Raw genomic sequence first — 57,671 nt, 5'->3', positions numbered from 1 at the left:
AGCAGATTCGTAGCCGCTACGACGAACCTTCGCGTCTGTCTCTGCTGTACTTCGCACAGCAAAGCCGTGTCTACCGTGGCATTTCCGATCGTGACCTGCGCGCTTCGCGATTGGTCGGCGGCAGCCCGGTGCTGGCCCAGGCGTTCGTCAAGCAACTGAAAACCATCAAGACCAACTCCCCGGTCTCGGCAATCATTCAGGACAAGGACGGCGTCACCGTCAAAGTCGACAACGTCGGGTATCAGGCTGACTACGTGGTACTGGCCGTGCCGCTGCGCGCGCTGAACAAGATCCAGATGACCCCGGCGCTGGACGCCCAGCACCTGGGTGCGATCAAAGGCACCAACTACGGTTGGCGTGACCAGATCATGCTCAAGTTCAAGACGCCTGTGTGGGAACCCAAGGCGCGCATGTCCGGCGAAGTCTTCAGCAACACCGGGCTGGGCATGCTGTGGATCGAGCCTGCCTTGAAGGGCGGCGCCAACGTAGTGATTAACCTGTCCGGCGACAACGCGCGGGTGATGCAGGCGTTCGGCGACAAACAGATGGTCGATCAGGTGTTGATCCGTCTGCACACGTTCTATCCACAAGCGCGTGGTTCGTTCACCGGTTATGAAATCCGTCGCTACAGCACCGACCCATCGACTGGCGGTGCCTACCTGGCCTTCGGTCCAGGCCAGATCAGCAAGTTCTGGCGTCTGTGGGAACGTCCGATTCAGCGTGTAGCCTTCGCAGGCGAACACACCGACACCTTGTACCCGGGCACTCTGGAAGGCGCATTGCGCACTGGCCAGCGCGCAGCCAGTCAGGTAGAAGACCTGGCGGCGGGCAAGTCGTTTGAACCGGCTAAAGTGGGCCCGGCAGCAACTGCGGCGGCGGCCGGCGCCGTGGCGGCGAAGAAAGGCAACTTCTTCAGCAACCTGTTCGGCGGTTCGGATGACGACAAGAAGCCAGAGCCGGTCAAGGCGCCTGAACTTGTCGCTCCACCAGCACCGACCCCAGCACCGGTCGTTGCACCGGCACCGGTTGAAGCACCGAAGCCTGCAACACCCGTGAAAGCCGAACCCGCCAAAAAGGCGCCGGCCAAAGCTCCGGCGAAGAAACCGGCAGCCAAACCCGAAACCAAAAAGGCTCCGGCGAAGAAAGCAGAGACCGCGAAGAAGCCAGCGGCCAAGCCCGCTACGACTCCGGTAGCGGATGCCAAGACGCAGTAAGCGTCGGGATAAAAAAAACGCGGCAGCAATGTCGCGTTTTTTTATGCCTGTAGAAAACCAAGGCCCTGAGTCGAATAAACACCGGGGGGCAGGTGTTCTTTAGTTGGACTTCATTTTTTCTCACACATTGGTCTTTAATCTTTCCTTAACACGCCTATTTCAAGCTCTTGATCGTATTTCTCGATATTTCAAAGCGAAATTTTCGGCTTTAATTCGATAGATAACTCGATAGTCTTGGGCCAGAACTTACAGGGACTTGGCAATGCAACTACGAAACTCTATCTCTCGCTACGGCTGGGTCAGCATCTTCATGCACTGGGGTGTAGCGCTGGCAGTGTTCGGTTTGTTCGGTCYGGGTCTGTGGATGGTCGATCTCGGCTACTACGACCCTTGGCGCAAGGCAGGACCGGATCTGCACAAGAGCATCGGTCTGATCCTGCTGGGTGTCATGGTGTTGCGTGTGTTGTGGCGCTTCATCAGCCCACCGCCGCCAACGCTGACCAGCTACAGCCGCATGACGCGCCTCGGCGCCATGTTCGGGCATGCTTTTCTGTATCTCTGTCTGTTCGCTGTGATGATTGCCGGTTACCTGATTTCCACCGCAGAGGGTGTCGGGATTCCGGTGTTTGACTGGTTTGAAGTGCCTGCACTGGTTTCCGGACTACCGGACCAGGCAGATAACGCGGGTGCGATTCATCTCTACCTGGCGTGGGCGCTGGTGATTTTTTCCGGTCTCCATGCGTTGGCAGCATTGAAACACCACTTTATCGACCGTGATGTGACCCTCAAACGAATGCTGGGCCGCAAGGCCTGAAGTTCAACTTACCCCCCAAGGAATACAAGACATGTTGAAAAAGACGCTCGCCGCTTTGGCAATCGGTTCCGCCCTGCTGTCCGCTAACGTGATGGCAGCTGACTACACCGTCGACAAAGAAGGCCAGCACGCCTTCGTTGACTTCAAGATCAGTCACCTGGGTTACAGCTTCATCACCGGCACTTTCAAGGACATCGACGGCAAGTTCAGCTTCGATGCTGCCAAGCCGGAAGACAGCAAGATCGAGTTCAACGTCAACACTGCGAGCGTTTTCACCAACAATGCCGAGCGTGACAAGCACATCTCCAGCAAAGACTTCCTGAACGCCAGCAAAGCCACGTTTGTTTCCACCAGCGTAAAATCCACCGGTAAAAACGCCGCTGGCAAAGACACTGCTGACGTGGCTGGTGATCTGACAATCCTCGGTGTGACCAAGCCAATCGTGGTCAAGGCTACTTTCCTGGGTGAAGGCAAGGATCCATGGGGCGGCTACCGTGCAGGCTTTGAGGGTACTTTCAGCCTCAAGCGTTCCGATTTCGGCAAGCAAAAAGACTTGGGCCCATCGTCCGATGCGGTTGAGATGTACGTGACCTTTGAAGGTGTGAAAGCGAAGTAATGCTGAGACCGTAGGAGCCGAGCTTGCTCGCGATAGCGCAATTGGCAACACCTGCAAAACCGAGGTGAACCCATCGCGGGCAAGCCTTGCTCCTACAGGTTTACGTTAGTGCATAAAAAATGCCCCTGATCGCGAGATCAGGGGCATTTTTTTATGGCAGGAAAAACTTAGCGGTTGCGGGTCAGCAATGCTGGTTTTTCGCCACGCGGACGGCCTGGCAGTTGATCAAGTTGCTCAGGAGTCGGGAAACGATCGGTTTTCGACTCCTTGTGAATGATCTTCGGCGCTGGACCGCGCGGGTTCTGCACGGCCGGTTCCGAACGCGGCTGATCGTCACGAGCGGGACGACGGTTGCGACCTTCTTCACGACGGGCCTGACCGTCACGTGGAGCGCCGCTGCGTGGACCGCTGCGCTTGGCTGGCGGCGTGCCGGTGGTGGCGCCGTCGCTGCTGCGCGGACCGCTTTGGCGACCCTGAGGCTTGCCGCCGGTACGCGGAGCAGCTGCGCCAGCGGCCGAACCCTGTGCCGGAGCACCCGGACGGCGGCCACGACCCTGAGCCGGTTTGGCTTGAGGAACGTAATCGACGCGGTTACCAAAGTTATCGATATCGTCGTCCAGGAACTCGTCTGGGGCACGGTCAGCCGAGGCAGCGCGTGGCGCCGGACGCTGTTGTTCGCGCGCCGGGGTGCCTTCGCGTGGCTTGTGTTCACGTGCCGGGCGATCACCGCGGGCCGTGGCGGCAGGTTTTTCCTTGCCGCCCTTGTCCTTGCCCTTGTCTTTACGACCGCCACCACCGCCGGTGCCGTTCGGGCCGTCGCCGCGCGGGCCACGTGGGTTGCGCGGGTTACGCACATCCGGACGCTCACGGACTTCAGGTTTCTCGGCTTCTACAGCGCTGGAGTCGAAGCCCATCAGGTCGCCGTCGGCGATTTTCTGCTTGGTCATGCGCTCGATGCTTTTGAGCAATTTCTCTTCGTCGGGCGCGACCAGCGAAATCGCTTCGCCCGAACGACCGGCACGGCCAGTACGGCCAATGCGGTGAACGTAGTCTTCGTCGACGTTCGGCAGTTCGAAGTTGACCACGTGGGGCAACTGGTCGATGTCCAGGCCACGCGCCGCGATGTCGGTGGCTACCAGAATGCGCACTTCACCGGCCTTGAAGTCGGCCAGGGCTTTGGTGCGAGCGTTCTGGCTCTTGTTACCGTGGATCGCGACAGCGCTGAGGCCGTGTTTGTCCAGGTACTCGGCCAGGCGGTTGGCGCCGTGCTTGGTGCGGGTGAACACCAGCACCTGTTCCCAGGCGCCATTGGTGATCAGGTGGGCCAGCAACGAGCGCTTGTGGCTGGCAGCCAGGCGGAACACACGCTGTTCGATACGCTCGACCGTGGTGTTCGGCGGCGTGACTTCAATGCGTTCCGGGTTGTGCAGCAGCTTGCCGGCGAGGTCGGTGATGTCCTTGGAGAACGTCGCCGAGAACAGCAGGTTCTGCCGTTTGGCCGGCAGGCGGGCCAAAACCTTCTTCACGTCATGGACAAAGCCCATGTCGAGCATGCGGTCGGCTTCGTCCAGCACGAGGATTTCCACGTGGGACAAATCGACGCTGCCTTGGCCGGCGAGGTCGAGCAAGCGGCCAGGGCAGGCCACCAGCACGTCAACACCGCGAGACATGGCCTGAACCTGCGGGTTCATGCCGACGCCGCCGAAGATGCAGGCGCTGACGAACTTCAGGTCACGGGCATAGAGCTTGAAGCTCTCGTGTACTTGAGCCGCGAGTTCGCGAGTCGGGGTCAGGACCAGTACGCGCGGTTGGCGCGGGCCGTGACGCTGGGATTTGTCCGGGTGACCGTTGGGGAACAACCGCTCCAGAATCGGAAGGGCGAAGCCGCCGGTTTTACCAGTACCTGTCTGAGCCGCGACCATCAGGTCGCGACCTTGCAACACGGCGGGAATAGCCCGCTGTTGCACCGGAGTAGGCTCGGTATAGCCCGCTGCCTCGATGGCGCGGACTAAAGCCTCGGAGAGACCGAGGGAAGCAAAGGACATGAGTAATCCTGTTTTAGTTAGGGCTTGGCCCAATGGGAGTCTTGCCTGGCGCGAATAGCGTTTAAGAGGAACGCAATCCCGTCCGGTCCTGCTGGAACTCAAAAGCTCGTCTGGAGTGCTCGCGCGGGCCGAAAGCTGCGCTGTAGCGGGGTCGAGATGCCTTGAACAAGTCCGAGCGTCCGGGCGTGAGCCTGGCGGGAACGCCGGAGTATAACAGAGCAATCACTGCGCGCCGCTTTCCTGCTGCTCAACGGTTTTTATAGGGTTCGCGTTGGCGGTGTCGGTGTTAAGGGCGGCACCGGGTTGCGCCCCGTATCGGGCGCTCAGTTCCGCGTAGGCGGGCTCGCGCTTGAAGCGCTTGAGTTCGGCGCCGAAACGCTGCACCAGCAAATCCATGCCGGCATTGCGACGTACCGCCAGAAACTGACTCTGGTGGCTGATGACGGTCGGATTTTCGGTGATCCTGTCGCGAATGCCCAATTCATCGAGCAAATGCTGGCCGACCCGGCGATCAGTGATCAGCAGGTCGATCCTCCCCCGTACCAGCTTGCCGAAATTAGCTTCATGGGTGGGCGCCGGTTCACGGATGAACAGCGGCGAGTCGCTGAAATCCTTGCTGTAGAGGTAGCCCGGTGAGGTGCCGATGGTCAGGCCTTTCAGATCGCTCAAGGTGCGAAACGGGTGGGGCCGCTCATTGGCGTAGAACATCACGAACTCGACTTCCGAGAGCGGTTCAACGGGATAGAGCAGGGTCGCGTCACGTTCGGCACTGTGGAAAATGTCCAGCGCGCCATCGGCCTGACCGGTTTCAAGCATCGACAGGCAGCGTTTCCACGGCAGGAACTGCCAGTCAACTTCGATCCCCAGGCGTTTGAAGACGATGGCTGTGGTTTCGTAATCCAGCCCCAGGAATTTGCCATTTTCCTCATAGACATAAGGCGCCCACGGTTCGGTGACAATGCGCAGCTTCTCGCCTTGGGCGGCAAAGCTCAGGCAAGTAAAAAGCAGAACTGTCAGAAATCGCGAAATCAGGGGCATGGCGTGAGATTACGACGAGAAACCATAAAGAGCCAGAAACTGGATCCGAAAGCTCTGGCACAAAGTAAATCCCATAAAAAAGGCCCTGGATTTCTCCAGAGCCTTTTCATGATGTTGCACTGTTTCAGCGCGGCAACTTCAGGTTGTTCCACACCGCCAGACTCGCTTCAGCCTGGTTCAGTGTGTAGAAGTGCAGGCCGGGTGCGCCACCTTGCAGCAGGCGTTCGCACATCTCGGTGATGACTTGTTCACCAAAGCCTTGAATGCTTTGGGTGTCGTCGCCGTAGGCTTCCAGCTGTTTGCGGATCCAGCGCGGGATTTCCGCACCGCAGGCGTCAGAGAAGCGCGCCAGTTTGCTGTAGTTGGTGATCGGCATGATCCCCGGCACGATCGGGATGTTCACGCCCATCGCCCGTACACGCTCGACAAAATAGAAGTAGCTGTCGGCGTTGAAGAAGTACTGGGTGATCGCACTGTCGGCACCGGCGTTAGCCTTGCGCACGAAGTTTGCGATGTCGTCTTCGAAATTGCGCGCTTGCGGGTGCATTTCCGGGTAGGCGGCGACTTCGATGTGGAAATAATCGCCGGTTTCTTCACGAATGAACTCGACCAGGTCATTGGCGTGGCGCATTTCACCGCTGGCCATGCCCATGCCCGAAGGCAGGTCACCGCGCAGGGCAACGATACGCTTGATGCCGGCGGCCTTGTATTGGGCCAGCAGGCCGCGCAAGTCGTCCTTGCTGTCGCCTACGCAAGACAGATGCGGTGCGGCAGGAACTTTGACTTCGCTTTCGAGCTGCAACACGGTGTTGAGGGTGCGATCACGAGTCGAACCGCCAGCGCCATAGGTGCAGGAGAAGAAATCGGGGTTGTAGGTGGCCAGCTGACGAGCAGTGGCGATCAGCTTTTCATGCCCAGCATCGGTCTTCGTAGGGAAGAACTCGAAGCTGTAGCGACGATCTTGGGACATGGAGGAAACCTCCAGCTACAAACCGCAAACCACAAGCTGCAAGAGAAGCGGAGGTGCGCTCGTCTCTTGTGCCTGGAACTTGCTGCCTGACACTGTTTTGGCAAATTGGGGCAAAGCGGCGGGCTTCGCGCGGCAAGCTCGGCTTTTGGCCTTTGCTTGCCGCTTGAAGCTCACAACTTGCAGTTGCTCTTAGTAGCGGTAAGCGTGCGGCTTGAACGGACCTTCGACGGTCACGCCGATGTAGTCGGCCTGGGTCTTGGTCAGTTGAGTCACAACACCGCCGAAACCGCGGACCATTTCCAGGGCCACTTCTTCGTCGAGCTTCTTCGGCAGCACTTCAACAGTCAGGCGCTCGGCTTTCTGGGCTGGCGACAGGTCGGCGTATTTCTGGCCGAACAGGAAGATCTGAGCCAGAACCTGGTTGGCGAACGAACCGTCCATGATGCGGCTTGGGTGACCGGTAGCGTTACCCAGGTTAACCAGACGGCCTTCGGCCAGCAGGATCAGGTAGTCATCGTTCTGGGCGTCGAACGCGCCCGGGCCGGTGCGGTGGATTTTGTGAACCTGTGGCTTCACTTCTTCCCACGCCCAGTTCTTGCGCATGAAAGCGGTGTCGATTTCGTTGTCGAAGTGACCGATGTTGCAGACTACGGCGCGCTTCTTCAGGGCTTTGAGCATGTTCGAGTCGCAAACATTGACGTTGCCGGTGGTGGTCACGATCAGGTCGATCTTGCCCAGCAGCGCTTTGTCGATGCTCGCTTCGGTACCGTTGTTGATACCGTCGATGAACGGCGAAACCAGTTCGAAACCGTCCATGCAAGCTTGCATGGCGCAGATCGGGTCGACCTCGGACACTTTAACGATCATGCCTTCCTGACGCAGGGACTGAGCAGAGCCCTTGCCCACGTCACCGTAACCGATGACCAGCGCTTGCTTGCCGGACAACAGGTGGTCGGTACCGCGCTTGATCGCGTCGTTCAGGCTGTGACGGCAGCCGTACTTGTTGTCGTTCTTGCTCTTGGTCACCGAGTCGTTGACGTTGATGGCCGGGATTTTCAGCTCGCCCTTGGCCAGCATGTCCAGCAGGCGGTGAACGCCGGTGGTGGTTTCTTCGGTCACGCCGTGGACGCGGTCGAGGATCGCCGGGTATTTCTTGTGCAGCAGCTCGGTCAGGTCGCCGCCGTCGTCGAGGATCATGTTGGCATCCCAAGGCGTGCCATCTTTGAGGATGGTTTGCTCCAGGCACCACTCGTACTCTTCTTCAGTCTCGCCTTTCCAGGCGAAAACCGCGATGCCCGCAGCAGCGATAGCGGCAGCGGCCTGGTCTTGAGTCGAGAAAATGTTGCAGGACGACCAACGTACTTCGGCACCCAGGGCAACCAGGGTTTCGATCAGCACGGCAGTCTGAATGGTCATGTGGATGCAGCCGAGGATTTTTGCGCCTTTGAGCGGCTGCTCACCAGCGTATTTACGGCGCAGACCCATCAGGGCAGGCATTTCGGATTCGGCGATGATGGTTTCGCGACGGCCCCAGGCAGCCAGGGACATGTCGGCAACTTTGTAATCGTTGAAATCTGCAGGCGTGTTGACAGCGCTCATGAAGAGCCTCCATTCGTAATGTATGCGAATGGGCGCCGTTGTGCGTTTAGTGTCTGACCGATAACGGTCAAGCAACGCCCCATCCGAGCCTGACAGGTCGAGCCTGCTGCAGCGCCCCTCGGACAGGTGGCGGGAAAACGGTATCAATGAATCGTTACCGTTTTGAAACGGTGGCGATTATAGCCGTGTGAGCGATACTTCCAAAGCGTTTCTGTTGGTCAATGTCTGAACGGTAATCGAGACCATAGTCTATGCGTAATAGAGCTCTAGGTCGGGCTCTGCCATGATGCCTCCCATCATTTGGCAAGACGCTCAGGAGTGAATATGAATTTCCACACCCGCAAATGGGTAAAACCTGAAGACCTCAACCCCAACGGCACGCTGTTCGGCGGTAGCCTGTTGCGCTGGATCGACGAAGAAGCGGCGATCTATGCCATCGTTCAACTGGGCAACCAGCGCGTTGTCACCAAGTACATTTCCGAAATCAACTTCGTCAGCGCCTCGCGCCAGGGCGACATCATCGAATTGGGCATCACCGCCACCGAGTTCGGTCGCACCTCGATCACCCTGACTTGTGAAGTGCGCAACAAGATCACCCGAAAAAGCATCCTCACCGTGGAAAAGATGGTGTTCGTCAACTTGGGCGAAGACGGCTTGCCGGCGCCGCATGGCCGCACCGAGATCAAATACGTCAAAGACCAGTTTCAGGATGACGTCGAGTAGGAGCCGAGCTCGCTCGCGATGACGTCTTTCGCATCACCGCCGCCACCGGGCTGAACCCATCGCGGGCAAGCCGTGCTCCTACAGGCGTGGTTTCGTTTTTCCGAACACTGAACAGCTCCGAACCACGCGTGTCGTACCTTCATGACACGCCACTGGTTCAGGAATGCTATGGATACCCCAAAAGACGGCAAGACCCCGAACCTTTCGGCTGAAGAAGAGCACGAAGTCGAAAAGAACCAGCCACCTCGTGCGGCGGTACTGCATGAAATCATCCGTACCCAAGGCGACCAGGAACTGGAGCGCAGCATTGCTGCGCTGTGGTGGTCGGCGCTGGCAGCGGGGTTGACCATGGGCCTGTCGTTGATGGGCATGGGTTTGCTCAACTCGCGCCTGCCGGACGGAGAAGGTTTCAAGGTGATTGCGAGCTTCGGCTATTGCGCCGGCTTTCTTGCCGTGATTCTCGCCCGTCAGCAACTGTTCACCGAAAACACCCTGACCGCCGTGCTACCGGTGATGACCAAACCGACACTGGTTAACGTCGGCCGACTGCTGCGGCTGTGGACGGTGGTGCTGGTGGGTAATCTGTGCGGCACGTTGTTGGTGGCGTATGTGATGCTGCATTTGCCGATTTTCGACAGTAAAACCGACCTGGCCTTCCTTGAAATCGGGCGCAAGGTCATGGAAAACCACACCGGCCAAATGTTCGCCAAGGGCATTGTCTCCGGCTGGATGATCGCCACTATGGTCTGGATGATTCCGTCCATGGAAAGCGCGAAGCTGTGGATCATCATCCTCATCACCTATTTCATGGCGCTGGGAGACTTCACCCACATCGTCGTCGGGTCGGCCGAGGTGTCTTACCTGGTGTTTGCCGGCGAGTTGCCGTGGAAGGATTTCTGGCTGGTGTTCGCCGGGCCGACGCTGGCGGGAAATATCATCGGCGGCAGCTTTATCTTTGCCCTGATCAGCCATGCGCAGATCCGTAGCGAGAGCGGGCCACCGAAGAAGGATGCGGATCAGGCGCCGGATTCACGCAAACGCGAAGAGGAGTAAAGACAGGTGCATCGCGTCAACTTCATCGCGAGCAGGCTCACTCCTACAGGGAAGGGCGCGGTCCATGTAGGAGTGAGCCTGCTCGCGATAGCAATGTCATGGGCGATGCAGCTATTCAGCCTAAGACATTGACCGCAGCCGCACTACGACGCTGCAGGTAAATAAAGAACAACGCTGTCAGCACCGTCAAACCGCTGACCAGCGCGCCGGTCCATGGCAAGTCCGCCAGATCGGCGCCACTGGCGACCACCAGTCCGCCAATCCACGCGCCGGTCGCATTGCCGAGGTTGAATGCGCTTTGGTTCAGCGTCGAGCCGAGGTTGGGCGCTTCGTGCGCCTGATCGATAATCAGCAGTTGCAGGATCGGGCACAGGGCGAAAGCAAAAATCCCCCACAACACCAGCGTGATCGCCGCCGGGATGACCGAGTGACTGGTCTGCGTGAACGCCGCCAGCACCACCAGCACAGCCAGTGCCATGCCCACCAGCGAGGGCAGTAAACGGCTGTCCGCCAATCGACCGCCAAGCATGCTGCCCGCCGTCAAACCTACGCCGAACAGCAGCAACATGATGGTCACGCCATGCGGGCTGACGCCGGTGATGTCTTGCAGGATCGGCGCGATGTAGGTGAACACGCTGAACAGGCTGGCCGACGCCAGCACGCTCATGCCCAGCGCCAACAACACATTGATCTTGCCCAGCACCTTGAACTCGCTGGCGAGATTGGCCTTGTCCATGGCGATGTGTTTCGGCAACCAGAGCCATTGCGCGATGGCGGCAATCACACCAATCACCGAGACCGCCCAGAAAGTCGAGCGCCAACCGGCGTATTGCCCAAGCGCGGTGCCCAATGGCACGCCCAGTACGTTGGCCAGCGTCAGGCCGGTGAACATCATCGCAATGGCCTGTGCCCGCTTGTTTGGTGCGACCAGGCCGGCCGCGACCACCGAACCGATGCCGAAGAACGCACCGTGGCATAGGGCCGTGACCACGCGAGCCGCCATCAACGTGGCGTAGTCCGGCGCGAGCGCGCACAAGACGTTGCCCAGAATGAACATCAGCGTCATCCCCAACAATGTCGCCTTGCGCGGCATGTTGGCGGTGCCGACCGCCAGGATCGGCGCGCCGAACACGACGCCCAGGGCGTAGCCGGTGATCAGCAGGCCCGCGTGCGGGATGCTGACGGCGAGGTCGCGAGCGACATCGGGCAACAGGCCCATGATGACGAATTCAGTGGTGCCGATGCCGAACGCGGCAACAGCGAGGGCAAGCAAGGCGAGTGGCATGCGCAAGGTCTCTGTCGGTAGTCTTGACGCTGTGATCAGGCATACGCAGCCCGACGACCGATCTCGGAGAGAGCGGGCATGGACAGTCATTATTGGAATTAGTCTGTGTGCAACTGAGTGCGGCGTGGTCGCTTGCAGTATAAACAGCAGCTGATATATGACGTATCAATTATCTGGGCGCTTCCCGCAGGGAACAAAAACAAATAAAGGAGTGTGCCGTGCTTGCGACGGCTCTGGTGTTGGTGGCGGCGCTGTTGCACGCGGCGTGGAATACCCTGATCAAATTCAGTGCGGAGCGCTTGTTGGTAGTGGCCTGCATGGACAGCGTGGCACTGTTGTTTGTCGCGGTGATGGTGCCGTTCTTGAACGTGCCGCCCATCGACATCTGGCCGTGGATTCTGGCGTCGGCGGCGTTCGAGTTGCTTTACCGTTACCTGCTGATCCAGGCATATCGGGTCGGTGACCTTGGCCTGGTGTACCCGCTGATGCGTGGCTTGTCGCCGCTGGTGGTGCTGACCTTAACGCTGATCTTTGCCGGGGAAGTGCTGACGAACCAGCAGATCTTTGGAATTCTGCTGATCCCGTTCGGTATGGCGTGCCTGCTGTGGCAGGGTGGTGGCGGCGCGCGATTGCCGTGGTCGATGCTACCCGTGGTGGCACTGATCGGCTTGTGCATCGGTTGCTATACCTACATCGACGGCCAGGCGTTGCGGCGCTGGTCTCATCCTCTGGATTATCTGGTCTGGGTCACGTTGCTCAGTGCCTGGCCATTCCCCTTGCTGGCGTTGGTGCGCAAGCGCCCGGCATTCAAGTTGTTCTGGCGTGAACAATGGCGACTGGGGTTGGCGGTCGGGTTCTGTGTGTTGTTCAGCTACGCTCTGGTGCTGTGGGCTATGCAGCTGGGTTCGATTGCCGAAGCGGCGGCGTTGCGTGAGATCAGCGTAATTCTGGTGGTGCTGTTTGGCATGCGTTACCTGAAAGAACCTTTTGGTCGACCGCGACTCCTTGCCTGTGGGCTGGTGATGATTGGCATATTGGTGATGAAGTTTTAATCGAAACCCGAATGTCTAAAACTGAAAAAGGATTGCTCTATGACGGTTGCACTGTGGTGCATTTTGATCGCGATTTTCCTGCCGTATATCTGCACGGGTGTCGCCAAGATCAGTGGCGGGTACAGGCTGAAAGATAACCATGACCCCCGGGATTTTCTTGATTCGCTGGAGGGGTTGGGCAGACGTGCGCATGCCGCGCAACTGAACAGTTTTGAAGTGACCCCGGCATTTGCGGCTGCGGTGATCGTGGCTCACCTAGCGGGCAATGCCGAGCTGGTGACGATCAACGTGCTGTCGGTGTTGTTCATCACTAGCCGGTTGCTGTACATCATTTGCTATTTGGCCGACTGGGCGACTTTGCGGTCGTTGGTGTGGTTTGTCGGGATGGGGTTGATTGTCAGTTTCTTTGTGGTGTCGGTCTGACAGCAACCTCGGCGATTGCGCTGGCCCCTTCGCGGGCAAGCCCGCTCCCACAGGATCTGTGGTGAAACACAAAATTTGTATTCACTGAAGATCAACTGTGGGAGCGAGCCTGCTCGCGAAAGCAATCTAACTGTCGCGGCAGAATTCAAGGTTTAGCGTCGGTCGCATCGGCCACCTGAGGCACTTGTGGCAACGGCGCACCTTTAGGCCACAACATCCAGATCTGCCCCTGCTGTTTCATGTCGCCGGCCAATTGTCCGGCCGTTTCACCTGTGCCCCAGAACAGGTCCGCACGAACCTCGCCGGCAATTGCGCCGCCGGTATCCTGAGCCGCCACCGGGCGAACCAGCGCAGTGCCGTCCGGTTTCGTGGTGGATAGCCACAACAGGCTGCCCAGCGGAATCACTTTACGGTCCACCGCCGCGCTATACCCCGCCGTCAACGGCACATTCAATGAACCGCGAGGCCCTTCGTTGCTGTCCGGGTTACGAGTGAAAAACACATAGCTGGGGTTGCTGGCGAGCAGTTCGGGAATACGAGTCGGGTTGGCTTTGGCCCAGGTGCTGATCGCGCCCATGGTCACGTCTTCTTTCTTCAGTTCACCTTGCTCCACCAGCCAGCGCCCGATGGGCCGATACGGATGGCCGTTCTGGTCGGCGTAAGCGATGCGCAGCTGGCGCCCGTCATCGAGCTGAATACGCCCCGATCCCTGGATTTGCAGGAATTGCAGGTTCATCGGATCGGTCAGCCAGGCAACGACGGGTGCCTTGGCCCCTTTGGTCCCAATCGTTGCCGCATCGTCGTAAGGCTTGAGCACTCGTCCTTCAAGTCGACCGCGCAGGCGTTTGCCTTTGAGCTCCGGGTAGATGCTGTCCAGCGAGACAATGATCATGTCGTCGGGCACGCCGTACACCGGGATGTTTGCGCTGGTGGTCTGGGTCAGGCTGCCCGGGTAGACCGGTTCGTAGTAGCCCGTGATCAAACCATTGGGGTTGTCATTGGCGGCGCGCAGGCCATAGACATCCAGATTCTGTTTCAGGAAGCCGCGGATGTCGGCGGCGGTTTGCGGCACATTGGTGGACGCCGCGCAGGTTGAACCCCAGACCGGGTCGGCCTTGAGTCGGTTGCACGCGCTACGCCACGAGCCGAACCCGGCGATCAGGTCGCTGTCGGACACTGCTGGCAATGCTTCCCAGGTAGCACCGGAATAGGTAGCCAGTGCGTGGGTTTTCGGCTTGTTGTTATCGCCGCCGGTGCAGCCGGCGAGCACGGCCACCATTGGGAGAGCCCACGCGAGGGGGCGACGCCATGCCTTGAAACGGCTGTTCATGGAGTAATTCCTTTGCCGGTTGCCTGAGTGCTCCATGCGCTCAAACAACCCATATTGATAATAGGGCTATTGGTCTTTTCCGATGACGCGAGGATACTGGCCGCCGTTTCCCGTGACCTGTAGCCACCATGACTCTTAAAAGACTTTCTGTTGTATTGCTGGCCTGTCTGACGTTGTCCGCCTGCGGCGGCGTCGACCCGAATTCTCCGCTGGGTCAACGCAAGGCGATCTTCAAGCAAATGCTCAAGACCGGCGAGGACCTGGGCGGTATGTTGCGTGGGCGCATTCCATTTGATGGCCAAAAATTCGCCGACGGCGCCGTGAAGCTCGATGCGCTGTCCCGCGAGCCGTGGAAGCATTTTCCACAGGTGCGCGAAGAAGATCACACCAGCGCCAAGGACAATGTCTGGCAGCAGCAGGCACGTTTTCAGGAAATGTCCCGCGACCTTGAAGCCGCCACCGGTGAGTTGGTGATTGCCAGCCAGGTCCAGCCCTACAAGGCCAGCAACCTGGGGCCGGCGGTGCAGAAAGTCGAGGATGCCTGTAGTGCCTGTCATAAACAGTTTCGGGATCATTGATTCTCGCTTGTTGATCGTTCCCACGCGGTGCGTGGGAACGATCAGTCCTGAACTGATCCTTACTTGTCCAGCTCATCGAGGGCGTCCTGCAATTCCTTGCGGGCCTCGGCGAGTTTGTCTTTGCGTTTGTTGATTTTGTCGGGGTCGCCGTTCTTCATGGCTTTGTCGAGATCGGCCTGACGCTTGCTGACTTCGCGCTTGGCGTCGAGGACTTTGTTTTCCCGTTCTTTCTTCAGCGAGGCGTCAGTGCAGTGTTCGGTGACCTCGCGCAAGGCAGTCTCCAGGCCGGCCTGCTGGTCGGCATTGCCGTGTGACTTGGCCAGTTCGATCTGATTGATGATGCCCTGTTTCTTGGCCGCGCAGCCGGTCAGTTCCGGTGCTTCTTCAGCAGCTATCAGTGGAGCGGCCATCACGCTGCAAAAGGTCAGCAGGACGAGCGGTGAAAGAAATTTCATAAAAGCTCCATGTGCAAAGACAAGCGGGTCGGTGTGGCGATGGGCGTTGGAGCGCATCGACACCCGGGGGTTCCCGGGCTGCCGGGCGTTACCGGTCTTTAAAAACCGTCAATGCCGGCAATACGTAATGTTTCACTCAAGGCCAGGACCTGCGGATCGCGGAAAAACGCGCTCAATTGGGTCGCACGTCCCGGGCCGATACCGGCTTCAGCCTGCCATTGTTCGGTGTTTCGATTCGCCAGTTCCTGCCATGAGTCGGCAAGCTTTGCCTGGCCGGTCGGCGGCAACCCCAAGGCTTTAAGCCAGCGAGCGAACGGGCGTTGCCGCGCACTGTTGAAACTGTCTATCAGGCGAGCGCTGCTGCGTTCGCCGAAGCCATCAATGTTAGCAAGCTCCCGGGCATCGAGGGTCAACCAATCCAGCAGGCCGTTGAGATGGCCTGTTTCGAAAAGTTTCTCCCAGGTGCCGGCGCCGACGTGGGGTAAGGCCAGGCCCCGCTTGCCACTGAGCCAGGTCAGTCGCGCGAGAAATTGACTTTCGCATCCCGGTGTCGGCTCCCAGCAACTCAAATGATGGAAGGCGGCAGCCTGCGGAACATTCAGTTGAGGGCGTTCGGTGCTGCGCAGCACAACGCTGTCGAGCCTGGGAATGGTCAGCCCGGCGAGGCTGATGGACACCTGGTCGCCGGGGAGGATGTCCAGCTCTGCCCAGCGCCGCAGGGAGCTGACGCTCACGCGTTTGATCTGCCGGTCATCCAGCGTCACCGGTTTGAGGTGCAGTACGGGGGTGATTCGTCCGGTACGACCGATCTTGAATTCGACTTTTCGCACCTCGGCCAGCGCCTGGGCAAAAGGGTATTTCCAGGCGACGGCCCAGTAGGGTGATTTAGCCTGCCAGCGTTCAGCCGAGGGGCGCTGATTTTGCCGCAAGACAACGCCATCGCTGGCAAACGGCAGGGGCGAGCGATACCAGCGATCGCGCCAGTGTTCGGCATCGGCCAAGGTCCGAACCGGCTGGCTGTAGGGTGCCATGCTCGGGAAGCCCAAATCCTCCAGCGCCGCGATACGTTCGGGCACAGTGGCCGGGCCTTGTGGCCAGTCCCAGACAAACAGCCTGATGTTGTCGGCGTGCTTCGGGTCGAGTGCCTTGCGAGCCATCAAGCCGGCCACCATGGAGCGGGCATTGAGGCTGCCGGCCTTCGCTTGTACATGGTCAGTCAGGTGCCAATAAAGTTCGCCTTGCACCTGCACGTCCAGCGGTTGTGCAAGTTGTCGGGGGATGCCGGGAACCTGTCGCGCCGAAGAAGTCCAGTCCTGCCCGTGGATGCCGTCGCCCCGGCTTATCGCCTGATACAACAGGCCATTGCGATAGGTCAGCGTCACGGCGACACCGTCGACCTTGGGTTGTATCCAGATGCCCTCGCGATCACGCAGCCAGTGTTCAACAGCTCGGCCATCGCGCAGTTTGTCCAGACCCGTGTGGGCGATGGGGTGGGCTAACTTTCCACCCGCAGTGCGCAACGGTTCGGGAGCCAGACCCACGTCAAAACACTCACGCCATGCGATCAGTTGTGCGCGGGACTGATCATAGATTTCGTCGGCAACCAGAGAGCGCCCGCCCCGGTGATAGTGGTCGTCCCACAAGTCGATCTGTTTTTGCAGGGCGGCAATTTCGTCGAACGCGCGGGCGGCAGGCCAGTCAGGGCAGTCGGCTGCGTTTGAAGGCAGGCAAATCAGCGTCAGAAAAAAAGCGGAAAACAGGCGCAGAAGCATCGTGAGCGTCCTTGCTCAAATGAAGTTCTGGAAGGCTAGGACGGATTTAAGAATCGAGGCGGCCGGGAGTTTTTCGGCGTGTGTCGACGGGCAATAAAAAGCCCCGCACGGCGAACCGTGCAGGGCTTTTGGTACCGCCGGGGAAGTCTTACAGGCCGGCTGCCTGACGCAGGTCGTCGGCGCGGTCGGTTTTTTCCCAGGTGAACGTGGTGAAGGTGTCTTCGCCCACGGTCTTGGTGGCCGGGGTGCGACCGAAGTGGCCGTACGCCGCGGTTTCCTGGTACATCGGGTGCAGCAGGTCGAGCATGGTGGTGATTGCGTATGGACGCAGGTCGAACACTTCGCGAACCAGTTTGACGATTTTGTCGTCGCTGATCTTGCCGGTGCCGAAGGTGTTCAACGAGATCGACGTAGGCTGGGCAACACCGATCGCGTAGGAAACCTGAATCTCGCAGCGCTCGGCCAGGCCGGCAGCGACGATGTTCTTGGCTACGTAACGACCTGCGTAAGCGGCCGAACGGTCAACCTTCGATGGATCTTTACCGGAGAACGCGCCGCCACCATGGCGAGCCATGCCGCCGTAGCTGTCGACGATGATCTTGCGACCGGTCAGGCCGCAGTCGCCAACCGGGCCACCGATGATGAACTGGCCAGTCGGGTTGATGTGGAACTGGGTGTCCTTGGTCAGCAGTTCGGCAGGCAGTACGTGCTTGACGATCAGCTCCATCACGCCTTCGCGCAGGTCTTTGTACGACACTTCCGGGTTGTGCTGGGTCGACAGAACAACGGCGTCGATACCAACAACCTTGCCGCCTTCGTAACGGCAAGTCACTTGCGACTTGGCGTCCGGGCGCAGCCATGGCAGCAGGCCGGATTTACGGGCTTCGGCCTGGCGCTGAACCAGTTGATGCGAGAACGTGATCGGTGCTGGCATCAGCACGTCGGTTTCGTTGCTGGCGTAGCCGAACATCAGGCCTTGGTCGCCGGCACCCTGATCTTCAGGCTTGGCACGGTCAACACCTTGGTTGATGTCTGGGGACTGCTTGCCGATGATGTTCATCACACCGCAAGTGGCGCCGTCGAAGCCGACATCGGAGCTGTTGTAGCCGATGTCCAGAATGACGTTACGCACGATTTCTTCCAGATCGACCCAAGCCGACGTGGTGACTTCGCCGGCGATGATGGCAACGCCGGTTTTTACCAGAGTCTCGCACGCCACACGGGCGAACTTGTCTTCAGCAATGATGGCGTCCAGCACCGCATCGGAAATCTGGTCGGCGATTTTGTCCGGATGTCCTTCAGACACGGACTCGGAGGTGAAGAGGGAGTATTCGCTCATCTCGATGTTTTCCTGAATTTACCGATGGTGAGTGTCGCCAGTCGGTCGCTGAAAGTGGCGAACCTGGATCTGGAAACCATTACGTAAGCCTACATAGAGGCTTTCCCCGGGAACGAGTCCCGCAGCGGTGGCCCAACGGGCCAAATCGTCCTGTTCAAACCCCAACCAGAGATCACCGCAGGCCTCCCTGGCCCAACTCTGATTGTGGCTACATAACTCTGTCACGAGCAGGCTACCGCCCGGTTGCAGCAAGTCGGCCATGTGCTTGAGCGCTTCGGCCGGCGCGGCGAAATGGTGCAATACCATGTTCAGTACAACGCAATCGGCATGAAGGCTGACACCGTTCAATGCATCGGCCAATTGCAGGCTGACGTTAGCCAGCTTTTCACGCTCGCATACCTGGCGCGTCAGTTCGAGCATCGCCGGGCTGTTGTCCAGCGCCGTGACCTGCGTGAAGCGACGTGCCAGTTCCGGCAGAAATTCGCCGTCACCCGGGCCGACTTCAATGGCCGTGGCATCTTTGCTGAAACTCAACTTGTCGAGCAATGCCACCACGCTTTCGCGGTACTGCGGCAGGCCGGCGATCAAGTCTTGCTGGGCACGGAATTTCTCCGCCACCCGTGAGAAAAAGTCCTGGCTGGCCGCCGCTCGTTGCCCATGCACCTGACCGATCCGCGACTGCACATCGGCAGGCAGGGTCAGGTTGTCTACTTCTTCCAGCAAGGCAGCGTGCAGCTTGCCGCCTAGCAGGTCGGTGTGGGGCAGGGCGCGACGGTAGAAAATCGCGTTGCCTTCACGGCGGGTCGCCACCAGGTCGGCCTGGGCCAATACCTTGAGATGGTGACTCATGCCGGACTGGCCGATGCCGAAGATCTGCGCCAGCTCCAGTACGCCGAACGAATCGTTGGCCAGTGCGCGTAATACATTCAGACGCAGAGGGTCGCCGCCAGCCTTGCAGAGGGCCGCCAGCTCGTCGCAATCGTCATGTTGAATGGAAGGCACGCGTAAATTCATAAGGCCAGCAGTCTAGTGACGGGTAGAAATCACTGCAAGAGCAATATCAAAAAGTTTTGATATTGCTCGATAGATGGCACTTCCAGGCTTGCCATTCACTCTACAAACGAATAGCAGAAAGGTTTCATCAGCCGAAACCTTGGTAATCCATTGGAAAAACGCCTCCAGATGACTATCTGTCATTGCCCCGAGGCGTCCGGGTGAGGGAAAATGCTCGCCTTTTTTCCGATTCATTTTATTCACTCTCGATTCAATATCCGCAGGAGATCAGCGATGCCAAGCCGTCGTGAGCGTGCCAACGCCATTCGTGCCCTCAGCATGGATGCCGTGCAAAAAGCCAACAGCGGCCATCCGGGTGCCCCTATGGGTATGGCGGATATCGCCGAAGTGCTGTGGCGTGACTACCTCAAGCACAACCCGAGCAATCCATCGTTCGCCGACCGTGACCGCTTCGTGCTGTCCAACGGCCATGGCTCGATGTTGATCTACTCGCTGCTGCACCTGACTGGCTACGACCTGTCGATCGACGATCTGAAACAATTCCGCCAACTGCACAGCCGCACCCCGGGTCACCCGGAACTCGGCTACACCCCAGGCGTTGAAACCACCACCGGTCCACTGGGCCAAGGCCTGGCCAACGCCATCGGTTTTGCCCTGGCTGAAAAAGTCATGGCCGCACAATTCAACCGTCCGGGCCACAACATCGTCGATCACCACACCTACGTTTTCCTGGGTGATGGCTGCATGATGGAAGGCATTTCCCACGAAGTCGCTTCCCTGGCCGGTACCTTGGGCCTGGGCAAGCTGATCGCCTTCTATGATGACAATGGCATTTCCATCGACGGCGAAGTCGAAGGCTGGTTCACCGACGACACGCCGAAGCGTTTCGAAGCCTACAACTGGCAGGTGATCCGCAACGTCGACGGTCACGACCCTGAAGAAATCAAGACCGCGATCGAGACTGCACGCAAAAGCACGCAGCCAACCCTGATCTGCTGCAAGACCACCATCGGTTTCGGTTCGCCGAACAAGCAAGGCAAGGAAGACTGCCACGGCGCCCCACTGGGTGACGCGGAAATCGCCCTGACCCGCGCGGCTCTGAAGTGGAACCACGGTCCGTTCGAAATCCCGGCCGACATCTACGCCGAGTGGGACGCCAAGGAAGCCGGTAAAGCGGTCGAAGCCGAGTGGGATCAGCGTTTCGCTGCTTACTCCGCCGCGTTCCCTACCGAAGCCAACGAACTGATCCGTCGTCTGAGCGGTGACCTGCCAGCCGACTTCAGCGAAAAAGCCGCAGCCTACATCGCCGAAGTGGCGGCCAAAGGCGAAACCATCGCCAGCCGTAAAGCCAGCCAGAACGCGCTGAATGCCTACGGCCCGATGTTGCCGGAATTCCTCGGCGGCTCGGCTGACCTGGCCGGTTCCAACCTGACCCTGTGGAAAGGTTGCAAAGGCGTCACCGCCGAAGACGCCAGCGGCAACTACATGTACTACGGCGTTCGCGAGTTCGGCATGACTGCCATCATGAACGGCGTTGCCCTGCACGGCGGCCTGGTGCCTTACGGCGCGACCTTCCTGATGTTCATGGAATACGCTCGCAACGCAGTGCGCATGTCGGCCCTGATGAAGCAGCGTGTGATCCATGTCTACACCCACGACTCCATCGGTCTGGGCGAAGACGGCCCGACTCACCAGCCAATCGAGCAACTGACCAGCCTGCGCAGCACGCCGAACCTGGACACCTGGCGTCCGGCTGACGCCGTTGAAGCGGCGGTGTGCTGGAAGTTCGCGCTGGAGCGTAAAGACGGTCCTTCGGCCTTGATCTTCTCGCGTCAGAACCTGCAGCACCAAACCCGTGACGCCGGCCAGATCGCCGACATCAGCCGTGGTGGTTATGTGCTGAAGGACTGCGCAGGCGAGCCTGAGCTGATCCTGATCGCCACCGGTTCCGAAGTGGGCCTGGCGGTTCAGGCCTTCGACAAACTGACTGAGCAAGGCCGCAAGGTGCGCGTGGTTTCCATGCCTTGCACCAGCGTGTTCGATGCCCAGGACGCCGGCTACAAGCAAGCGGTCCTGCCGTTGCAGGTCAGCGCCCGTATCGCCATCGAAGCCGCCCATGCGGACTTCTGGTTCAAGTACGTGGGCCTGGAAGGTCGCGTGATCGGCATGACCACCTACGGCGAGTCGGCGCCTGCGCCTGCCTTGTTCGAAGAGTTCGGCTTCACCCTGGAAAACATCCTGGGTCAGGCTGAAGAGTTGCTGGAAGACTGATCCAGAAAATGTGTCGTCTGGGCTGACGCCATCGCGGGCAAGCCCGGCTCCTACAGATCACGTTGACTTGTAGGAGCCGGGCTTGCCTGCGATAGCGGTCTAACGGATTCACCACGGTAATCGAGAACCCCATGCCTCAACCGCGTCCTTACAAAGTTGCACTCAACGGCTACGGCCGGATTGGTCGTTGCGTCTTGCGTGCGTTGTTTGAGCGGGGCGAGAAGGCCGGGTTTGAAATTGTCGCGATTAACGATCTGGCCGACATGGCCAGCATCGAATACCTGACGCGCTTTGACTCCACTCACGGGCGATTTCCCGGTGAAGTGCGGGTTGACGGCGACTGTCTGCATATTCAAGGCGACTGCGTGAAGGTCCTGCGCAGTGCCACCCCCGAAGGCATCGATTGGGCGTCGTTGGGCGTCGATCTGGTGCTGGAGTGCTCCGGCGCTTATCACACCCGTGAAGACGGTCAGCGTTTCCTCGACGCCGGTGCGCCACGGGTACTGTTTTCCCAGCCGATGGCCAGCGAGTCGGATGTCGACGCCACCATCGTCTACGGCGTGAACCAGGATTGCCTGACCGGCGACGAGCTGCTGGTGTCCAACGCGTCCTGCACCACCAACTGCGGCGTGCCGCTGTTGCGCCTGCTGGATCAGGCCATTGGCCTGGAATACGTGTCGATCACCACCATTCACTCGGCGATGAACGATCAGCCGGTCATTGATGCCTATCACCACGAAGACCTGCGCCGTACCCGTTCGGCGTTTCAATCGGTGATCCCGGTGTCCACCGGTCTGGCGCGCGGCATCGAACGCCTGTTGCCGGAACTTGCCGGGCGAATTCAGGCCAAAGCCGTACGGGTGCCGACGGTGAACGTGTCTTGCCTCGATATTACGATGCAGACCGTCAGCGATACCGACGCCACCGAGGTCAACCGGATACTGCGCGAAGCCGCCACCAGCGGCCCGCTCAAAGGCCTCCTGGCCTATACCGAGTTGCCTCACGCCAGTTGTGATTTTAACCATGACCCACATTCGGCGATCGTCGATGCCAGTCAGACCCGAGTTTCCGGCCCGCGGCTGGTAAACATCCTGGCCTGGTTCGACAACGAATGGGGGTTTGCAAACCGGATGCTGGACGTTGCAGAACACTATCTGCAAACAGCTATTTCCAAACCTGAATCACCACTCTCTACCTCTCAAAATCAGTAACCCAGGAATTGCGACCCATGACCGTGTTGAAGATGTCCGACCTCGATCTGCAAGGTAAGCGCGTACTGATTCGCGAAGACCTCAACGTCCCAGTCAAGGACGGTGTTGTCACCAGCGATGCGCGAATCCTGGCTTCGCTGCCGACCATCAAGCTGGCCCTGGAAAAAGGCGCGGCCGTGATGGTCTGCTCGCACCTTGGCCGTCCTACCGAAGGCGAATTTTCCGCCGAGAACAGCCTCAAGCCTGTCGCTGACTACCTGAGCAAGGCGCTGGGTCGTGAAGTGCCGCTGGTCGCTGACTATCTGGGCGGCGTCGATGTGAAGGCCGGCGAGATCGTGCTGTTCGAAAACGTGCGCTTTAACAAGGGCGAGAAAAAGAACGCTGACGAGTTGGCCCAGCAATACGCGGCCCTGTGCGACGTGTTCGTGATGGACGCCTTCGGCACCGCTCACCGTGCCGAGGGTTCGACCCACGGCGTGGCCAAGTTCGCCAAAGTCGCCGCCGCAGGCCCGTTGCTGGCTGCCGAGCTGGACGCACTGGGCAAAGCCCTCGGCGCCCCGGCCCAGCCAATGGCTGCCATCGTTGCCGGCTCCAAGGTGTCGACCAAGCTCGACGTGCTGAACAGCCTGAGCCAAATCTGCAACCAGTTGATCGTCGGCGGCGGCATTGCCAACACCTTCCTGGCCGCTGCCGGTCACCCGGTCGGCAAGTCCCTGTACGAACCTGACCTGCTGGACACCGCTCGCGAAATCGCCGCCAAAGTCAGCGTGCCGTTGCCGGTGGATGTTGTGGTTGCCAAGGAATTCGCCGAAAGCGCCACCGCGACTGTCAAACTGATCGCCGACGTGGCCGCCGACGACATGATCCTGGACATCGGTCCACAGACCGCGGCGAATTTCGCCGAGCTGCTGAAATCGTCGAAAACCATCTTGTGGAACGGCCCGGTCGGCGTGTTCGAATTCGACCAGTTCGGCAACGGCACCAAAGTCCTGGCCCAAGCCATCGCCGAAAGCACGGCGTTCTCTATCGCGGGCGGTGGCGACACCCTGGCGGCCATCGATAAATATGGCGTTGCCGAGCAGATCTCCTACATTTCTACCGGCGGTGGCGCATTCCTCGAATTCGTCGAAGGCAAAGTGCTGCCAGCCGTTGAAGTTCTGGAAAGCCGGGCCAAGGCCTGAGGCCATCCCGTTGACCAGGCAAAGGAGTGGTTACATGGTCAGGTTGTTAACGCTGTTGATCGTCGCGGGCTCATTGGCGGCTTGCGGGAGTAACCCGAAAGCCACGCCGGAGCCCGCGCCGTCCGCGCTGCAAAACGGTTGCTACCAGGCCGATTGGCAAGCGGAAACCAACCCGGTGCTCAACAAGCGTTCCGGGCCGGATGGCCTGGATAAATACGAGACACAGACCCCGGCCAAGGAACATGGTTGCCCTTGACGGGTCTGACACTTTACTCAGGGCTGGCGGCGTGCGCCGTCAGTCGAGGAACATGGATGAAAGGTTTTATCGCCGTTACGGCGCTGGCGTTGCTGGCCGGTTGCGCACAGTTGAACCTGTTCCAGTCGTCCGCCCCTGTGGATAACTGGACCACCTGGACGTGCGACAGCCAGGCCAAAGTGCTGTGGCGCTACACCGACGACAGCCGCAAGGAAGTCGACGTGCGCCTGGGCGGGGCCGATCAGGTCTACCGCCTGAAGCTTGAGCCAGGCGCCGAAGGTTCGCTGTACAGCAACGACATGCTGGCGTTTCACGTAAAAGGTGAGGAAGGCCTGGTGTACTGGGTCGCCACCAATGATTTGATCGGCCGTGGCTGCAAGTTGTAGCAGCTGCCGAAGGCTGCGTTCGGCCGCGAAGCGGTCGTCTGATGTGAATTGAATGGCAGCCCGGGCCTAACCCCCGATCTGCAATAACTTGAATAGCCGCCGCCGCTACGGCAGGCTGGCACGATTAACGACCCTCAACCGGGAGAGACACACACAATGGCACTTATCAGCATGCGCCAGATGCTGGACCACGCAGCCGAGTTCGGCTACGGCGTTCCAGCCTTCAACGTCAACAACCTTGAGCAGATGCGCGCCATCATGGAAGCCGCTGACAAGACTGACTCTCCGGTGATCGTCCAGGCTTCGGCCGGTGCTCGCAAATACGCTGGCGCCCCGTTCCTGCGCCACCTGATCCTGGCGGCGATCGAAGAATTCCCGCACATCCCGGTGTGCATGCACCAGGACCACGGCACCAGCCCTGACGTCTGCCAGCGCTCCATCCAACTGGGCTTCAGCTCGGTGATGATGGACGGTTCCCTGGGCGAAGACGGCAAGACCCCGACCGACTACGACTACAACGTCCGTGTTACCCAACAAACCGTGGCCATGGCTCACGCCTGCGGCGTTTCGGTAGAAGGCGAGCTGGGCTGCCTGGGTTCGCTGGAAACCGGCATGGCCGGTGAAGAAGACGGCATCGGCGCCGAAGGCGTTCTGGATCACAGCCAAATGCTGACCGACCCGGAAGAAGCCGCTGACTTCGTCAAACGCACTCAAGTTGATGCCCTGGCCATCGCCATCGGCACCAGCCACGGCGCGTACAAGTTCACCAAGCCGCCTACCGGCGACGTACTGGCCATCGACCGCATCAAAGAAATCCACAAACGCATCCCGAACACCCACCTGGTGATGCACGGTTCGTCTTCGGTTCCGCAAGAGTGGCTGGCGATCATCAACCAGTACGGCGGCGACATCAAAGAAACCTACGGCGTACCGGTTGAAGAAATCGTCGAAGGCATCAAGCACGGCGTGCGCAAGGTCAACATCGACACCGACCTGCGTTTGGCGTCCACCGGCGCAATGCGTCGCCTGATGGCCACCAACCCGAGCGAATTCGACCCGCGTAAGTTCTTCGGCGCGACCGTGACTGCGATGCGTGATGTGTGTATCGACCGTTATAACCAGTTTGGTACTGCTGGTAATGCTTCGAAGATCAAGCCGATCTCGCTGGAAGGCATGTATCAGCGTTACTTGAAGGGTGAGTTGAACGCCAAGGTTAACTAAGGCCTTCAGCGTTTGAGTTGTATAAAAAACCCGCTGCGAGGCGGGTTTTTTGTTTTCTGAGCGTTGGGTTACGGAGCTTTAGGCTTTTCAAAACCACGCTGTTCAATCACCCCAAACACATCAGCAATGTCTTGGACCATGATCCGGGCGATGTTGGTGACGGTGTTGATGTCGTTCTCGGCGTAATCGGTGAGGCAGGTGCAGGCCATCAGGTTCAAGTATTTGAGGGCGGCGTTGAGGCGTTCGCGTAGCGCGGTAGGGTGTGTCTGAGGAAATAGGGGATGGGGTTTGGGGCTGCTTCGCAGCCCAGTGGGAGCAAGCTCCCTCGCCACAGTCGGAGGCGTCCTGTGAGTTTTTCAGACCCTGTAGCAGCTGCCGAGCCCGCGAGGCTGCGTTCGACTGCGCAGCAGTCGTAAAACCTGCGAATGCGTTTCTTCAGATGCACCGCGTCAGGCATCTCACGACTGCTACGCAGCCGAACGCAGCCTCGCGGGCTCGGCAGCGGCTACAGGGATAGGCGGGTGGTCATTTATCGTGATCAATATCCAGCTTGCTGAACGTCACTTTGCCGCCCTCGCTGGTGTACCCGGTGTTGTCCTGCACATACACCCCGGCCTTGAAATACAGCGGCTTCACCCGCCACGTCGCGCTGATGTTGGTGTCCCATTGATACCCCGCCGCGCTGATACCCAATGCGCCGCCAGGGCTCAGGTGGATGAGGTAGGAAAACTCCTGATCCAGCTTCACGCCGGTCGCAATGGTAATCACCCGACCTACGTCATCATCCGGGTGCATGCGCACTTTGGCGACGATGTTGCCGGTCGCGGTTTTGGTTTTGTATTGATACTCGACCTTCACCAAGGGCTTCTGGCTTTCATAGGCGTGGATCTGGCCGATGACGAGTTTCCCTGAGCTGGGGACCTGATTCACCGCCAGGGTCGCGCGCAACATATTGTCGGCATCCGGGTAATACCAATTGCGCAGGGTGCCGTTGCTGTAGGTTTCGCGAAGTTCGGTTCGTGGATAGATGGCGTTTTCAGTCTTTGAGCCGGTCACCGGGGACCAGAAGAACAACGTGCCGGTGTCGGAGTGGAAGTATTGATCCTTGAAGCCGTCCACCAGTTTTGAAGTTTCAACGGTGTAGGGCGGGCTGCCGACGGGAACGCTGAGGTTCCAGGTTGCGAGATCGATCATAGACAAAGCTTCCACAAATTTTTGCTGCACGCACGTGCCAGAAGCTCTAGCACGCGCATCGGGGGGCGGTCTTTATAAGCGTACGAGGCCACTTTGTTAATGCCTGCCCGGCAGAGATTTGGCGTCAACGTCCTGTCGAAAGGCCATCTATCCCGGTTTTCGGGGCTCTCAGGACCGACCGTTAGTCGGCAAATTAACGTGATGGTTAAATGATGGCGCTCTGATGGCTTCTGCTTTTGCGGTTCCCGGTCTAGAGTGCAGGCTAAGTATTTGTCCGGTTTTCACGAGAAACCGGTCTGACGTCCCGACAAGAGAAGCAGCATGGAATGCGCGCAACCCACGCCAACCGACGGCAGCTCAATCCTTTTAATCGTCGATGATTACCCTGAAAACCTGATCAGCATGCGCGCGTTGCTCCAGCGCCAGGACTGGCAGGTCATGACCGCCGCCTCCGGCTTCGAAGCGCTCAGCCTGTTGCTCGAACACGAAGTCGACCTGGTGCTGCTCGATGTGCAGATGCCGGGTATGGACGGTTTTGAAGTGGCGCGCCTGATGCGTGGCAGTCAACGAACCCGCCTCACGCCGATTATCTTCCTGACGGCCAATGAACAATCCCAGGACGCGGTGATCAAGGGCTACGCCAGCGGCGCGGTGGATTATCTGTTCAAACCGTTCGACCCGCAGATTCTCAAACCCAAAGTGCAGGCCTTGCTGGAACACCAGCGCAATCGCCGTGCGTTGCAGCGCTTGAGCCACGACCTGGAAGTCGCTCGCGCCTTTAATGCCTCGGTGCTGGAGAACGCGGCCGAAGGCATTCTGGTGGTGAGTGAGGACGGGGTAATCCGTTTCGCCAACCCGGCCATGTCGCGGCTGCTGAATGCCACGGTGCAGGATCTGCAAGGCAAAGAGTTTCTGGATTTCCTGCAAAAACCGCACATCCCAGTCTGGCTGGATTCCGAGATTTACAGCGGTTACAAGCGTGGCGAAACCTTGCGCCTGCATGACGCGATGCTGCGTACCACGCCCGGTCAACAGGTGCCGGTGGCGCTGTCATGCGCGCCGTTGCCCGCGGAACAACACGCGATGGTGGTGACGGTGCTGGACATGTCGGTAGTGCGTCATCTGCATCAGCAACTGGAGTTCCAGGCCGTTACCGACCCGTTGACCGGCCTGCTCAATCGCCGGGGGTTCTACCAGACCGTGGAAAACCTGTTGCTGCGCGGTGAGCGCGCCGACAGCGCTTGGGTGTTGCTGTACCTGGACCTTGACGGGTTCAAGCGGGTCAATGATTCCCTCGGCCATGATGCCGGCGACCGTGTGCTGCGCTGGGTGTCCGAGCAGTTGAAGGCGTGCTTGCGCCCCTTCGACATTCTGGCACGCATGGGCGGCGATGAATTTACCGCGCTGCTGGACCTGGAGTTTCCCGAACAGGCGGCGAAGATTGCCGAGAAGCTCATCGAGCGGGTATCGATCTGTCAGCAGATTGATGGGCTGGACATCGCGTTGGGCGCCAGCATCGGGATTGCGACGTACCCGGATTGCGGGGCCAACCTCGACGGCTTGTTGCGGGCCTCGGACATTGCCATGTACGAAGCCAAGCGAGCGGGCCGTCAGCAGTACCGCTTTTACGATCACGAAATGAACGGCCGCGCGCGTTCGCGGCTGATGCTCGAAGAAAGTGTGCGCACGGCCATCGAAAACCGTGATTTCAATTTGGTCTATCAACCTCAGGTATCCATCGCCAGCGGGCAACTGCGCGGGTTCGAGGCCTTACTGCGCTGGCACCACCCGAGTGTGGGCGATGTCCCGCCGGGGCTGTTTCTGCCGTTGCTGGAAGAGGCGCGGCTGATCAGTCGGTTGGGCAGCTGGATTTATCATCGCGGGGCCGGGCAGCGAAAGGCCTGGGAAACCCTGTTTGCCGACGACCTGGTGCTCGGGGTCAGTTTGAGCAGCACCCAGTTCGGCATGCCCAACCTGGTCACCGAGTTACGCCAGGTGCTGGAACGCCATGGCCTGCAACCGCGTCATCTGGAAGTCGAGGTGACGGAAGAAGCGCTGATGCAAAACCCTGAAGAAGCCCGCAAGACCCTTCGTTTGCTGCGCAACCTTGGGGTGCGGGTGGCACTGGATGACTTTGGTTCGGGGGCTTGCTCCTTGACCCATCTGCGCGACCTGGAGCTGGACACACTCAAGTTCGACCGGCACTTGATTGCCCGGTTACCCGAGTCCTCGCGGGATGCAGCGCTGGTGCGCAATGTGATCGACCTGTGCAAGCAATATGGAATGCTCGTGATCGCCGAAGGCGTGGAAACGCTTGCTCAATATCAATGGCTGCAAGCGAATGGCTGTGAGTACGTGCAAGGTTTTCTGGTGGCGCGGCCGATGATGTCCGAAGATGTCGGCGACTTTGTGCAGCCGTTCGACTGGAGCGCACTGAACAGTTGAATTCGCTACACTGGCGACCTTTTCGTGATTCGTGTTGCCGCCCCAATGACCGCGTTGAAATACCTCCAGGCCTATCCTGCTGCATTGCAGGATCAAGTGCGCCAGCTGATCGCCGAAGATCGGCTGGGCGACTACCTGAGCAAGCGCTACCCGGAAAAGCACGGTGTGCAGAGTGACAAGGCGCTGTACACCTACGCGCTGGACCTCAAGCAGGAATACCTGCGCAATGCTCCGTCCATCGACAAAGTGCTGTTCGACAACCGTCTGGACCTCACGCATCGTGCCCTGGGCTTGCACACCACCATCTCGCGGGTGCAGGGCGGCAAGCTCAAGGCCAAGAAAGAAATTCGCGTGGCCTCGCTGTTCAAGGACGCGCCTTCAGAGTTTCTGAAAATGATCGTGGTGCATGAACTGGCGCACTTTAAAGAGTCAGATCACAACAAGGCGTTCTACAAGCTGTGTGAACACATGTTGCCGGGGTATCACCAGGTGGAGTTCGACCTGCGTGTGTACCTGACCTGGCGGGACATGCAGTAACCGATCAACTGCCGGGAGTGTTTGAATGGAAGTCAGCAAGACCAAGAGCAGCTTCTACCGCCGGTTATACGTGGCGTACCTGATCGACAGCGGGCTGGCCAGCAGCGTCCCGGCCCTGACCGACGTGACCGGCATGCCCCGGCGCACGGCGCAGGACACGATTGCGGCATTGGCGGATCTGGACATCATTTGCGAGTTCGAGCAGGAAGAGGGCGCGCGCAATCATGCGGGGCGCTATCGGATTCGTGAGTGGGGGGCRATTGATCGGGGATGGATCGAGCGGAATTTGCGGCAGATAAAAGTGGTGCTTGAGTACCCCTGATTTCTGCGGTGCCGCGGGTGACGCCATCGCGGGCAAGCCCGGCTCCCACAGGGATCTACTGAGTGGCATAGAAAGTAGTCACACTTCAGACCCCACAAGGTTCAATTGTGTGGCATAGACAGTGGGCACACTACTGATCCCTGTGGGAGCCGGGCTTGCCCGCGATGAGGCCTTTAAGGTCGACGCATCCCGATGTGTGGAATGTCATCCTCCAGATATTCCTCGCCCGCCACGACAAACCCGTACTTCCCGTAATAGCCCTGCAAATGTGCCTGAGCCGACAGATAAACCGGCGTGCCCGGCCAGTGCTTTTCAGCCTGCTTTAACGCCTGTGCCATCAGTTCGTGCCCGAGCCCGGCGCCACGTGCCGCCGGGGCAACAATCACCCGGCCGATTACCACATCGCCACCCTGCGTCTGTGGGTCAAGCAATCGCAGGTAACCCACCAGCCGATTCTCGTCCCACGCCATTAAATGGCAGGTGTCACCTTCCAGATCCTGGCCATCGATGTCCTGATAAACGCATTTCTGCTCGACGACAAACACCTCCGTACGCAGTTGCAGAATGGCGTACAACTGCTCTTTGCCCAGATCACTGTGGTGTTTGCAGATCCAATCAATAGTCATCTTCACTTTCCTTGAACATCGTCACGCCGATACTAAGCGTCCTGAAGATGGATGTCTTTATGGTCGGTAAATCTGTGACAAAGGCCAAAATGCCATCATTCATTTCGCTCGGCGTGGTCTTCTTTGTGTAATCTGCGATGACGCGCTGTGCAGTGGCTTCAATGAGCTAATGTTGAGTACCGGGTGCCGGTATAGGGATCTTGGAGTCTGGGCTGAAAAACACGTCGGGCAACCCGCCCGCTAAGGATTTTCTAGCATGCCGCGATTGCATCGAGCTTGTGCTTTGATTGTATTGCTGTTGCTGACACAGGGCGCGGCAGCGGAAAAGCTGCGACTGGTCGCCGATGCCTGGCCACCCTTTACCGATGCCACGCTGGTCAACGGCGGGTTGGCGACGGACATTGTCAGCACCGCGCTGGCCCGGGCCGGCTATGCCAGTGATTTCGAACAGGTGCCTTGGGCGCGAGCCCTGATGGGCGTGGGCGAGGGGCGGTATGACGTCTTGGTTAATGCCTGGTACACCAATGAACGCACCAAGCTTGGCCAGTTCTCCGGCGAGTATCTGCTTAATCGCGTGCGCTTTCTGAAGCGCAAAGACGCCCCCATCGAATACAACAACTTGCAGCAACTGCACACTTATCCGATTGCAATCGTGCGCGGGTATGCCTATTCCCCTGAGTTCGATGACGACGCATCGTTGCAGAAAGTCCCGGTGCATAACTTTTCCATGGCGGTGCGCATGGTTGCAGCGGACCGGGTCAAGTTGACGCTTGAAGATGAATTCGTCGCCCGTTATTACCTGGCGCGCGAAACCTCCAAAGTGCGCAATGCCGTGGAGTTTTTGCCCAAACCGTTGAGCGAGAACAGCCTGCACATATTGGTCAGTCTGAAAAACCCGCAACACGAACAGATTGTCGCCAGTTTCGACCGCGAGATTGCCGAGATGAAGGCGGATGGCAGTTATGAGCGTCTGATGAAGCAACATGGGATGTAAGGCTGATCCAGGGTGTCTGGTGTGGCCGATGCCTTCATCGCGGGCAAGTCGCACCGCCGCTCCCACACTGATCCAGGGTGTTGCAAAGATCTCCCGTGGGTGCCGGGCTTGCCCGCGATGAGGCCGGCCCAGACAACACACAACTTAGTCTTCGCTGGTGTCTTTAATCAAATGCGCCGCCAACGTCCGCAACGGTCCCAGCTGCCGACAAATCAACGCCAATTGCGTCTGCACCAGCCGCTGCCCTTCATCGATTTCATCCGGCATCTGCTCAAGGGTGTTGGCCAGCGCCTCTTCCTCATCACTCTGAATGGCAATCGGCTGTTTGCTTGCCAGGCCTTGGGCGATTTCGTCGATGCTCGCGGCCAGGCTCACACCGGCGCCGTCGATCAACTGTTCACGCACCTCCGCTGGCAGTGGGGTTTCGCGATGCGCCCCCAGCCCGGACAAATAGCTGAGCAACGTGTGTGACAGCACCAGAAAACGAAAGCCGACATCCGCTTCCTTACGGAAATGCCCGGGCTCCATGAGCATGTTGGCCAGCGTCGTCGACAACGCCGCGTCAGCGTTGTGCGCATTGCGTCGCGCCAGGCGATACGCCAGGTCGTCACTTTTGCCAGACGCGTATTGCTGCATGATCTGGCGCAGGTAAATGCTGTTGCAGGTGAGGGTGTTGGCCAGCACCTTGTTCAGGCGCCGACCCTGCCAGTCCGGCAGGAACAGGAACACCGCCAGCCCGGCGATCAGGCTGCCGAGCAAGGTATCGAGCAGCCGCGGCAGGAACAGCCCGTAACCGTCGCCGACCTGGTTGAAGCAGAACAGCACCATCAAGGTGATCGCCGCCGTGGCCAAGGTGTAGCGAGTCGTACGGTTGATAAAGAACACCACTCCGGCGGCGATCGCAAAGCACGACTGGATCAACGGATTGGGAAACAGATCGAACAGCGCCCAGGCCAGGGTCAGGCCGATCGCGGTGCCGATGATCCGTTGGCCGAGTTTGCGGCGGGTGGCGCCGTAGTTCGGCTGACACACGAACAGCGTGGTGAGGATGATCCAGTAGCCCTGGGACGGGTGAATCAAGTGCACCATGCCGTAGCCGATGCTCAACGCGAGGGGCAAACGCAGTGCATGGCGGAACAGCAACGACGTTGGCGTCAGTTGTGTGCGCAAGCGCATCCACACATCTTTGAGGTTGCGCGGCGAACGGTCGAGCAGGCTGCTGTCGGTGGCATCGGCCAGCGCATCGGGGTTGCTCGCGTCGCTGAGCAAACGGTCGAGTGTCGCCAGGTTGGCCGCCAGTGCCCGCAGCGAGCGCAACAGGCCTCGCCAGGCCGGGTTGCTCTGGATGCGCAGGTGTTCGATGGAGGCGTTCAGATCGCCCAGGGCTTCGGCGAAACTCGCGTCATAGATGAACGGCTGGCGCATCTGGATCGATTCGGCGAGGGCGCGGCACGCCTTGCCTTGCTGACGTAGCAGGCGCTGGCAGCGGAACAGCACGTCGCTGTGGAAAAAGGCCTCGGCGAGTGCGTTGTAGGGGTAGTGCGAAGAACTGGCGCGCTCGTGGATGTCCTGGGCGAGGAAATACAATTTCAGGTAGCGACTGACTTTCGAGCCCGGCCGCCCATTGCCGACCCGGTGCAGAATGATTTCCTTGGCCGCGTTCAATGCCGCCACCACACGCCCATTCTGCTGGGCCAGTTCCAGGCGCCGCGCTTCCACGTCCATCTGCCGGATCGGCTCGAACAGCGACGACTTGAGCTTCAGGTAAAAACCCAGTTCGCGGAACAACCGCGCCAGGCTCTGCTGCACAGGCTGGTTGGAAAACATCGCCTGCCACAGCACCGACAGCAAACCGTACCAGGCCGCACCGGCTACCAGTAGCACCGGTTCATGCCAGAAATCGGTGACCGCACCACCGCGCTGGTCCACGCCGATCATCGTGTAGACCGAGAGAATCAGCGTCGCCGAGGCAATGGCGCCATAACGTTCGCCGAGGGCGCCGAGCATCGTCAGGCCGAAGCTGGCCAGGGCCAGGGCGATGATGAATATGTAGGGGTAGGGAAACAGCAGTTCGACGGAGAAGGCCGCGACGCTGAAACACACCAGCGTCACGGCCAGCGCGTTGAGGCGGCCCTGCCAACTGTCGTCGGTCTCGGCCAGGGCGCTGGCGATAATCCCCAGGAACAACGGGATTAGCAGGCCCATTTCATCCTGATACCAACAGACCGCCATGCTGCCGGTCAGGGCGATGAACACTCGCACGCTGTAGCTGAATTTATCCAGCGCCCAGAGGCGACGCAGAGACTGACGAAGAGGAGTCGATGACATGAAGTGCGAAGGCCTTCCGAGGCAATGACGCTAAATTGAGCCAGTAATGACGCCGACGCAATGGCGCCGATCACATCTGACAGCAAAATCTGTTCCTTGATACCACACATGGTCAATGTAGGAGCCGAGCTTGCTCGCGATAGCGGTCTAACGTTCAGCATCATTGTTGAACGTTAATCTGTCATCGCGAGCAAGCTCGGCTCCTACAGGTATTGCGCTGAATCAGGTGTATTGCGCGGCGGCGTAGCCGGAGGCCCACGCCCACTGGAAGTTGAAACCGCCCAGATGCCCGGTGACATCCAGCACTTCACCGATGAAGTACAACCCCGGGCTTTTCAGCGACTCCATGGTTTTGGATGACACTTCGTTCGTGTCGACGCCGCCCAGCGTCACCTCGGCCGTACGATAACCTTCGGTACCGGCCGGCACCACTTTCCAGCTCGCCAGTTTCTCGGCGATGTCGGCAATTTCCGCGTGGGTGTACTGCTTCATCGGTTTGGACACGAACCAGTTGTCCGCCAGCAGGTTGGCCATCTTCTTGGTGAAGATTTCCCCCAGCAGGGTTTTCAGTTCGCTGTTCGCGCGTTCAGCCTGCTGCTGTTGCAGCCAGGCGTGTACGTCGTGGTCCGGCATCAGGTTGATCTCAACCGTGTCGCCGGATTCCCAGAACGAAGAAATCTGCAAAATCGCCGGGCCACTGAGGCCGCGGTGAGTGAACAGGATGTTCTCGCGGAAACTTTGATCGTTGCAGCTCACCAGGCAATCCACCGATGTACCGGACAGCTCGGTGCAAAGCTCTTTGAGCTGATCGGTGATGGTGAACGGCACCAGGCCGGCGCGGGTTGGCAGCAAGTCGTGGCCAAACTGTTTGGCGACTTGATAGCCGAAACCGGTCGCGCCCAGCGTCGGGATCGACAGGCCGCCCGTGGCGATCACCAGGGATTCGCAGGTGATTTGGTCTAGCGTCGTGTCCAGCAGATAACCGCTTTCGAGTTTCTCGATGGTCTGGATCGAGGTGTCCAGGTGCAGGCTGACGCCGACCTGATCGCATTCGTTGAGCAGCATCTCCAGGATGTCGCTGGATTTGTTATCGCAGAACAGTTGGCCGAGCTTCTTCTCGTGGTACGGCACGCCGTGTTTGGCGACCATGCCGATGAAGTCCCACTGGGTGTAGCGCGCCAGTGCAGATTTGCAGAAGTGTTCGTTTTGCGAGAGGAAATTGCCTGGTTCGGTGTACATGTTGGTGAAATTGCAGCGGCCACCGCCCGACATCAGGATTTTTTTGCCGGCCTTGTTTGCATGGTCGAGCAACATCACCTTGCGCCCGCGCCCGGCGGCGGTCAGCGCACACATCAACCCTGCGGCGCCAGCGCCAATGATCACGACTTCGGTAGAGCGCAAAACGATGTCCTCTTCATGTAACACCACAAAACAAACTGTGGGAGCCAACTTTGCCCGCGATGAGGCCTGCACATTCAACATCATTGTTGACTGTTAGTCCGTCATCGCGGGCAAGCCCGGCTCCCACAGGGGTTATTCGTTGTTCTTACAAAATCCGTACGCGCAGCGAGCGGCCCTTGATCTTGCCGTCGTTCAGGCGCTGCAAGGCTTGCTTGGCGATTCCGCGTTCAACGGCCACAAAAGCCTGGAAGTCGAAAATCGCGATCTTGCCCACCTGGGCGCCCGGAATGCCGGCATCACCTGTCAGTGCGCCCAGAATGTCACCCGGACGAACCTTGTCTTTACGGCCGGCGCCGATGCACAGGGTGCTCATCTGCGGCAGCAACGGACCGCCGCCCTGGCTGGTGAGGTTGTCCACCAGGTCCCAGGTCAACGGCGTCTGCTGCAAATGTTCGATGGCTTGGGCGCGCTGCGCTTCGGGCGGTGCGACCAGGCTGATCGCGAGGCCTTTCTCACCGGCGCGACCGGTACGGCCGACGCGGTGGATGTGGATTTCCGAATCGCGGGCCAGTTCGACGTTGATCACCATGTCCAGCGAGTCGATGTCCAGGCCGCGAGCGGCGACGTCGGTGGCTACCAGTACCGAAGTACTGCGGTTGGCGAACATCGCCAGCACCTGGTCGCGGTCACGCTGTTCCAGATCGCCATGCAGGCCGACGGCGGAGATGCCTTTGGCGGTCAGGTGATCGACGGTTTCCTGAACTTGTTGCTTGGTGTAGCAGAAGGCTACGCAGGACGCCGGGCGGAAGTGGCCGAGGACCTTAGTCACGACGCTCATGCGATCTTCCGGGGAGATCTCGTAGAAACGCTGCTCGATCTGGGAGTCGTCGTGGAACGCCTCGGCCTTCACTTGCTGCGGGTTGCGCATGAACTTCGAGGCCAACTGTTTGATGCCCACCGGGTAGGTGGCGGAAAACAGCAGGGTCTGGCGACGCTCCGGAGCCTGCATGATGATCTCTTCGATGGAGTCGTAGAAACCCATGTCGAGCATGCGGTCAGCTTCGTCGAGAATCAGCGTGTTGAGGCCGTGCAGTACCAGCGAACCTTTGCGCAGGTGCTGCTGAATGCGCCCCGGCGTGCCGACGATGATGTGTGCGCCATGCTCCAGCGAAGCGATCTGCGGGCCGAGGGACACGCCGCCGCACAGGGTCAGGACCTTGATGTTGTCTTCGGCACGGGCCAGGCGACGGATTTCCTTGGCGACCTGGTCAGCCAGCTCGCGGGTCGGGCACAGGATCAGCGCCTGGCAACCGAAGTAGCGCGGATTGATCGGGTTCAGCAGGCCGATACCGAAGGCGGCGGTCTTGCCGCTGCCGGTCTTGGCCTGGGCGATCAGGTCCATCCCCTTGAGGATCACCGGCAAGCTTTGCGCCTGGATCGGCGTCATCTGGGCATAACCGAGGGAGTCGAGGTTAGCCAGCATGGCGGCGGACAGCGGCAAAGTATTAAAAGCGGTGGCGATGGTGGTCACGGGACTGGCCTGCAAAACAAAATGTCGCGCAGTGTACCAGTCCGGCTGCCTCAACCTGCAAATTCTGGACGAATAGCCTGTAGCAGCTGCCGAGGCACGAGGCTGCGTCGGGCTGCGAAGCGGCCCCCCGAGGGCGGTCCTGCGGACGCGCAACGCAGCCTCGTGCCTCGGCAGCTGCTACAAGTCAGTGCTCTATATCGTGCTCGCGGCTGACCATCCGTCGTCCGTCTGTTGGTGACAGCTGCGAGAAGATGGTGGCGGCGAGCATTGCCATGATGCCGACGGTCACAAACGTCAGTTGGAACGCGCCCAGAACCGTCTCCACGCCATCGTTGCCGATCTCTGCGGTAAAGCCGCCGAGCAACGCACCGGCGCACGCAACCCCCAGGCTCAGGGACAATTGCGCCACCACCGACAACAGGCTGTTGCCGCTGCTGGCGCTGGCGTCGTCGAGGTCGATCAGGGTCACGGTGTTCATCGCGGTAAATTGCAGCGAGTTGATCGCCCCGAGAATCGCCAGCAGACACAGCAGCAGCCAGTACGGCGTCTGTTCGCTGACCAGGCCCATGCTCGCCAACATGATCCCCAGCGCCAGGGTGTTGCCGGTGAGCACGATGCGATAGCCCAAGCGCTCGATCAGCGGTCGCGCCACCCACTTGGCGATCATCGCTGCAGCAGCCAGCGGCAGCATGCTCATCCCGGCCTGAGACGGCGAGTAACCCAGCGCCACTTGCAGCAGCAACGGCACGAGGAAGGGCAGGGCGCCGCTGCCGAGCCGGGCGAACAGATTGCCGAGAATGCCGACGGCGAAGGTCCGGGTCTTGAACAGCGACGGCGCGAACAGCGGATTGTCGATATGCCCGGCCCGCAACCAGTACGCCGCCAGGCAGGCCATGCCGCCGAACAACAGCAGCATCACCCGCAAGTGAGGCAGGTGCAGTTCGCCCAGGCCTTCCATGGCGATGGTGATCAAAATCATCGCCGCGCCAAACAGCACAAAGCCCAGACTGTCGAAACGGGTGCGCTCGGAGCCACGCAGGTCCGGGATGAATTTCCACACGGCGTAGCAACCGACCAGCCCGACCGGCAGGTTGATCAGAAAGATCCAGTGCCATGTCAGGTATTGCACCATCCAGCCGCCCATGGTCGGGCCGATCAACGGGCCGAGCAGGCCGGGAATGGTGATGAACCCCATGATCCGCACCAGTTCCGAACGCGGGTAGGCGCGCAGTACCACCAGTCGCCCGACCGGCAGCATCAGCGCCCCGCCCAGCCCTTGGATCACTCGAGCGCCGTTCAGCATGGTCAGGCTGCTCGACAGCGCGCAGAGCAATGAGCCGAGACTGAACAACAGGATCGCGCTGAAGAAGATCTTCTTGGTGCCGAAGCGGTCAGCGATCCAGCCAGAGGCGGGGATCAGCAAGGCGACGGTAAGCATGTAGGCGATGATCACGCCCTGCATGCGCAACGGGTCTTCCGCCAGGTCCCGAGCCATGGCCGGCAGGGCGGTGTTGAGGATGGTCCCGTCGAGGGACTGCATGAAAAAAGCAATGGCGACGACCCACGGGATCCAGCGGGCGGTGACAGCGTCGAGAGGTGGGCGGTTGGGCATGGGACCTCTTGCGGGTTTTAGGTGAAACAATCTGCAGAACGATGAAGTCCCGTAGCAGCTGGCGAAGCCTGCGGTCGAGGACGAAGTCCTCGCAAATCGGCCACGGTGTTCCGTCTGTATTACCGTGATTGCTGAACCGGCGAGGACTGCGTCCTCGACCGCAGGCTTCGCCAGCTGCTACAGGGTATTTACAGGGTCAGCGTGAGCTTTTTGACCAGTGCCCCCGGCAGCAACGCCGACGCCGTGGCCCGCTGGCTGTAGGTACTCGCCGACAGCAACAACTCGCGTTCCTCGGTCAATGCTTCCAGCTGCGAACCGAGCAAACTGTAGGCGCTGTCATCAAAACGCATGGTGCTTACCGGTGCCTGAATCTCGCCGTTCTCGACCCAGAACGTCGCAAACCGCGTCATCCCGGTCAGGCGCGCCGCCGGTTGATCCGAGTAGTTCAAGTACCAGAGGTTGCTGATGTACAGGCCGGTGCCCAGTTGTTTGAGGATCTCTGCCTCAGGCAGCGTACCCGCCGCCATGTTCAAGGCACTGGGTGACTCGCCACCGCTGGCGCCATTGGCGGTCAGGCCATACTCCGCCGCGCTGCGGGACCCGACCAATTGCGCACCGGCCTTGCCCTCGACAATCAGCCGCAGATCGCTGCGCGGATAGCCTTCGGCGGAAAACGCCGGGCTCAACGAGCCGCTGACCTGCTCATCCAGCGAGACCTGTGAGCTGAGCGCGTGGTCACCGCCGTAGAGCTTCTGCAACGGACTGCTTTTGCTGGCAATCGACTGCGCCGAAAATCCCCCCCAGCCGAGCATGCCCATGATTTCTTCAAGCGCCGCCGGGGCGAGGTAGGCGCGGTACTGCCCCGGTGCCAAGGTGCGCAATGGTCGACCGAGAAACGCCAGCTGCTCACGTGCCTGCTGGAAGCGCTTGGCGAACCCTTCACTGTTCCAGTCGTGCCCGGCGTAACTGGCTTTCACCGCCTGGCCATTGTCGTGGAACAGGCTGAAATCGAAGTTGAAACTGTTGGCTTGATGCCAGCCAAACGCACCCGACGAACTGGCGAAGCCACGGCTGATCGGGCCTGCCGCGTAGAAACCCACCAGGTCCAGCCCTTCGGCGGCCTCAGTGATTTCGGCAACTACCTGCTCGGTATCCGGCAGCGGATGATCCTGCACATTCTTGCTCTGCCAGCCGTTGTGGTTGAGCAGCAGGTACGGATCCTGCGGCAGCAATGGCAAGGTTTCGCGCAGCTGTTGCAGGCCTTCGGCCAAACGCTGCACGTCAACGTCCGGGTCGCCGGCCAGTGTGATTTCAAGGTCGGCGTGGCGGCCATCGTTGATCAGTTTGAAACCGAGACTCGCCTGCTGCACCTGCCCGGCCTGCCGCACCTTGGCGTGGTTGAAACGCACGAAGGCCGAGGATTCGGCGGCATAGCTGAGGGTGAACTGTTCCGGCTCGCGAATCGCCTCGCGCAGCCACTTGACCAATGCCTTGAACGACTCGGCCTGATTGTTTGACGTACTCATCAGGCGTCTCCTCCAAACACATCTACGTTGCTGAACACACAAGCCGGCGAGGCGTGGCCGACGCGGATCACCTGGTTCGGTTCACCTTTACCGCAGTTGGGTGTGCCCAGGACCTTGAAGGTGCTGGCGTCACCGACGGCGCTGAGGCTTTTCCAGAAGTGCGCGGAAATCGCCCGGTAGTTCGGGTTTTTCACCACGCCTTTGAGCTCACCGTTTTCAATCAACTGCGCCCATTCGCAACCGAACTGGAACTTGTTGCGCGCATCGTCGATGGACCACGATCGATTGGTCGACATCATGATGCCGTGTTCGATATTGCCGATCAGTTGCGCCAGCGGTTGATCGCCGGGTTCGATGTTGAGGTTGGCCATGCGGTCGATCGGCGGGCGGTTCCAGCCGCAGGCGCGGCTGTTGGCGACGCCGTCCATGCCCGCGCGGAACTGCGACAGCGCACCGCCCAATGGACGTAGCAGCAAACCTTCCTTGATCAGGAACTGCTTGCTCGCGGCGGTGCCGTCGTCGTCATGGCCGTAGCTGGCGAGCTGCTCGGGGATGTCCGGGTCGAAGGTCACGTTGAGTAGCTTTGAGCCGTATTGCAGATGGCCGAAATCCTCTGTCTTGACGAAGCTGGTGCCGGCGTAATTACGCTCGTCACCGAGGATGCGGTCCAGCTCCAGCGGGTGGCCGATGGATTCGTGGATCTGCAACATCATCTGGTCGGGCATCAGCAACAGATCACGCGGACCTTGCGGAGTGTTCGGCGCCAGCAGCAATTGCAGCGCCTGATCGGCGACGGTCGGGCCGGCGCCGATCAGGCCGCAACGGCTGATGACATCGGCGCCGCCCTGCTGGCCAAAATTCTCGCGGCCCAGGCTGCGGGTCTGGCTGTCGCTGCCGTCATAGGCGGTGACGTCCAGGCCCGGGTAGACAAAACGCTGGGCCTGACGCAGTTCGGCGCCGGCGCTGTTGAGGTAAATCTGTTCGACGTGGGTGATGCCAATGCTCACCTGCCAGTTCACCAATCGCTCGTCCTTGGGCACGGACGCGGATTCGGCACCGAGCAATTGGTAGCAGTCGCTCAGGGACGGGAAGGGCTGGTCGAGGTTGGGCGAAAAGTAGTCGGCGCGATCACTGGAGACGGGTTGGTCGCGCAGGTCGAGCAACGCGTGGGGCTTGAGCCGGCGGGCTTGTTGTTCGGCTCGGTCCAGGGCTGATTGCAGGCCTTGTTGCGACAGGTCGTTGGTGGCGGCGTAGGCTTCGACGCCGTTGACCCGCACGGTCAACATTGCCCCTTCGTCACGGCTCAGGCTTGGAGGTTCGGCGACGTTCTTGCGCACCGACAGGTATTGGCCAGACTCGCGCACATAACGCAGCGAAAAAAACTCAGCGCCCGTGCGCAAGGCAGCAAAGCGCTGCTTGAGCTGGGGGTGGAAATCGAACATTCGGGAACCTCCTTGGAATGGAGTGGCGGTGTTGCGGTGTTGCGAAGGGGGAGGTGAAACGTTTGCGTGGCGCTAGATTAGGCCTGCGCGGGGGGTAGGATCAAGCTTGGATCGGTGTAGGAAAATATTACCGGGAGAGGTGTGGTGTTTTGGCGGGCCTCATCGCGAGCAAGCTCGGCTCCTACGGGATTGGGGGGATCACAAAATGTGATTCAACCTCGAACCGTAGGAGCTGAGCTTGCTCGCGATGGGCGCACCGCGGTGTAACGGTCTTACTGAGYAGTAGCGCTCACATCACGCAAAGGCTTGCCCTTCACCGGTGCTTCACCCGCCACATAGTAGTTGGCGGTACTGCGCGGCAACGGCTTGCGACCACGAATCTTGTCGGCGATTTTCTCGGCGATCATGATCGTCGGCGCGTTCAGGTTGCCGGTGGTGATGATCGGCATGATCGAGGCATCGACCACACGCAGACCTTGCATGCCATGCACACGGCCTTCGCCATCAACCACGGCCATTTCGTCGGTGCCCATCTTGCACGAGCAGGACGGGTGGAACGCGGTTTCGGCGTGCTCGCGGATGAACGTGTCCAGTTGCTCGTCGGATTGCACGTCGATGCCCGGGCTGATTTCGCGGCCACGGAAAGCGTCGAGAGCCGGCTGTTGCATGATTTCACGGGTCAGGCGGATGCCGTCGCGGAATTCTTGCCAGTCTTGCTCGGTGGCCATGTAGTTGAACAGGATGCTCGGGTACTCGCGCGGATCCTTGGACTTGGCCTGGATGCGGCCACGACTCGGCGAACGCATGGAACCCATGTGCGCCTGGAAACCGTGCTCTTGCACACCGTTGCTGCCGTTGTAGTTAATCGCGACCGGCAGGAAGTGGTACTGGATGTTYGGCCATTCGAATTCCGGACGGGTGCGGATGAAACCACCAGCTTCGAACTGGTTGCTGGCGCCGATGCCGGTGCCGTTGAACAGCCATTCGGCACCGATGGCTGGCTGGTTGTACCAGAGCAGCGACGGGTACAGCGAAACCGGTTGGGTGCAGGCGTATTGCAGGTACAGCTCAAGGTGATCCTGCAGGTTTTCGCCGACGCCTGGCAGGTCGTGGACCACCGGGATGTCGAGCTTGTTGAGCAGTTCGGCCGGGCCGACGCCGGAGCGTTGCAGAATCTGCGGCGAAGCGATGGCGCCGGAGCACAGCAGCACTTCTTTGCGGGCACGGACTTCAACGCGCTCTTCGGCGGCACCGATCAGGTAACGCACGCCAACGGCACGCTTGCCTTCGAACAGGATCTTGTCAGTCAGAGCGTGGGTGACGATGGACAGGGTCGAACGCTTCTTGGCGACGTCCAGGTAACCGCGAGCGGTGGAGGCACGACGACCTTTCGGCGTCACCGTACGATCCATCGGGCCGAAGCCTTCTTGCTGGTAACCGTTCAAGTCTTCAGTGCGCGGGTAACCGGCTTGCACGCCCGCTTCAACCATGGCGTGGAACAGCGGGTTGTTGCCGGCTTTCGGCGTGGTCACGCTGACCGGACCTTCGCCGCCGTGGTAATCGTTCGGGCCGATGTCACGGGTTTCAGCCTTGCGGAAATACGGCAGACAGTTCAGGTAATCCCAGTCTTCCAGCCCTGGCAGTTTCGACCAACCGTCGTAGTCCATCGCGTTGCCGCGGATGTAGCACATGCCGTTGATCAGCGAGGAACCACCGAGGCCCTTGCCGCGACCGCATTCCATCCGGCGACCGTCCATGTAGGGTTCTGGATCGGTTTCGTAGGCCCAGTTGTAGCGACGACCTTGCAGCGGGAATGCCAGGGCGGCCGGCATTTGCGTGCGGAAGTCGAAACGGTAGTCCGGGCCGCCGGCTTCCAGCAGCAGGACAGTGACGCCTTCGTCTTCAGTCAGACGGGTCGCCAGGGTGTCACCGGCCGAACCGGCACCGATGATGATGTAATCGAATTCTTGGGACATTGAATGCACCCTCTTTGAAGTTGGTCAGGTCACCTGTAGCAGCTGCCGAGGYACGASGCTGCGTTGGGTTGCGCAGCGACCCCTTTGAGGGCGGTCCTGCGGACGCGCAACGCAGCGTCGTACCTCGGCAGCTGCTATAGGGTTTTCGGGTGCGCCTTAGAACACCGAGGCGTAATCGCCCAGTTCGACCTGTACCGATTTGATGCGGGTGAAGTTGTTCAGCGAGCTGATGCCGTTCTCACGGCCAACGCCCGACTGCTTGTAACCGCCGACCGGCATCTTGGCGTCGGATTCGCCCCAGGCGTTGATCCAGCAGATACCGGCTTCCAGTTGATGAATCACGCGGTGAGCGCGGTTCAGGTCCTTGGTGACAACGCCAGCGGCCAGGCCGAAGTCGGTGTCGTTGGCGCGACGGATCACTTCTTCTTCGGTTTCGTAAGTCAGGATCGCCATCACCGGGCCGAAGATTTCTTCGCGCACGATGGTCATGTCGTCGGTGCAGTCGGTGAACACGGTCGGGGCCACGAATGCGCCTTTGGCGAATTCGCCGTCGGTCATACGACCGCCGCCGCACAGAACGCGAGCGCCTTCTTCCTTACCTTTGGCGATGTAACCCAGCACGCTTTCCATGTGGGCGAAGCTGACCAGTGGGCCGAAGTTGGTGTTTTCGTCTTCCGGGTTGCCGACGCGGATGCGGGCAACGCGTTCAGCGATCTTGGCTTCGAAAGCGGCTTTCAAGTGGCTCGGTACGAACACGCGAGTGCCGTTGGTGCAGACCTGACCGGAGCTGTAGAAGTTGGCCATCATTGCAGTATCGGCGGCGCGATCGAGGTCGGCGTCGTCGAAAATGATCAGCGGGGACTTGCCGCCCAGTTCCATGGTCACGTCTTTGAGCGACGAGGCAGACGCGCTTGCCATGACCTTCTTGCCGGTGTCGGTGCCGCCGGTGAAGGAGATTTTTTCGATGCGTGGGTGCTCGGTCAGCCAGGTGCCGACTTCACGACCGCTGCCGGTCAGCACGTTGAACACGCCCGCTGGCAGGCCGGCTTCGGTGTAGATCTCGGCCAGTTTCAGGGTGGTCAGCGAGGTGACTTCGCTTGGTTTGAAGATCATCGCGTTACCGGCCGCCAGGGCCGGTGCGGATTTCCACAGGGCGATCTGGATCGGGTAGTTCCACGCGCCGATCCCGGCCACGACGCCCAGCGGCTCGCGACGGGTGTAGACGAATGAAGTGGTGCGCAGCGGGATCTGCTCGCCTTCGATGGCTGGCACCAGGCCTGCGTAGTATTCCAGCACGTCAGCGCCAGTGACGATGTCGACATAGCGGGTTTCGGAGTACGACTTGCCGGTGTCCAGGGTTTCCAGGGCGGCCAGCTCATCGTTGCGCTCGCGCAGGATGTCAACGGCACGACGCAGGATGCGCGAACGCTCCATGGCGGTCATCGCGGCCCAGATTTTCTGGCCCTTTTCGGCACTGACCACAGCGCGCTCGACGTCTGACTGGGTCGCGCGTTGTACTTTTGCGAGGACTTCACCGTTAGCCGGGTTGATGGCTTCGAAAGTGGCGTCGCTGCTGGCGTCACTGTAGCCGCCATCGATGTAGAGTTTTTGCAGTTCGAAACGGGCCATAAAGTCCTCGCAAGTGCATAAGTGGTTGGCGTTGACCACCGGGGCGTGCCGTGAAGCGTTGGCGGCGCTGGCCAGTGGCGGTTCGGGGGTTGAGCGTTTATGTGTGCTCTAACTCACCCGCTTGGCCAGTTGGGTATCCATGTATTCGTAAGCGATCTGAAGCGCCTGCCCGGTGTCGAAAGCGTCTCCCGACAACGCGCCGCGCAACCACAACCCGTCAATCAGGGCTGCGAGGCCGCGGGCTGCAGTGCGCGCATCATCGAGCGGCAATACGCGGCGGAACTCGCAGCACAGGTTGGAATACAGACGGTGATCGTTGATCCGCTGCAACCTGTGCAAAGACGGCTGGTGCATGCTGGTAGCCCAGAAGGCCAACCAGGTTTTCATTGCCGGGCCATTGACCTGGCTGGCGTCGAAGTTGCCTTCGATGATCACCTGCAGATGCGCCCGTGGGCTGTCATCTGCCAGCGCCTGACGGCGCAAGGTGACGCTCTCGCTGAGGGCGGTCATCAGATACCGCATCGTGGCGGCAATCAGGCCATTCTTGTCCTGAAAATAGTGACTGATGATGCCATTCGAGACACCGGCCAAACGGGCGATCAGCGCAATGCTGGCGTCCCCCATGCCGACTTGATCGACGGCCTGCAACGTGGCTTCGATCAATTGCTGGCGGCGGATGGGTTGCATACCGACCTTGGGCATCTTGCACATCTCCTTAGGCCTTCCGGTGGACGTCAAACGGCTACCGGATTGAGGGCCAGTCTATTTTGTTTTGATTGAACGTTCAATCAACAAAGAATAAGATCTGCGACAAATCGTCGCTGCCTGCGTTTTTTCCTACGTGTAGCTGGCGAAAAAACGACATTCGAAAATGCTCGAAACCTACGCGCTCTGGCGCTCTTGGGGTTTCGGGCTTTTTTCGGGGTGTCTTTATATCACCCACTGGTCGGCTGCCAACTAACCGATTGGTCGGGTATCGCGTTGCCTTGTGTTCTTCTCTCGCACTTGCTGGAGCATCTGTGCCATGAGTTCTGCCTCTCTTATAAAGACCCCACCCGATAAGGTGACGGTCAACGGTTGGGTGTTCTACACCTCTACCGCGTTGATCCTGTTGTTGACCGCCATTCTGATCATCGCCCCGCAAGAGGCCGGCAGATTGCTCGGTATTGCTCAGGCCTGGTTGTCCCGCAGCTTCGGCTGGTACTACATGGTGGTGATCGCCGCTTACCTCGTGTTCGTGGTGGGCCTGGCGTTTTCGTCGTACGGCAAGCTCAAACTGGGCAGCAAGGACGACACCCCGGACTTCAGCTACGGTGCCTGGGCGGGGATGCTGTTCTCGTCGGGTATCGGCATCTCGCTGTTGTACTTCGGTGCGTCCGAGCCGCTGGACCACTACTTCAACCCGCCCGAAGGCGTGGCCGCCAGCAACATGGCCGCGCGTCAGGCTGTTCAGCTGACGTTCCTGCACTGGGGCCTGCATGGCTGGGCGATCTACGCACTGGTCGGTCTGGCCGTTGCTTACTTTGCTTACCGTCACAACCAGCCGCTGGCGTTGCGTTCGGCGTTGTATCCGCTGGTGGGCGAGCGTTGGGTCAAAGGCGCGGCCGGTCATGCGGTGGACGGCTTTGGCATGTTCGTGACCCTGCTGGGGCTGGTGACGAACCTGGGGATTGGTTCGTTGCAAGTGTCGTCGGGCCTGGAAAACCTGTTCGGCATGGAGCACAGCAACACCAACCTGCTGATCGTGATCATCGTGATGAGCACTGTGGCGACCATCGCTGCCGTGTCGGGCGTGGAAAACGGCATCCGCCGTCTGTCCAACCTGAACATCGTGCTGTTCAGCGGCCTGCTGATTTTCGTGCTGCTGTTCGGCCCGACATTGCACCTGCTCAACGGTTTTGTGCAGAACGTCGGTGACTACCTGAACGGCGTAGTGCTGAAGACCTTCGACCTTTACGTGTACGAAGGCGACAGTGAGAAGTCCGACCGCTGGCTGGGTCTGTGGACCTTGTTCTACTGGGCGTGGTGGATTTCCTGGGCCCCATTCGTCGGCATGTTCATCGCACGTATTTCCCGTGGTCGCACCGTGCGCGAGCTGGTGGCCGGCGTGCTGCTGATTCCACTGGGTTTCACTCTGGCATGGCTGTCGATCTTCGGTAACTCGGCCCTGGACCTGGTGATGAACCATGGGGCGGTGGAGCTCGGGAAGACGGCGCTCGAACAGCCGTCCATGGCGATCTACCAATTGCTTGAGCATTATCCGGCGTCGAAAGTGGTGATCGGTGTGTCTATCTTTGTCGGTTTCGTGCTGTTCCTGACCCCGGCGGATTCCGGCGCGGTGATGATGGCCAACCTTTCCTGCAAGGGCGGTAATGTCGACGAAGATGCGCCGCACTGGTTGCGAATCTTCTGGTCGGCGGTGATCACGCTGGTGACCATCGGCTTGCTGTTTGCCGGTAACTTCGAAGCCATGCAAACCATGGTGGTGCTGGCCGGTCTGCCATTCTCGGTGGTGCTGGTGTTCTTCATGTTCGGCTTGCACAAGGCCATGCGCCAGGACGTGCAGATCGAACAGGAGCAAGCGGAGCTGGCTGCACGCGGTCGTCGTGGTTTCACCGAGCGTTTGACTCAGTTGGACCTGCAACCTAGCCAGTCGATCGTTCAGCGCTTCATGGACAAGCACGTCAGCCCGGCATTGGAAGATGCGACGGCGCAACTGCGTACGCAAGGTCTGCAAGTGCAAACCATGCTCGGTAAATCCAAGCGTTGCATGGGCGTTCGGGTCGAGATGGAGGAGGGCAATCCGTTTGTCTACGAAGTCAGCCTGGATGGCTATCTGGCTACGCCAACCGAGTCGGCCCAGTCCGATGAGACACGCCAGCGCTACTACCGCGCCGAGGTGTACCTGCACAACGGCAGCCAGGACTATGACTTGATGGGTTTCACTCAGGATCAGATCACCCGCGACGTGCTCGATCAGTTTGAAAGCCATCGGCAACTCCTTGGCCGGGTTTATAGCTGAGTAGCAAGATGATCGTTCCTGCTCGCTGCGCAGGAACACAAAGGGGCTCATAGAGCCCCTTTTTTGTGTCTGATCGTTCCCACGCTCTGCGTGGGAATGCCACCTGTGACGCTCCGCGTCACGCCCGTAATGGAACGCGGAGCGTTCCGGGCTTCATTCCCACGCGGAGCGTGGGAATGATCACGCCGCGATCCTCTCGCGGCGTTTATGTGTCTGCTGACTTATCCCAGGTTCTTGCCGAGCAACGCGTGATACAGCTCGCTGTCACCCAGAATCCCGACCACTTTGTTGTTGTCATGCAGCACCAGCTTGTTGCCGGTCTGGTAGCGAATCTGCAGCGCATCGCGCATGCCGATGTTCGAGTCCACCAGCGTCGGCCGACGCCCCAAGCCTTCTACCGCTTGCCCTGGAATCCAGTTTTGCAGGTCAAGGTTCGCGCCGTTCTGGCGAGCGCCCTTGATGGTGTTGCCTTCAGCCAGGTCCAGCCACGAATCGCCACCCGGATCCAGGCACACCGAACCGTTGATGCGCTTGCAGTTGTCCAGCGTGCGCATCAGGCTGCGACCGCACAACACGTTGAGCGGATTGGTGTGGGCCACGAACGTGCGCACGTAATCGTCCGCCGGGTTCAACACGATCTCTTCGGGCTTGCTGTACTGGATGATCCGGCCGTCTTTCATGATTGCAATACGGCTGCCGAGCTTGAGCGCTTCATCGAGGTCGTGACTCACGAACACGATGGTCTTGTGCAACTTGCGTTGCAGTTCCAGCAGTTCGTCTTGCAGGCCCTGGCGGATAAGCGGGTCGAGTGCCGAGAACGGTTCGTCCATCAACAGAATGTCAGCGTCCATCGCCAAGGCGCGGGCCAGGCCGACACGTTGCTGCATACCGCCGGAGAGCTCGTCGGGTTTCTTGTTGCGCCACTGGGTCAGGCCCACCAGCTCCAGCTTGTCGTCTACCAGTTTGCGGCGTTCTTTCTCCGGGCGACCCTGCATTTCCAGACCGAAACTGATGTTCTCGCGCACTGTCAGCCAAGGCATCAGGGCGAATTTCTGGAACACCATCGCAATGCGCTTGGTGCGCATCATTTTCAGTTCTGCCGGGGTGCAGGAAGCAATGTCGATCTGCTTGCCTTCGTGCTCGACGAACAACTTGCCACGGCTGACGGTGTTGAGGCCGTTGATGCAACGCAGCAGGCTGGATTTGCCGGACCCGGACAGGCCCATCAGCACGCAGATTTCGCCTTTCTCGATGTCCAGGCTGGCTTTTTCAACGCCGACGATCTGCCCGGTTTTTTTCAGGATCTGGTCGCGGGTCATGCCTTGGTCGAGAAGCTTGAGCGCCTCGCGCGGGTCTTTGGAGAAGATTACGTCGACGTCTTCAAAGCGAATAATGCTCATGCGTCACCCCCTACTTTAGCGTCGGGTTGTTTGCAGATACGGTCGAGCATGATCGCCAGCAATACGATCGCCAGGCCCGCTTCAAAGCCCAGGGCGATATCGGCAGTGTTCAGTGCGTTGACCACGGGTTTGCCCAGGCCATCGGCGCCCACCAGTGCCGCAATCACCACCATCGACAGCGACAGCATGATGCACTGGGTGATACCGGCCGCGATGCTTGGCATGGCGTGGGGCAGTTCGATCCGTGAGAGCAATTGACGGCGCGAGCAGCCGAAGGCTTTGCCGGCGTCCATCAGTTCTTGCGGGACATCGCGGATGCCCAGGTAGGTCAGGCGGATCGGCGCGGCAATCGCAAACACCACCGTGGAGATCAGGCCTGGCACCACACCCAGCCCGAAGAGGGTCAGGGTAGGAATGAGGTAAACGAAGGTCGGTACGGTCTGCATCAGATCGAGTACCGGACGCATTAAAGTGTAGAACATTGGTTTGTGCGCGGCGACGATGCCCAGCGGCACGCCGATGACCACGCAGACCAGGGTGGCAAACAACACCTGGGCGAGGGTTTCCATGGTTTCCTGCCAGTACCCCAGGTTGAGGATCAGCAGGAAGGAGGCGATGACGAAAACCGTCAGCCCCCACTTGCGTTGAATGAAGTGGGCCAGTAGCGCGATGAGGCCGATCAATGCCAGCGGGTTGAACCAGGTCAGCGCAAACGTCACGCCGTGGATCATTGTTTCCAGTGTCAGGGCGATTGCGTCGAAGGTGCTGGCGCCGTGTTGCGTCAACCATTCGACGAAGCCTGCGATGTACTGGCCTAAAGGTATTTTCTGATCAATCAGCATGGTAGTGAACGTCCGCATGCAAGGAAATAAACAGCCCGGACGGCGTACGCCGCCCGGCATAAACGGTGCTCCCTAATTCAAGGCGTCAGTTTGGCTTTCACGGCCTCCAGGCCAGGTTTACCGTCAATGGTGGTCACGCCAGCGAGCCAGGTATCGAGCACCTGTGGATTCTTTTTAAGCCAGGCCTTTGCGGCCGCGTCAGGCTTCATCTTGTCGTCCAGGATGTTGCCCATCAGTTCACTTTCCATGTCGACGGTGAACTCCAGGTTTTTCAACAGAGTCCCCACGTTGCCGCATTCCTGGGCATAGCCCTTGCGGGTGTTGGTTGCCACGGTGGCGGCACCGAAGTCGGGGCCGAAGAAGTCGTCACCACCGGTCAGGTATTGAATCTTGAAGCGCTTGTTCATAGGGTGCGGCGCCCAGCCGAGGAAGACCACGGCGGTGTCGCGTTTCTGTGCGCGGTCGACCTGGGACAGCATGCCGGCTTCGCTGGACTCGACGACTTTGAAGCCGGCGGTCTTGAGACCGAAGGCGTYCTTGTCGATCATGCTCTGGATCAGACGGTTACCGTCGTTGCCAGGCTCGATGCCGTAGATCTTGCCGTCGAGCTCTTTCTTGAATTTGGCGATGTCGGCGAAGTCATGCAGACCCTTGTCATACAGGGCTTGAGGTACGGCGAGGGTGTACTTGGCACCCTTGAGGTTGGTGCGCACAGTTTCCACGGTGCCGGCATCGCGGTAGGCCTTGATGTCGTTTTCCATGGTCGGCATCCAGTTACCGAGGAACACGTCCATGTTCTTGCCGTCGGCCAGGGACTTGTAGGTCACGGGCACGGAAATCATGGTGGTCTTGGTCTTGTAGCCGAGAGCGTTGAGCACGACGCTGGTGGTGGCGGTTGTCGCGGTAATGTCGGTCCAGCCGACATCGGAGAAGTTTACGGTGCTGCACTGAGCGGGTTCAGCAGCTTGAGCCAGTAACGGCAGACTCAGCATGGCGGCCAACAACAACGACGGGGAACCTTTCATGGATGGACTCCTTGGTGTTTTTTTTGGCAGTGTTCCGACTGGACCACCGCACTTATAGGTTGCGGTTGGATGGCGTTTTGGAGACAGCTCTACCCCGGCGCCTTGCAATCGAGTCGATACGATCATGTACCACTGAAAATCTGACGCCTACAGGGTGCGTCGTATCCAGTACAGGGATGGTCGCATCCAGTGTCGGTGACGTCGTTTACAGCTTTTTTCAGCCCTCTTTCCCCCTCTGATCCGCAAAAAAACGGCGAAAACGCGACGTAAAAGACACGCGGCGTTAGTGAGCATGAGTGCGTCGGTGTGAGACGTCGAACAACCTGGCAAAAGCTTGATGATGCGGCCATCTCGGCGGATTGCAGCTTGAGCGTAGCAGCTCCGCCACTGGGCGCTTTTGCGTCTGGAGTCGGCACATCCAGGAGTTCGGCAGTCATGGCTATCAGTGTTTTCGACCTGTTCAAAATCGGCATCGGCCCTTCCAGTTCGCACACCGTGGGGCCGATGCGGGCCGCCGCGCTGTTTGTTGAATCGCTGCGTGACAAGCATTTGCTGGAGCAAGTACGGCGTGTCGAAGTCCAGTTGTACGGTTCGCTGTCAGCTACCGGCATTGGTCACGGCAGCGACAACGCGGTGATCATGGGCCTGATGGGCGAGTGGCCGGACGCAATCGACCCGTCGCAAATCGGCATCCGTATCGAAACCCTGCGCGAAACCCACATGTTGCTACTCGATGGTCGCTTGTCGGTGCCCTTCATCTGGGCCCGGGACATGCGCCTGATCGACGAAAACCTGCCGTTCCACCCCAATGCCATGACCCTGATTGTCGAAGGCGATCACGGCGAGTTGCATCGCGACACCTACTATTCCGTCGGCGGTGGTTTTGTCGTGGATGAAGCCCAGGCATCCAGTGGCGTGGTCGATCTTGACCGCACCGTGTTGCCGTACGATTTCTCCAGCGCCGCCGAGCTGTTGGAACTGTGCAAAAAGCACGATCTGCGGGTGGCTGAACTGATGATGGYCAACGAGAAAGTGTGGCGCAGTGAAGAAGAAATTCGCGCCGGCCTGATGACGCTGTGGCGCGCCATGCAAGATTGTGTCGACCAGGGCCTCAAGCACGAAGGCATCCTGCCTGGCGGCCTCAATGTGCGTCGTCGCGCTGCCAAGTTGCACCGCAGCTTGCAGGAGTTGGGTAAACCCAACGTGATCGGCTCGACCTTGAGCGCCATGGAGTGGGTCAACCTGTTCGCCCTGGCGGTCAACGAAGAAAACGCCGCCGGCGGCCGCATGGTCACGGCACCGACCAACGGTGCGGCGGGGATCATTCCGGCGGTATTGCATTACTTCATGAAATTCAGCGAGGCGGTGACCGACGCCAATGTCGTCGACTACTTCCTTGGTGCCGCAGCGGTCGGGATCTTGTGCAAAAAGAACGCTTCGATCTCCGGCGCCGAAGTCGGTTGCCAGGGCGAAGTCGGCTCGGCCTGCGCCATGGCGGCGGCCGGGTTGGCGGAGATTCTCGGCGCTACGCCGGAACAGCTGTGCAACGCTGCCGAGATCGGCCTGGAGCATAACCTCGGCCTGACCTGCGATCCGGTGGGCGGGTTGGTGCAAGTGCCGTGCATCGAGCGCAACGCGATTGCCGCGGTGAAAGCGATCAACGCGGCGCAGATGGCCCTGCGTGGTGATGGTCAGCACTTCATTTCGCTGGACCGGGTGATTCGCACCATGCGTGATACCGGCGCCGATATGCATGACAAATATAAAGAGACTTCGCGCGGTGGGTTGGCGGTGAGCGCGGTTGAGTGCTGAGACCGAGTAGACCCAATCGCGAGCAAGCTTGCTCCTACAGGTTTGATGTCGATCACGAGATATGGGCACGCCGAGCTTCTGTAGGAGCAACGCTTGCTCGCGATAGCTGTAGACCAGTCAAAACTGCGCGCTAAATGAACACCTGCACCCAAACACGCCACGTTTTGGAGCGTCGCTTATAGATAAGCGGCGTTGCCAAACCCAGGGATCCAAACCGGCCCTGACCGCCCGTCACCCGTGCTTGCGGTGACACTCTCTCGCAGCACATCGCAGCCCTGTTCCCACAAGTGCTACCGATTTGCTCACGCCCAACAGGGCCGAGCGTTTGCCGTCGATAATGGCACTTGTATCCGCCCTTCGCTGCGCAGCTTATATAGACATGCCGCGACGTCGTTTTCAGGAGTTATTGAACGCACATTCAAAAATAGGCATGGCAATTGCTCTGTCATTACAAAGCCCGTCTCCCACGCGAGAACGATGGCAATAAAAAGAGCCTCCGCCTGAGGCCATCACCCGCTTTGTGTGAGGAGATACCGCGATGACGACGTTCAACTCCGGGGCCCAACCCCAGAACCGTGCGCCTCAATCCATCGGCTTTTTGCTGCTGGACAATTTCACGCTGATTTCTCTGGCCTCTGCCGTAGAACCCCTGCGCATGGCCAACCAATTGTCCGGTCGCGAGCTGTATCGCTGGACCACAATCACCGTCGACGGCGGCCAGGTCTGGGCCAGTGACGGCTTGCAGATCACCCCCGACTGCTCCATGCACAAAGCGCCCGCCCTGGACACCATCATCGTTTGCGGCGGTATCGGTATCCAACGCACTGTCACCCGAGAGCACGTGTCATGGCTGCAAAGCCAGGCGCGTCAGTCGCGTCGTCTTGGCGCCGTCTGCACCGGCAGTTGGGCCCTGGCGTGCGCCGGCCTGCTGGACGGTTTTGATTGCAGCGTGCACTGGGAATGCCTGGCTTCGATGCAGGAAGCGTTCCCGCGTGTGGCCATGAGCACGCGCCTGTTCACCCTGGACCGTAACCGTTTCACCAGCTCCGGCGGCACCGCGCCACTGGACATGATGCTGCACCTGATCAGCCGCGATCACGGGCGTGAACTGTCCGCCGCGATCTCGGAAATGTTTGTCTATGAACGTATCCGCAACGAGCAGGACCACCAGCGCGTGCCGCTCAAGCACATGCTCGGGACCAATCAACCAAAGTTGCAGGAAATCGTTGCGCTGATGGAAGCCAACCTCGAAGAGCCGATCGACCTCGACGAACTGGCGGTGTATGTCGCCGTTTCGCGTCGTCAGCTGGAGCGGTTGTTCCAGAAATACCTGCACTGCTCGCCATCGCGCTACTACCTGAAGCTGCGCCTGATCCGTGCCCGGCAGTTGCTCAAGCAAACGCCGATGTCGATCATCGAAGTGGCGTCGGTGTGTGGCTTTGTTTCCACGCCGCACTTCTCCAAGTGCTACCGCGAATACTTCGGCATTCCACCACGTGACGAGCGCGTCGGTTCCAACACCACGCAACAGGTGGCGATGATGCCGCTGCCGCAAGCTCTGGTGTTGTCGCCGTTGTCCGGCCCGTTGTCTGCGCTGAGTCAGGCGCGTAACGAGTCGACGTTTGCCAGTGTGAGGCTCTAAACCGAGGCGCGTCCTTCGCGAGCAAGCCCGCTCCCACATTCGACCGCGTTCTTTCAGAAGGAATACGGTCGAATGTGGGAGCGGGCTTGCTCGCGAAGGCGGTTTGTCAGGTTCGATGGTTCTGCTGATACTCCGCCAAGGCTGGCAGCAATTGCCTGTCGATCGCCTGGCGCACGGCCGGCAGGATGGTCGCGCTGCTGGTGTACATCTGCTTGACCATGGTGCGTAGCGTATTTGCCCGCTCATTGTTCAAACCTCGTACCGCACACTCGCAAGCCTGTTCGGCTGTAGAGCCGCTCGGGACTTGAAAACCCAATGACTTCAGCTGGCCCAACAGATCTTCCTGGTCAATCAAATCGGCGTGCATCATGACGCAATCCTTCTTCAGGGAACGGTGTCTTGGCTCGATTCTCGTAGGGGGATGAAGTGGCGGCAAGGGCGATTTGTCGCAATGGCCGCAATACCTATGAACAGGTCGTTTTCGGCTAACTTGCCCGACTCGGGAGTGGGCACACTGGACCCAGCTCGCTTCACGAAGGTTTGGTCACCCTCGCGCAACGGCTCCTCAACAGTACCCTCCTCAGCTCCGATCTTGTCACGGCTTGATCGGGGTTTTTTTTGCCTGTGAATCAGGGATTTGCGCGGTGTTTGTACTGGCACCATCGCGGGCAAGCCTTGCTCCTGCAAGGGCGGGCTTGAACCCATATCCTGTAGGAGCAAGGCTTGCCCGCGATGAACGATGACGCGGTCTAACGTTGCAACACCAGAATGCGCGACAACAATTCATCCCGGTCGACATAGCAACCCTGGAAATGCCGGGCGCCGGTAGCGGGATCAAACGCATTGCGGGCGTGGAGGGTGCGGCGATTGTCGAAGCACCACAGCTCACCGGGATTGAGCCTTTGCATCAGCCGGAATCTCGGCTCACGAGTCATCGCGATAAAGCGCCGGTAGACCTGGTAGAGCTTGGGCATTTGCTCCACCGAAGCATCGAACGGCCCGCGCAAAAAGTTCGCCATGCGGATTTCCGATACGTGCCCGAGCGCATTCAGCGCGATGATCGGCGCCAGGCAGCGATAGTCGCTGTGACGGTCCTTGTTGCGAAATTCCACGGGGATTTCGCACAGGCTCCGGAACGCATCGGGGTCCTCCTGGCGCAAGGCCTCGGCGATGGCAAACCCGTCGACAAAAATGCTCTCGCCGCCCTCGGCGTCATTGACCAGGCAATGCAGAAATTGCAGCCCCGGTTGCAGCTCCCGTGTCGGCAGATCGCTGTGCAATGGCAGGTTGAAAGCGGTGTAGGCGTTGCTGTCGGCATCGGCCTTGGATTGCACATTGAACAACACGCCGAAATTGCTTTCGCGGATGAACGATATGCGCTGGGCTATTGGCTTCAATGAGCCCGGCTCGGTGGGTACGCCACGAACTTGAGTCAAACCGATGTCGCGCACCGCCAGCAGCCATTGCAGCAGGGCGTCGTTGTCGTTCATCAACGCCTGATACTCGAACACCGGTAACTGCAAATCGTGGTGCCAAAGCCTGGCTTTGGGTTTGCCGGCCTGCCGCTCGGCGCGGGACTCGTCGTCATAGGCGTGGGCGCGTAACCAGCCGGGGTCGAAGCGGCTGAAGTGGCCGTCCTGCCAATCGACGCACAGGCAACCTTGGGCATCGATGATCGCCCCGCTGGGCATCAGGTTTTCGGCGACATCAACGATCTCCAGCACTTGCTCACGGGTCACGGTGTAGACGCATTGCGGGCACGGGCAGTTGTCCCGCAACCATTGGTGATGAAAGGGGCTGACGCGTTCATCGGCCCACTTCACCAGTACACGATCCGCCACGGCCTGCACGCCAGCCAGCGCGCTGATCAACGGATAAGTACGGAAGTCGGCAAAAGCAGTGGCGGTGTTCAATGGCGATCTCCTTGTTATTTTTTTGGGGGTAATGCGATCACTCGGCCAATGTATTCGGGGGTGGGCAATTCTTCCTGGTCGGCGACGATGGCTTGCAGCTTGCTCAGCGACAGTTCGCTGAACGGTGCGGATCGCGGCCCGGCAAGGTCGACGTGAAGCAGCATCTGCTCGTTACCGGCCAGTTCCTTGTCATCGCCCACGAGATGAAGGCTGTGATAGAGGTGCAGGCGTTTGCTGTCGTGGCCAATGATTTGCGTATGCACCTCGACATCGGCGTCGAGCTTCACTTCGTGCAGGTAATTGAGGTGCAGTTCCAGGGTGAACAGCGAGTGGCCGCTGGCGTCGCGGCTGTTGCTGTCGAGCCCGAGGCGGTCCATCAGTGCATCGGTGGCGTAGCTGAAAATCAGCAGGTAGAAGGCATCGCGCAGATGGCCGTTGTAATCGACCCAGTCGGGGATGATGCGGGTTTGGTAGGTGGTCAAGGCAGGCATTGTTTTGGTTCCAACATAAGTGGTGACTGGACTGCCGCCTTCGCGGGCAAGCCCGCTCCCACAGTGATTATTGGTGTGAAGCAGCCCGCTCCCACAGTGATTATTGGTGTGAAGC

49 protein-coding genes, 1 pseudogene and 1 riboswitch (1 of these 51 running past the window's edge) are annotated in these 57,671 nt (G+C 59.7%); of the genes and pseudogenes, 21 read left to right on the top strand and 29 right to left on the bottom strand.

Translation table 11 applies throughout. The annotated features are described in order from the left end of the window. The 3 genes from AC1D2P_RS09540 to AC1D2P_RS09530 form a co-directional block, all read left to right on the top strand. Positions 1-1,214 carry the 3' portion of a flavin monoamine oxidase family protein gene (locus AC1D2P_RS09540; protein ID WP_109785612.1) on the top strand. The gene continues 538 nt to the left of window position 1, outside the view, so 1,214 of the gene's 1,752 nt are visible here — the last part of the coding sequence; the start codon falls outside the window, past its left edge; its stop codon occupies positions 1,212-1,214. Positions 1,215-1,476: 262 nt separating this feature from the next. Further along, a complete protein-coding gene (locus AC1D2P_RS09535) occupies positions 1,477-2,028 on the top strand; it encodes a cytochrome b (protein WP_477811404.1) in 552 nt (183 codons plus the stop codon). A gap of 31 nt (positions 2,029-2,059) precedes the next feature. Next, positions 2,060-2,644 (top strand): YceI family protein, encoded by a 585-nt coding sequence (locus AC1D2P_RS09530; protein ID WP_046029788.1) that lies wholly within the window; start codon positions 2,060-2,062, stop codon positions 2,642-2,644. Positions 2,645-2,811: 167 nt separating this feature from the next. Here the strand turns inward: AC1D2P_RS09530 and AC1D2P_RS09525 are convergent, their stop codons facing one another. The 4 genes from AC1D2P_RS09525 to ahcY form a co-directional block, all read right to left on the bottom strand. Next, on the bottom strand, positions 2,812-4,689 hold the full coding sequence (locus AC1D2P_RS09525) for an RNA helicase RhlE2 (RefSeq protein WP_077431122.1): 1,878 nt from the start codon (positions 4,687-4,689) through the stop codon (positions 2,812-2,814). 222 nt (positions 4,690-4,911) lie between these two features. Continuing rightward, on the bottom strand, positions 4,912-5,727 hold the full coding sequence (locus tag AC1D2P_RS09520; protein ID WP_109785611.1) for a substrate-binding periplasmic protein: 816 nt from the start codon (positions 5,725-5,727) through the stop codon (positions 4,912-4,914). A gap of 124 nt (positions 5,728-5,851) precedes the next feature. Next, positions 5,852-6,697, bottom strand: coding sequence for a methylenetetrahydrofolate reductase [NAD(P)H] (metF, locus tag AC1D2P_RS09515; RefSeq protein WP_109785610.1), 846 nt, complete (start codon positions 6,695-6,697; stop codon positions 5,852-5,854). A gap of 189 nt (positions 6,698-6,886) precedes the next feature. Beyond that, positions 6,887-8,296 carry an adenosylhomocysteinase gene (ahcY, locus tag AC1D2P_RS09510; protein WP_109785609.1) on the bottom strand — a complete coding sequence of 470 codons (1,410 nt, stop codon included), beginning with the start codon at positions 8,294-8,296 and terminating at the stop codon, positions 6,887-6,889. A gap of 23 nt (positions 8,297-8,319) precedes the next feature. Then, positions 8,320-8,422: riboswitch (S-adenosyl-L-homocysteine riboswitch) on the bottom strand. Between the two features lie 198 nt (positions 8,423-8,620). Here ahcY and AC1D2P_RS09505 point away from each other — a divergent pair. Both AC1D2P_RS09505 and AC1D2P_RS09500 read left to right on the top strand, forming a co-directional pair. Further along, complete coding sequence (locus AC1D2P_RS09505) at positions 8,621-9,019, top strand: acyl-CoA thioesterase (protein ID WP_046029793.1); 399 nt, start codon at positions 8,621-8,623, stop codon at positions 9,017-9,019. Between the two features lie 168 nt (positions 9,020-9,187). After that, positions 9,188-10,072: a formate/nitrite transporter family protein gene (locus tag AC1D2P_RS09500; RefSeq protein WP_109785608.1), complete on the top strand. Its 885-nt coding sequence runs from the start codon at positions 9,188-9,190 to the stop codon at positions 10,070-10,072. Positions 10,073-10,187: 115 nt separating this feature from the next. Here AC1D2P_RS09500 and AC1D2P_RS09495 read toward each other — a convergent pair whose 3' ends face one another. Next, positions 10,188-11,357: an MFS transporter gene (locus AC1D2P_RS09495; protein ID WP_109785607.1), complete on the bottom strand. Its 1,170-nt coding sequence runs from the start codon at positions 11,355-11,357 to the stop codon at positions 10,188-10,190. A 218-nt stretch (positions 11,358-11,575) separates the two neighbouring features. Between AC1D2P_RS09495 and AC1D2P_RS09490 the strand changes: the two genes are divergently transcribed. Beyond that, entirely contained in the window at positions 11,576-12,409 is an 834-nt protein-coding gene (locus AC1D2P_RS09490) for an EamA family transporter (RefSeq protein WP_046029796.1), read from the top strand. Between the two features lie 39 nt (positions 12,410-12,448). After that, positions 12,449-12,832, top strand: a complete 384-nt coding sequence (locus tag AC1D2P_RS09485; RefSeq protein ID WP_046029797.1) for an MAPEG family protein — start codon at positions 12,449-12,451, stop codon at positions 12,830-12,832. A gap of 145 nt (positions 12,833-12,977) precedes the next feature. Here the strand turns inward: AC1D2P_RS09485 and mltA are convergent, their stop codons facing one another. Continuing rightward, a complete protein-coding gene (gene mltA, locus AC1D2P_RS09480; RefSeq protein ID WP_109785606.1) occupies positions 12,978-14,162 on the bottom strand; it encodes a murein transglycosylase A in 1,185 nt (394 codons plus the stop codon). A gap of 128 nt (positions 14,163-14,290) precedes the next feature. On the opposite strand from mltA, the gene AC1D2P_RS09475 reads away from it, so the two are divergent. Then, complete coding sequence (locus AC1D2P_RS09475) at positions 14,291-14,740, top strand: c-type cytochrome (RefSeq protein ID WP_077431124.1); 450 nt, start codon at positions 14,291-14,293, stop codon at positions 14,738-14,740. A gap of 59 nt (positions 14,741-14,799) precedes the next feature. On the opposite strand, the gene AC1D2P_RS09470 is transcribed toward AC1D2P_RS09475, so the two are convergent. The 5 genes from AC1D2P_RS09470 to AC1D2P_RS09450 all read right to left on the bottom strand — a co-directional run bounded on the left by AC1D2P_RS09470 (position 14,800) and on the right by AC1D2P_RS09450 (position 19,554). Further along, entirely contained in the window at positions 14,800-15,195 is a 396-nt protein-coding gene (locus AC1D2P_RS09470; RefSeq protein WP_109785605.1) for a DUF1090 domain-containing protein, read from the bottom strand. Between the two features lie 98 nt (positions 15,196-15,293). Continuing rightward, a complete protein-coding gene (gene ligB, locus AC1D2P_RS09465) occupies positions 15,294-16,967 on the bottom strand; it encodes an NAD-dependent DNA ligase LigB (RefSeq protein ID WP_109785604.1) in 1,674 nt (557 codons plus the stop codon). Between the two features lie 148 nt (positions 16,968-17,115). Continuing rightward, positions 17,116-18,306 (bottom strand): methionine adenosyltransferase, encoded by a 1,191-nt coding sequence (gene metK / locus AC1D2P_RS09460; RefSeq protein ID WP_046029802.1) that lies wholly within the window; start codon positions 18,304-18,306, stop codon positions 17,116-17,118. A gap of 18 nt (positions 18,307-18,324) precedes the next feature. Continuing rightward, the gene (locus AC1D2P_RS09455; protein WP_046029803.1) at positions 18,325-19,320 is read right to left on the bottom strand and encodes an ArsR/SmtB family transcription factor; all 996 of its coding nucleotides are present in this window, start codon (positions 19,318-19,320) and stop codon (positions 18,325-18,327) included. 12 nt (positions 19,321-19,332) lie between these two features. Continuing rightward, complete coding sequence (locus AC1D2P_RS09450) at positions 19,333-19,554, bottom strand: hypothetical protein (protein WP_146206163.1); 222 nt, start codon at positions 19,552-19,554, stop codon at positions 19,333-19,335. A 39-nt stretch (positions 19,555-19,593) separates the two neighbouring features. On the opposite strand from AC1D2P_RS09450, the gene tkt reads away from it, so the two are divergent. The 6 genes from tkt (at position 19,594) to fba (ending at position 25,846) form a co-directional block, all read left to right on the top strand. Further along, positions 19,594-21,591, top strand: coding sequence for a transketolase (gene tkt / locus AC1D2P_RS09445; protein WP_077431127.1), 1,998 nt, complete (start codon positions 19,594-19,596; stop codon positions 21,589-21,591). Between the two features lie 131 nt (positions 21,592-21,722). Beyond that, positions 21,723-22,802, top strand: a complete 1,080-nt coding sequence (epd, locus tag AC1D2P_RS09440) for an erythrose-4-phosphate dehydrogenase (RefSeq protein WP_077431128.1) — start codon at positions 21,723-21,725, stop codon at positions 22,800-22,802. Between the two features lie 17 nt (positions 22,803-22,819). Continuing rightward, the gene (locus AC1D2P_RS09435) at positions 22,820-23,983 is read left to right on the top strand and encodes a phosphoglycerate kinase (RefSeq protein WP_046029806.1); all 1,164 of its coding nucleotides are present in this window, start codon (positions 22,820-22,822) and stop codon (positions 23,981-23,983) included. Positions 23,984-24,017: 34 nt separating this feature from the next. Beyond that, on the top strand, positions 24,018-24,239 hold the full coding sequence (locus tag AC1D2P_RS09430) for a hypothetical protein (protein WP_109785603.1): 222 nt from the start codon (positions 24,018-24,020) through the stop codon (positions 24,237-24,239). A 56-nt stretch (positions 24,240-24,295) separates the two neighbouring features. Beyond that, a complete protein-coding gene (locus AC1D2P_RS09425) occupies positions 24,296-24,625 on the top strand; it encodes an MliC family protein (RefSeq protein ID WP_046029808.1) in 330 nt (109 codons plus the stop codon). 156 nt (positions 24,626-24,781) lie between these two features. Next, entirely contained in the window at positions 24,782-25,846 is a 1,065-nt protein-coding gene (gene fba, locus AC1D2P_RS09420; RefSeq protein WP_007945427.1) for a class II fructose-bisphosphate aldolase, read from the top strand. A gap of 68 nt (positions 25,847-25,914) precedes the next feature. Here the strand turns inward: fba and AC1D2P_RS09415 are convergent. After that, positions 25,915-26,097, bottom strand: a pseudogene (locus AC1D2P_RS09415) (fructose-bisphosphate aldolase); the annotation flags it as partial. A 274-nt stretch (positions 26,098-26,371) separates the two neighbouring features. Further along, positions 26,372-27,040 carry a polysaccharide lyase family 7 protein gene (locus AC1D2P_RS09410; protein ID WP_109785602.1) on the bottom strand — a complete coding sequence of 223 codons (669 nt, stop codon included), beginning with the start codon at positions 27,038-27,040 and terminating at the stop codon, positions 26,372-26,374. Positions 27,041-27,361: 321 nt separating this feature from the next. Between AC1D2P_RS09410 and AC1D2P_RS09405 the strand changes: the two genes are divergently transcribed. From AC1D2P_RS09405 to AC1D2P_RS09395, 3 genes are read left to right on the top strand one after another with little or no spacing between them, the layout of a single operon-like run. Then, positions 27,362-29,485, top strand: a complete 2,124-nt coding sequence (locus tag AC1D2P_RS09405) for a putative bifunctional diguanylate cyclase/phosphodiesterase (RefSeq protein ID WP_109785601.1) — start codon at positions 27,362-27,364, stop codon at positions 29,483-29,485. A 45-nt stretch (positions 29,486-29,530) separates the two neighbouring features. Then, a complete protein-coding gene (locus tag AC1D2P_RS09400) occupies positions 29,531-30,022 on the top strand; it encodes a M48 metallopeptidase family protein (protein WP_109785600.1) in 492 nt (163 codons plus the stop codon). Positions 30,023-30,047: 25 nt separating this feature from the next. After that, positions 30,048-30,344, top strand: coding sequence for a winged helix-turn-helix domain-containing protein (locus AC1D2P_RS09395; RefSeq protein WP_046029819.1), 297 nt, complete (start codon positions 30,048-30,050; stop codon positions 30,342-30,344). 173 nt (positions 30,345-30,517) lie between these two features. Here the strand turns inward: AC1D2P_RS09395 and AC1D2P_RS09390 are convergent, their stop codons facing one another. Further along, positions 30,518-30,970, bottom strand: a complete 453-nt coding sequence (locus AC1D2P_RS09390) for a GNAT family N-acetyltransferase (RefSeq protein ID WP_046029820.1) — start codon at positions 30,968-30,970, stop codon at positions 30,518-30,520. A 256-nt stretch (positions 30,971-31,226) separates the two neighbouring features. Here AC1D2P_RS09390 and AC1D2P_RS09385 point away from each other — a divergent pair, with 256 nt between their 5' ends. Next, a complete protein-coding gene (locus AC1D2P_RS09385) occupies positions 31,227-31,964 on the top strand; it encodes a substrate-binding periplasmic protein (RefSeq protein WP_046029822.1) in 738 nt (245 codons plus the stop codon). Between the two features lie 144 nt (positions 31,965-32,108). Here AC1D2P_RS09385 and yccS read toward each other — a convergent pair whose 3' ends face one another. The 9 genes from yccS to betI form a co-directional block, all read right to left on the bottom strand. Next, positions 32,109-34,292, bottom strand: a complete 2,184-nt coding sequence (gene yccS, locus AC1D2P_RS09380) for a YccS family putative transporter (RefSeq protein ID WP_109785599.1) — start codon at positions 34,290-34,292, stop codon at positions 32,109-32,111. Positions 34,293-34,514: 222 nt separating this feature from the next. Further along, complete coding sequence (locus AC1D2P_RS09375) at positions 34,515-35,693, bottom strand: BaiN/RdsA family NAD(P)/FAD-dependent oxidoreductase (protein WP_046030057.1); 1,179 nt, start codon at positions 35,691-35,693, stop codon at positions 34,515-34,517. 145 nt (positions 35,694-35,838) lie between these two features. After that, positions 35,839-37,176 (bottom strand): ATP-dependent RNA helicase DbpA, encoded by a 1,338-nt coding sequence (dbpA, locus tag AC1D2P_RS09370; RefSeq protein WP_442963204.1) that lies wholly within the window; start codon positions 37,174-37,176, stop codon positions 35,839-35,841. A gap of 232 nt (positions 37,177-37,408) precedes the next feature. After that, a complete protein-coding gene (gene mdtD / locus AC1D2P_RS09365) occupies positions 37,409-38,836 on the bottom strand; it encodes a multidrug transporter subunit MdtD (protein ID WP_109785597.1) in 1,428 nt (475 codons plus the stop codon). A 188-nt stretch (positions 38,837-39,024) separates the two neighbouring features. After that, positions 39,025-40,362, bottom strand: coding sequence for a TldD/PmbA family protein (locus AC1D2P_RS09360; protein ID WP_109785596.1), 1,338 nt, complete (start codon positions 40,360-40,362; stop codon positions 39,025-39,027). Then, on the bottom strand, positions 40,362-41,804 hold the full coding sequence (locus AC1D2P_RS09355) for a TldD/PmbA family protein (RefSeq protein ID WP_077431135.1): 1,443 nt from the start codon (positions 41,802-41,804) through the stop codon (positions 40,362-40,364). The genes AC1D2P_RS09360 and AC1D2P_RS09355 overlap by 1 nt, the downstream gene beginning before the upstream one ends. Positions 41,805-42,076: 272 nt before the next feature. Next, the gene (gene betA, locus AC1D2P_RS09350) at positions 42,077-43,780 is read right to left on the bottom strand and encodes a choline dehydrogenase (RefSeq protein ID WP_477811403.1); all 1,704 of its coding nucleotides are present in this window, start codon (positions 43,778-43,780) and stop codon (positions 42,077-42,079) included. 156 nt (positions 43,781-43,936) lie between these two features. Next, positions 43,937-45,409 (bottom strand): betaine-aldehyde dehydrogenase, encoded by a 1,473-nt coding sequence (gene betB / locus AC1D2P_RS09345; protein ID WP_109785594.1) that lies wholly within the window; start codon positions 45,407-45,409, stop codon positions 43,937-43,939. A 108-nt stretch (positions 45,410-45,517) separates the two neighbouring features. After that, positions 45,518-46,111, bottom strand: coding sequence for a transcriptional regulator BetI (gene betI / locus AC1D2P_RS09340; protein WP_046029836.1), 594 nt, complete (start codon positions 46,109-46,111; stop codon positions 45,518-45,520). Positions 46,112-46,490: 379 nt separating this feature from the next. Here betI and AC1D2P_RS09335 point away from each other — a divergent pair, with 379 nt between their 5' ends. Then, complete coding sequence (locus tag AC1D2P_RS09335) at positions 46,491-48,431, top strand: BCCT family transporter (protein ID WP_223523092.1); 1,941 nt, start codon at positions 46,491-46,493, stop codon at positions 48,429-48,431. Positions 48,432-48,652: 221 nt separating this feature from the next. Here AC1D2P_RS09335 and choV read toward each other — a convergent pair whose 3' ends face one another. From choV to AC1D2P_RS09320, 3 genes are all read right to left on the bottom strand, one after another. After that, positions 48,653-49,831 (bottom strand): choline ABC transporter ATP-binding protein, encoded by a 1,179-nt coding sequence (choV, locus tag AC1D2P_RS09330; RefSeq protein ID WP_046029840.1) that lies wholly within the window; start codon positions 49,829-49,831, stop codon positions 48,653-48,655. After that, the gene (gene choW, locus AC1D2P_RS09325) at positions 49,828-50,673 is read right to left on the bottom strand and encodes a choline ABC transporter permease subunit (RefSeq protein ID WP_046030058.1); all 846 of its coding nucleotides are present in this window, start codon (positions 50,671-50,673) and stop codon (positions 49,828-49,830) included. Before choW ends, choV begins: the two co-directional genes overlap by 4 nt. A gap of 77 nt (positions 50,674-50,750) precedes the next feature. Next, entirely contained in the window at positions 50,751-51,698 is a 948-nt protein-coding gene (locus tag AC1D2P_RS09320) for a choline ABC transporter substrate-binding protein (protein WP_477811402.1), read from the bottom strand. Between the two features lie 435 nt (positions 51,699-52,133). Between AC1D2P_RS09320 and AC1D2P_RS09315 the strand changes: the two genes are divergently transcribed. Together AC1D2P_RS09315 and gbdR are read left to right on the top strand one after the other, a co-directional pair. Beyond that, the gene (locus AC1D2P_RS09315; protein WP_477811401.1) at positions 52,134-53,510 is read left to right on the top strand and encodes an L-serine ammonia-lyase; all 1,377 of its coding nucleotides are present in this window, start codon (positions 52,134-52,136) and stop codon (positions 53,508-53,510) included. A gap of 538 nt (positions 53,511-54,048) precedes the next feature. Continuing rightward, entirely contained in the window at positions 54,049-55,152 is a 1,104-nt protein-coding gene (gene gbdR / locus AC1D2P_RS09310; protein ID WP_046029844.1) for a choline metabolism transcriptional regulator GbdR, read from the top strand. A gap of 106 nt (positions 55,153-55,258) precedes the next feature. Here the strand turns inward: gbdR and AC1D2P_RS09305 are convergent, their stop codons facing one another. The 3 genes from AC1D2P_RS09305 to AC1D2P_RS09295 form a co-directional block, all read right to left on the bottom strand. Beyond that, positions 55,259-55,522: a hypothetical protein gene (locus AC1D2P_RS09305; protein ID WP_109785592.1), complete on the bottom strand. Its 264-nt coding sequence runs from the start codon at positions 55,520-55,522 to the stop codon at positions 55,259-55,261. 379 nt (positions 55,523-55,901) lie between these two features. Next, positions 55,902-57,065 (bottom strand): gamma-butyrobetaine dioxygenase, encoded by a 1,164-nt coding sequence (locus AC1D2P_RS09300; RefSeq protein ID WP_109785591.1) that lies wholly within the window; start codon positions 57,063-57,065, stop codon positions 55,902-55,904. Positions 57,066-57,079: 14 nt separating this feature from the next. Further along, positions 57,080-57,556 (bottom strand): thioesterase family protein, encoded by a 477-nt coding sequence (locus AC1D2P_RS09295; protein WP_046029849.1) that lies wholly within the window; start codon positions 57,554-57,556, stop codon positions 57,080-57,082. Positions 57,557-57,671 lie beyond the last annotated feature (115 nt).

The organism is Pseudomonas sp. P1_F1_2 (assembly GCF_056405815.1).
Note: the sequence above shows the minus strand (reverse complement) of the source record. Positions and strands in the feature narration are given on the sequence as shown.

Excerpts from the sequence above, each read along its gene's own strand:
- dbpA (WP_442963204.1), bottom strand. The coding sequence starts at position 37,176 with ATGCTGGCTAACCTCGACTCCCTCGGTTATGCCCAGATGACGCCGATC.
- AC1D2P_RS09450 (WP_146206163.1), bottom strand. The coding sequence starts at position 19,554 with ATGAATCGGAAAAAAGGCGAGCATTTTCCCTCACCCGGACGCCTCGGG.
- AC1D2P_RS09455 (WP_046029803.1), bottom strand. The coding sequence starts at position 19,320 with ATGAATTTACGCGTGCCTTCCATTCAACATGACGATTGCGACGAGCTG.
- fba (WP_007945427.1), top strand. The coding sequence starts at position 24,782 with ATGGCACTTATCAGCATGCGCCAGATGCTGGACCACGCAGCCGAGTTC.
- gbdR (WP_046029844.1), top strand. The coding sequence starts at position 54,049 with ATGACGACGTTCAACTCCGGGGCCCAACCCCAGAACCGTGCGCCTCAA.
- AC1D2P_RS09485 (WP_046029797.1), top strand. The coding sequence starts at position 12,449 with ATGACGGTTGCACTGTGGTGCATTTTGATCGCGATTTTCCTGCCGTAT.
- AC1D2P_RS09410 (WP_109785602.1), bottom strand. The coding sequence starts at position 27,040 with ATGATCGATCTCGCAACCTGGAACCTCAGCGTTCCCGTCGGCAGCCCG.
- ligB (WP_109785604.1), bottom strand. The coding sequence starts at position 16,967 with ATGCTTCTGCGCCTGTTTTCCGCTTTTTTTCTGACGCTGATTTGCCTG.
- AC1D2P_RS09505 (WP_046029793.1), top strand. The coding sequence starts at position 8,621 with ATGAATTTCCACACCCGCAAATGGGTAAAACCTGAAGACCTCAACCCC.
- AC1D2P_RS09400 (WP_109785600.1), top strand. The coding sequence starts at position 29,531 with ATGACCGCGTTGAAATACCTCCAGGCCTATCCTGCTGCATTGCAGGAT.
- ahcY (WP_109785609.1), bottom strand. The coding sequence starts at position 8,296 with ATGAGCGCTGTCAACACGCCTGCAGATTTCAACGATTACAAAGTTGCC.
- AC1D2P_RS09530 (WP_046029788.1), top strand. The coding sequence starts at position 2,060 with ATGTTGAAAAAGACGCTCGCCGCTTTGGCAATCGGTTCCGCCCTGCTG.
- AC1D2P_RS09435 (WP_046029806.1), top strand. The coding sequence starts at position 22,820 with ATGACCGTGTTGAAGATGTCCGACCTCGATCTGCAAGGTAAGCGCGTA.
- betB (WP_109785594.1), bottom strand. The coding sequence starts at position 45,409 with ATGGCCCGTTTCGAACTGCAAAAACTCTACATCGATGGCGGCTACAGT.
- mltA (WP_109785606.1), bottom strand. The coding sequence starts at position 14,162 with ATGAACAGCCGTTTCAAGGCATGGCGTCGCCCCCTCGCGTGGGCTCTC.
- AC1D2P_RS09425 (WP_046029808.1), top strand. The coding sequence starts at position 24,296 with ATGAAAGGTTTTATCGCCGTTACGGCGCTGGCGTTGCTGGCCGGTTGC.
- AC1D2P_RS09295 (WP_046029849.1), bottom strand. The coding sequence starts at position 57,556 with ATGCCTGCCTTGACCACCTACCAAACCCGCATCATCCCCGACTGGGTC.
- AC1D2P_RS09430 (WP_109785603.1), top strand. The coding sequence starts at position 24,018 with ATGGTCAGGTTGTTAACGCTGTTGATCGTCGCGGGCTCATTGGCGGCT.
- AC1D2P_RS09355 (WP_077431135.1), bottom strand. The coding sequence starts at position 41,804 with ATGTTCGATTTCCACCCCCAGCTCAAGCAGCGCTTTGCTGCCTTGCGC.
- choW (WP_046030058.1), bottom strand. The coding sequence starts at position 50,673 with ATGCTGATTGATCAGAAAATACCTTTAGGCCAGTACATCGCAGGCTTC.
- AC1D2P_RS09385 (WP_046029822.1), top strand. The coding sequence starts at position 31,227 with ATGCCGCGATTGCATCGAGCTTGTGCTTTGATTGTATTGCTGTTGCTG.
- AC1D2P_RS09525 (WP_077431122.1), bottom strand. The coding sequence starts at position 4,689 with ATGTCCTTTGCTTCCCTCGGTCTCTCCGAGGCTTTAGTCCGCGCCATC.
- AC1D2P_RS09495 (WP_109785607.1), bottom strand. The coding sequence starts at position 11,357 with ATGCCACTCGCCTTGCTTGCCCTCGCTGTTGCCGCGTTCGGCATCGGC.
- choV (WP_046029840.1), bottom strand. The coding sequence starts at position 49,831 with ATGAGCATTATTCGCTTTGAAGACGTCGACGTAATCTTCTCCAAAGAC.
- AC1D2P_RS09305 (WP_109785592.1), bottom strand. The coding sequence starts at position 55,522 with ATGATGCACGCCGATTTGATTGACCAGGAAGATCTGTTGGGCCAGCTG.
- mdtD (WP_109785597.1), bottom strand. The coding sequence starts at position 38,836 with ATGCCCAACCGCCCACCTCTCGACGCTGTCACCGCCCGCTGGATCCCG.
- AC1D2P_RS09390 (WP_046029820.1), bottom strand. The coding sequence starts at position 30,970 with ATGACTATTGATTGGATCTGCAAACACCACAGTGATCTGGGCAAAGAG.
- betI (WP_046029836.1), bottom strand. The coding sequence starts at position 46,111 with ATGCCCAAGGTCGGTATGCAACCCATCCGCCGCCAGCAATTGATCGAA.
- epd (WP_077431128.1), top strand. The coding sequence starts at position 21,723 with ATGCCTCAACCGCGTCCTTACAAAGTTGCACTCAACGGCTACGGCCGG.
- AC1D2P_RS09360 (WP_109785596.1), bottom strand. The coding sequence starts at position 40,362 with ATGAGTACGTCAAACAATCAGGCCGAGTCGTTCAAGGCATTGGTCAAG.
- yccS (WP_109785599.1), bottom strand. The coding sequence starts at position 34,292 with ATGTCATCGACTCCTCTTCGTCAGTCTCTGCGTCGCCTCTGGGCGCTG.
- AC1D2P_RS09520 (WP_109785611.1), bottom strand. The coding sequence starts at position 5,727 with ATGCCCCTGATTTCGCGATTTCTGACAGTTCTGCTTTTTACTTGCCTG.
- AC1D2P_RS09475 (WP_077431124.1), top strand. The coding sequence starts at position 14,291 with ATGACTCTTAAAAGACTTTCTGTTGTATTGCTGGCCTGTCTGACGTTG.
- metK (WP_046029802.1), bottom strand. The coding sequence starts at position 18,306 with ATGAGCGAATACTCCCTCTTCACCTCCGAGTCCGTGTCTGAAGGACAT.
- tkt (WP_077431127.1), top strand. The coding sequence starts at position 19,594 with ATGCCAAGCCGTCGTGAGCGTGCCAACGCCATTCGTGCCCTCAGCATG.
- AC1D2P_RS09470 (WP_109785605.1), bottom strand. The coding sequence starts at position 15,195 with ATGAAATTTCTTTCACCGCTCGTCCTGCTGACCTTTTGCAGCGTGATG.
- AC1D2P_RS09405 (WP_109785601.1), top strand. The coding sequence starts at position 27,362 with ATGGAATGCGCGCAACCCACGCCAACCGACGGCAGCTCAATCCTTTTA.
- AC1D2P_RS09500 (WP_109785608.1), top strand. The coding sequence starts at position 9,188 with ATGGATACCCCAAAAGACGGCAAGACCCCGAACCTTTCGGCTGAAGAA.
- metF (WP_109785610.1), bottom strand. The coding sequence starts at position 6,697 with ATGTCCCAAGATCGTCGCTACAGCTTCGAGTTCTTCCCTACGAAGACC.